This window comes from Metapseudomonas phytobenefica (assembly GCF_043392685.1).
Lineage (GTDB): Bacteria > Pseudomonadota > Gammaproteobacteria > Pseudomonadales > Pseudomonadaceae > Metapseudomonas.
Map to the genome: position 1 here is coordinate 56,664 of NZ_JBHZGM010000020.1, position 45,617 is coordinate 102,280.

49 protein-coding genes (1 of these 49 only partly in view) are annotated in these 45,617 nt (G+C 65.3%); 26 read left to right on the forward strand and 23 right to left on the reverse strand.

From position 1 onward, the window contains the following. A protein-coding gene (locus tag ACFW0B_RS16670; protein WP_449150031.1) for a DUF2269 family protein crosses the window boundary here: on the reverse strand, positions 1–211 show its beginning. It extends 248 nt beyond the left edge of the window; the window shows 211 of its 459 coding nt (coding positions 1–211); the start codon lies at positions 209–211; the stop codon falls past the left edge of the window. Between the two features lie 74 nt (positions 212–285). Continuing rightward, positions 286–1,800, reverse strand: coding sequence for a threonine ammonia-lyase, biosynthetic (gene ilvA / locus ACFW0B_RS16675; protein WP_449150033.1), 1,515 nt, complete (start codon positions 1,798–1,800; stop codon positions 286–288). Between the two features lie 130 nt (positions 1,801–1,930). Here ilvA and rpiA point away from each other — a divergent pair, with 130 nt between their 5' ends. Together rpiA and ACFW0B_RS16685 are read left to right on the forward strand one after the other, a co-directional pair. Beyond that, positions 1,931–2,602 (forward strand): ribose-5-phosphate isomerase RpiA, encoded by a 672-nt coding sequence (gene rpiA / locus ACFW0B_RS16680; RefSeq protein ID WP_449150035.1) that lies wholly within the window; start codon positions 1,931–1,933, stop codon positions 2,600–2,602. 84 nt (positions 2,603–2,686) lie between these two features. Further along, positions 2,687–3,019 (forward strand): YegP family protein, encoded by a 333-nt coding sequence (locus ACFW0B_RS16685; RefSeq protein ID WP_449150037.1) that lies wholly within the window; start codon positions 2,687–2,689, stop codon positions 3,017–3,019. Here ACFW0B_RS16685 and ACFW0B_RS16690 read toward each other — a convergent pair whose 3' ends face one another. Further along, on the reverse strand, positions 3,020–3,943 hold the full coding sequence (locus tag ACFW0B_RS16690; RefSeq protein WP_449150039.1) for an SdiA-regulated domain-containing protein: 924 nt from the start codon (positions 3,941–3,943) through the stop codon (positions 3,020–3,022). A 118-nt stretch (positions 3,944–4,061) separates the two neighbouring features. Between ACFW0B_RS16690 and ACFW0B_RS16695 the strand changes: the two genes are divergently transcribed. From ACFW0B_RS16695 to ACFW0B_RS16720, 6 genes are all read left to right on the forward strand, one after another. Next, positions 4,062–5,078, forward strand: coding sequence for an AraC family transcriptional regulator (locus ACFW0B_RS16695; RefSeq protein WP_449150041.1), 1,017 nt, complete (start codon positions 4,062–4,064; stop codon positions 5,076–5,078). A gap of 309 nt (positions 5,079–5,387) precedes the next feature. Next, on the forward strand, positions 5,388–6,437 hold the full coding sequence (locus ACFW0B_RS16700; RefSeq protein WP_449150043.1) for an ABC transporter ATP-binding protein: 1,050 nt from the start codon (positions 5,388–5,390) through the stop codon (positions 6,435–6,437). After that, the gene (locus ACFW0B_RS16705) at positions 6,434–7,348 is read left to right on the forward strand and encodes an ABC transporter permease (protein WP_449150044.1); all 915 of its coding nucleotides are present in this window, start codon (positions 6,434–6,436) and stop codon (positions 7,346–7,348) included. Before ACFW0B_RS16700 ends, ACFW0B_RS16705 begins: the two co-directional genes overlap by 4 nt. After that, positions 7,345–8,133 carry an ABC transporter permease gene (locus tag ACFW0B_RS16710; RefSeq protein ID WP_449150045.1) on the forward strand — a complete coding sequence of 263 codons (789 nt, stop codon included), beginning with the start codon at positions 7,345–7,347 and terminating at the stop codon, positions 8,131–8,133. Before ACFW0B_RS16705 ends, ACFW0B_RS16710 begins: the two co-directional genes overlap by 4 nt. 29 nt (positions 8,134–8,162) lie before the next feature. Continuing rightward, complete coding sequence (locus tag ACFW0B_RS16715) at positions 8,163–9,206, forward strand: ABC transporter substrate-binding protein (RefSeq protein ID WP_449150047.1); 1,044 nt, start codon at positions 8,163–8,165, stop codon at positions 9,204–9,206. Between the two features lie 161 nt (positions 9,207–9,367). Next, complete coding sequence (locus ACFW0B_RS16720; RefSeq protein ID WP_449150049.1) at positions 9,368–10,399, forward strand: histone deacetylase family protein; 1,032 nt, start codon at positions 9,368–9,370, stop codon at positions 10,397–10,399. Positions 10,400–10,549: 150 nt separating this feature from the next. On the opposite strand, the gene ACFW0B_RS16725 is transcribed toward ACFW0B_RS16720, so the two are convergent. The 4 genes from ACFW0B_RS16725 to ACFW0B_RS16740 form a co-directional block, all read right to left on the reverse strand. After that, positions 10,550–10,897 carry a NirD/YgiW/YdeI family stress tolerance protein gene (locus tag ACFW0B_RS16725; protein ID WP_449150051.1) on the reverse strand — a complete coding sequence of 116 codons (348 nt, stop codon included), beginning with the start codon at positions 10,895–10,897 and terminating at the stop codon, positions 10,550–10,552. A 101-nt stretch (positions 10,898–10,998) separates the two neighbouring features. Beyond that, the gene (locus ACFW0B_RS16730) at positions 10,999–11,928 is read right to left on the reverse strand and encodes an SdiA-regulated domain-containing protein (RefSeq protein ID WP_449150053.1); all 930 of its coding nucleotides are present in this window, start codon (positions 11,926–11,928) and stop codon (positions 10,999–11,001) included. A gap of 87 nt (positions 11,929–12,015) precedes the next feature. Next, a complete protein-coding gene (locus ACFW0B_RS16735; protein WP_449150055.1) occupies positions 12,016–12,681 on the reverse strand; it encodes a fumarylacetoacetate hydrolase family protein in 666 nt (221 codons plus the stop codon). A gap of 62 nt (positions 12,682–12,743) precedes the next feature. Next, positions 12,744–14,135 (reverse strand): FAD-binding oxidoreductase, encoded by a 1,392-nt coding sequence (locus tag ACFW0B_RS16740; RefSeq protein ID WP_449150057.1) that lies wholly within the window; start codon positions 14,133–14,135, stop codon positions 12,744–12,746. 188 nt (positions 14,136–14,323) lie between these two features. Here ACFW0B_RS16740 and serA point away from each other — a divergent pair, with 188 nt between their 5' ends. Then, positions 14,324–15,553, forward strand: a complete 1,230-nt coding sequence (gene serA, locus ACFW0B_RS16745) for a phosphoglycerate dehydrogenase (protein WP_449150059.1) — start codon at positions 14,324–14,326, stop codon at positions 15,551–15,553. Positions 15,554–15,828: 275 nt separating this feature from the next. Then, the gene (locus tag ACFW0B_RS16750) at positions 15,829–16,359 is read left to right on the forward strand and encodes a transporter substrate-binding domain-containing protein (RefSeq protein WP_449150061.1); all 531 of its coding nucleotides are present in this window, start codon (positions 15,829–15,831) and stop codon (positions 16,357–16,359) included. Positions 16,360–16,362: 3 nt separating this feature from the next. Here the strand turns inward: ACFW0B_RS16750 and ACFW0B_RS16755 are convergent, their stop codons facing one another. Both ACFW0B_RS16755 and ACFW0B_RS16760 read right to left on the reverse strand, forming a co-directional pair. Next, positions 16,363–16,854: a 2-thiouracil desulfurase family protein gene (locus ACFW0B_RS16755; protein WP_449150063.1), complete on the reverse strand. Its 492-nt coding sequence runs from the start codon at positions 16,852–16,854 to the stop codon at positions 16,363–16,365. A 158-nt stretch (positions 16,855–17,012) separates the two neighbouring features. Further along, on the reverse strand, positions 17,013–17,630 hold the full coding sequence (locus ACFW0B_RS16760) for a 2OG-Fe(II) oxygenase (RefSeq protein ID WP_449150065.1): 618 nt from the start codon (positions 17,628–17,630) through the stop codon (positions 17,013–17,015). Between the two features lie 206 nt (positions 17,631–17,836). Here ACFW0B_RS16760 and ACFW0B_RS16765 point away from each other — a divergent pair, with 206 nt between their 5' ends. Beyond that, the gene (locus tag ACFW0B_RS16765) at positions 17,837–18,592 is read left to right on the forward strand and encodes a hypothetical protein (protein ID WP_449150067.1); all 756 of its coding nucleotides are present in this window, start codon (positions 17,837–17,839) and stop codon (positions 18,590–18,592) included. Between the two features lie 67 nt (positions 18,593–18,659). On the opposite strand, the gene bipL is transcribed toward ACFW0B_RS16765, so the two are convergent. Then, a complete protein-coding gene (bipL, locus tag ACFW0B_RS16770) occupies positions 18,660–19,601 on the reverse strand; it encodes a phospholipase BipL (RefSeq protein ID WP_449150069.1) in 942 nt (313 codons plus the stop codon). Positions 19,602–19,723: 122 nt separating this feature from the next. Between bipL and ACFW0B_RS16775 the strand changes: the two genes are divergently transcribed. Further along, the gene (locus ACFW0B_RS16775) at positions 19,724–20,299 is read left to right on the forward strand and encodes a DUF6436 domain-containing protein (protein ID WP_449150071.1); all 576 of its coding nucleotides are present in this window, start codon (positions 19,724–19,726) and stop codon (positions 20,297–20,299) included. On the opposite strand, the gene ACFW0B_RS16780 is transcribed toward ACFW0B_RS16775, so the two are convergent. Further along, positions 20,296–21,336 (reverse strand): AraC family transcriptional regulator, encoded by a 1,041-nt coding sequence (locus tag ACFW0B_RS16780; protein ID WP_449150073.1) that lies wholly within the window; start codon positions 21,334–21,336, stop codon positions 20,296–20,298. The two genes, ACFW0B_RS16775 and ACFW0B_RS16780, sit on opposite strands and share 4 nt — an antisense overlap. A 108-nt stretch (positions 21,337–21,444) precedes the next feature. On the opposite strand from ACFW0B_RS16780, the gene ACFW0B_RS16785 reads away from it, so the two are divergent. Continuing rightward, positions 21,445–23,826 (forward strand): penicillin acylase family protein, encoded by a 2,382-nt coding sequence (locus ACFW0B_RS16785; protein ID WP_449150075.1) that lies wholly within the window; start codon positions 21,445–21,447, stop codon positions 23,824–23,826. Positions 23,827–23,930: 104 nt separating this feature from the next. Here the strand turns inward: ACFW0B_RS16785 and ACFW0B_RS16790 are convergent, their stop codons facing one another. The 5 genes from ACFW0B_RS16790 to pilT form a co-directional block, all read right to left on the reverse strand. Further along, positions 23,931–25,115, reverse strand: a complete 1,185-nt coding sequence (locus tag ACFW0B_RS16790) for a trans-sulfuration enzyme family protein (protein ID WP_449150077.1) — start codon at positions 25,113–25,115, stop codon at positions 23,931–23,933. Further along, a complete protein-coding gene (locus ACFW0B_RS16795; RefSeq protein ID WP_449150079.1) occupies positions 25,112–26,491 on the reverse strand; it encodes a pyridoxal-phosphate dependent enzyme in 1,380 nt (459 codons plus the stop codon). The genes ACFW0B_RS16790 and ACFW0B_RS16795 overlap by 4 nt, the downstream gene beginning before the upstream one ends. 229 nt (positions 26,492–26,720) lie before the next feature. Further along, entirely contained in the window at positions 26,721–27,116 is a 396-nt protein-coding gene (locus tag ACFW0B_RS16800) for an NINE protein (RefSeq protein ID WP_449150081.1), read from the reverse strand. Positions 27,117–27,192: 76 nt separating this feature from the next. Then, positions 27,193–28,338, reverse strand: coding sequence for a PilT/PilU family type 4a pilus ATPase (locus tag ACFW0B_RS16805; RefSeq protein ID WP_449150083.1), 1,146 nt, complete (start codon positions 28,336–28,338; stop codon positions 27,193–27,195). A gap of 39 nt (positions 28,339–28,377) precedes the next feature. Next, on the reverse strand, positions 28,378–29,412 hold the full coding sequence (gene pilT, locus ACFW0B_RS16810) for a type IV pilus twitching motility protein PilT (protein ID WP_449150085.1): 1,035 nt from the start codon (positions 29,410–29,412) through the stop codon (positions 28,378–28,380). Between the two features lie 164 nt (positions 29,413–29,576). On the opposite strand from pilT, the gene ACFW0B_RS16815 reads away from it, so the two are divergent. The 12 genes from ACFW0B_RS16815 to ACFW0B_RS16870 all read left to right on the forward strand — a co-directional run bounded on the left by ACFW0B_RS16815 (position 29,577) and on the right by ACFW0B_RS16870 (position 38,956). Further along, positions 29,577–30,272 (forward strand): YggS family pyridoxal phosphate-dependent enzyme, encoded by a 696-nt coding sequence (locus tag ACFW0B_RS16815; protein ID WP_449150087.1) that lies wholly within the window; start codon positions 29,577–29,579, stop codon positions 30,270–30,272. Positions 30,273–30,282: 10 nt separating this feature from the next. Beyond that, positions 30,283–31,101, forward strand: a complete 819-nt coding sequence (proC, locus tag ACFW0B_RS16820) for a pyrroline-5-carboxylate reductase (RefSeq protein ID WP_449150089.1) — start codon at positions 30,283–30,285, stop codon at positions 31,099–31,101. 10 nt (positions 31,102–31,111) lie between these two features. After that, positions 31,112–31,705 carry a YggT family protein gene (locus tag ACFW0B_RS16825; protein WP_120653589.1) on the forward strand — a complete coding sequence of 198 codons (594 nt, stop codon included), beginning with the start codon at positions 31,112–31,114 and terminating at the stop codon, positions 31,703–31,705. After that, complete coding sequence (locus ACFW0B_RS16830) at positions 31,702–32,001, forward strand: DUF167 domain-containing protein (RefSeq protein ID WP_449150092.1); 300 nt, start codon at positions 31,702–31,704, stop codon at positions 31,999–32,001. The genes ACFW0B_RS16825 and ACFW0B_RS16830 overlap by 4 nt, the downstream gene beginning before the upstream one ends. A gap of 209 nt (positions 32,002–32,210) precedes the next feature. Continuing rightward, the gene (locus ACFW0B_RS16835; protein WP_449150094.1) at positions 32,211–34,199 is read left to right on the forward strand and encodes a dynamin family protein; all 1,989 of its coding nucleotides are present in this window, start codon (positions 32,211–32,213) and stop codon (positions 34,197–34,199) included. 111 nt (positions 34,200–34,310) lie between these two features. After that, positions 34,311–35,450, forward strand: a complete 1,140-nt coding sequence (gene metX, locus ACFW0B_RS16840) for a homoserine O-succinyltransferase MetX (protein WP_449150096.1) — start codon at positions 34,311–34,313, stop codon at positions 35,448–35,450. Between the two features lie 3 nt (positions 35,451–35,453). Beyond that, the gene (gene metW, locus ACFW0B_RS16845) at positions 35,454–36,074 is read left to right on the forward strand and encodes a methionine biosynthesis protein MetW (RefSeq protein WP_449150098.1); all 621 of its coding nucleotides are present in this window, start codon (positions 35,454–35,456) and stop codon (positions 36,072–36,074) included. Positions 36,075–36,090: 16 nt separating this feature from the next. Further along, positions 36,091–36,510, forward strand: a complete 420-nt coding sequence (locus ACFW0B_RS16850; protein ID WP_449150100.1) for a DUF4426 domain-containing protein — start codon at positions 36,091–36,093, stop codon at positions 36,508–36,510. Next, positions 36,507–37,100 carry an RdgB/HAM1 family non-canonical purine NTP pyrophosphatase gene (gene rdgB / locus ACFW0B_RS16855; RefSeq protein WP_449150102.1) on the forward strand — a complete coding sequence of 198 codons (594 nt, stop codon included), beginning with the start codon at positions 36,507–36,509 and terminating at the stop codon, positions 37,098–37,100. Before ACFW0B_RS16850 ends, rdgB begins: the two co-directional genes overlap by 4 nt. Further along, a complete protein-coding gene (gene hemW / locus ACFW0B_RS16860) occupies positions 37,097–38,275 on the forward strand; it encodes a radical SAM family heme chaperone HemW (protein WP_449150104.1) in 1,179 nt (392 codons plus the stop codon). Before rdgB ends, hemW begins: the two co-directional genes overlap by 4 nt. 60 nt (positions 38,276–38,335) lie before the next feature. After that, a complete protein-coding gene (locus ACFW0B_RS16865) occupies positions 38,336–38,659 on the forward strand; it encodes a DUF3392 domain-containing protein (RefSeq protein ID WP_449150106.1) in 324 nt (107 codons plus the stop codon). Between the two features lie 42 nt (positions 38,660–38,701). Next, positions 38,702–38,956, forward strand: coding sequence for a hypothetical protein (locus tag ACFW0B_RS16870; protein WP_190833215.1), 255 nt, complete (start codon positions 38,702–38,704; stop codon positions 38,954–38,956). Between the two features lie 163 nt (positions 38,957–39,119). Here ACFW0B_RS16870 and ACFW0B_RS16875 read toward each other — a convergent pair whose 3' ends face one another. The 5 genes from ACFW0B_RS16875 to ACFW0B_RS16895 all read right to left on the reverse strand — a co-directional run bounded on the left by ACFW0B_RS16875 (position 39,120) and on the right by ACFW0B_RS16895 (position 43,079). Further along, positions 39,120–40,463: a DUF1329 domain-containing protein gene (locus ACFW0B_RS16875; RefSeq protein WP_449150108.1), complete on the reverse strand. Its 1,344-nt coding sequence runs from the start codon at positions 40,461–40,463 to the stop codon at positions 39,120–39,122. A gap of 153 nt (positions 40,464–40,616) precedes the next feature. Continuing rightward, positions 40,617–41,336, reverse strand: a complete 720-nt coding sequence (gene trmB / locus ACFW0B_RS16880) for a tRNA (guanosine(46)-N7)-methyltransferase TrmB (protein WP_449150110.1) — start codon at positions 41,334–41,336, stop codon at positions 40,617–40,619. 174 nt (positions 41,337–41,510) lie between these two features. After that, positions 41,511–42,305, reverse strand: coding sequence for a thiazole synthase (locus tag ACFW0B_RS16885; RefSeq protein ID WP_449150112.1), 795 nt, complete (start codon positions 42,303–42,305; stop codon positions 41,511–41,513). A gap of 89 nt (positions 42,306–42,394) precedes the next feature. Further along, on the reverse strand, positions 42,395–42,595 hold the full coding sequence (gene thiS / locus ACFW0B_RS16890; RefSeq protein WP_449150114.1) for a sulfur carrier protein ThiS: 201 nt from the start codon (positions 42,593–42,595) through the stop codon (positions 42,395–42,397). Positions 42,596–42,701: 106 nt separating this feature from the next. Continuing rightward, a complete protein-coding gene (locus ACFW0B_RS16895) occupies positions 42,702–43,079 on the reverse strand; it encodes a DUF423 domain-containing protein (protein WP_449150116.1) in 378 nt (125 codons plus the stop codon). A gap of 66 nt (positions 43,080–43,145) precedes the next feature. On the opposite strand from ACFW0B_RS16895, the gene mtgA reads away from it, so the two are divergent. Continuing rightward, on the forward strand, positions 43,146–43,838 hold the full coding sequence (gene mtgA / locus ACFW0B_RS16900) for a monofunctional biosynthetic peptidoglycan transglycosylase (RefSeq protein WP_449150118.1): 693 nt from the start codon (positions 43,146–43,148) through the stop codon (positions 43,836–43,838). Positions 43,839–43,868: 30 nt separating this feature from the next. Here mtgA and ACFW0B_RS16905 read toward each other — a convergent pair whose 3' ends face one another. Both ACFW0B_RS16905 and rpoH read right to left on the reverse strand, forming a co-directional pair. Continuing rightward, entirely contained in the window at positions 43,869–44,471 is a 603-nt protein-coding gene (locus ACFW0B_RS16905; RefSeq protein ID WP_449150120.1) for a hypothetical protein, read from the reverse strand. A gap of 60 nt (positions 44,472–44,531) precedes the next feature. Next, a complete protein-coding gene (gene rpoH / locus ACFW0B_RS16910) occupies positions 44,532–45,386 on the reverse strand; it encodes an RNA polymerase sigma factor RpoH (RefSeq protein WP_449150122.1) in 855 nt (284 codons plus the stop codon). Positions 45,387–45,617: the final 231 nt, after the last annotated feature.

Sequence of the window (45,617 nt, forward strand, 5' to 3'; positions counted from 1 at the left end):
CCATCCACCAGCCGCTGACCGGCAGGGAGACGGCCACGAGAATCAGCAGCGGCACACCGATCAGCAGGATACGCCGCAGGCTCGAAGCGATCCGGGCAGCGTCGCCGGAGCGGAAGTTGCGCCAGCCGTACCAGGACAACCCCGCCAGTCCGCCGAAGAACAGCAGGGTGGCCAGGCCGTGGAGGATGCGGAACAGCAGGTAGTTTTCCATGGAACATTTCCTTGTCAGCGAAAGCGGCTGCGAGAAAGCCTAGCAGCCGCCCGGTCCGGCGCGCCCAGGCGTCCTCAGCCGAGGAAGAGCCTGTAGGCGGGGTTCTCGCTTTCATCCCAGTACGGATAGCCGATCGCGTCGAGGGCGGCGTGCACCAGGGCACGCTCCCCGGCCGGCACCTGCAGGCCGGCGACCACGCGGCCATCGGCGGCGCCGTGGTTGCGGTAATGGAACATGGTGATGTTCCAGCGCCCACCGAGCTTGTTGAGGAAGTTGAACAGCGCACCGGGACGCTCGGGGAATTCGAAGCGGAACACCAGCTCGTCGCTGATGCGCACGGCATGGCCGCCGACCATGTGGCGGATGTGCAGCTTGGCCAGCTCGTTGTCGGTCAGGTCCAGCACCGGGAAGCCCTTGCCGCGCAGGTTCTCCACCAGGGCCGCGCGCGGGTCGGTTTCCGGGTGGGTCTGCACGCCGACGAAGATGTGCGCTTCGGCGTCGGTGTTGTAGCGGTAGTTGAACTCGGTGATCTGGCGCTTGCCGATGGCCTCGCAGAAGGCCTTGAAGCTACCGGGACGCTCGGGAATGGTCACGGCGATGATGGCTTCGCGTTTTTCGCCCAGCTCGGCGCGCTCGGCCACGTGGCGCAGGCGGTCGAAGTTGATGTTGGCGCCGGAGTCGATCGCCACCAGGGTCCGCTCGCGCACGCCGTCGCGCTCGACGTACTTCTTGATCCCGGCTACGGCCAGCGCGCCGGCGGGTTCGGTGATGGAGCGGGTGTCGTCGTAGATGTCCTTGATCGCCGCGCAGATTTCATCGGTGCTGACGGTGATCACCTCATCCACATACTGCTTGCAGATGTCGAAGGTGTGCTGGCCGATCTGCGCCACGGCGACGCCGTCGGCGAACAGCCCGACCTGCCCCAGCACCACGCGCTCGCCGGCGGCCATGGCGGCCTGCAGGCAATTGGAATCGTCCGGCTCGACGCCGATCACCTTTACTTCCGGGCGCAGGTATTTGACGAAGGCGGCGATGCCCGCCACCAGGCCGCCACCGCCCACTGGGACGAAGATGGCATCAAGGCGGCCCGGATGCTGGCGGAGGATTTCCATCGCCACGGTGCCCTGTCCGGCAATCACTTCCGGGTCGTCATAGGGGTGGATGTAGACGTAGCCCTTTTCTTCCACCAGCTTCAGCGAGTGGGCCAGGGCATCGGGGAAGGCATCGCCATGCAGCACCACCTTGCCGCCACGGGCGCGCACGCCCTGCACCTTCAGCTCCGGAGTGGTGCGCGGCATCACGATGGTCGCCTTCACGCCGAGCTCGCGGGCCGCCAGGGCCACGCCCTGGGCATGGTTGCCGGCCGAAGCGGTGACAACGCCGCGCGCCAGCTCTTCACGGGAAAGCTGGGCGATCTTGTTGTAAGCGCCACGGATCTTGAACGAGTAGACCGGCTGCAGGTCCTCGCGCTTGAGGAGGATCTGGTTGCCCAGCCGCTCGGTGAGCTGGCGGGCAGGTTGCAGCGGGGTTTCCACGGCAACGTCGTAGACGCGCGAGGTCAGGGTCTTCTTCACGTATTCTTCGAGCATCGTGGCTTCACTGGCGGGTATTTCAGGGGAGGACGGAGTCTACCGCAGGGATTCGTCGGGCGACCACATGGTTTGCGGGGTTTAGCGGCTATAATCCGCGCCCTCGACACTCCTCCAATCGGACCCCAGCATGACCCAGGACCAGCTCAAGCAGGCCGTCGCCCAGGCCGCCATCGACTTCATCCTCCCCAAACTCGATGACAAGAGCATCATCGGCGTCGGCACCGGCTCCACCGCCAACTTCTTCATCGACCTGCTGGCCCAGCACAAGATGGCATTCGACGGTGCCGTGGCCAGCTCCGAGGCCACCGCCCAGCGCCTGAAGGGCCACGGCATCCCGGTGTACGACCTGAACAGCGTCAGCGACCTCGAGTTCTATGTCGATGGCGCCGACGAGAGCAACGAGCGCCTCGAACTGATCAAGGGCGGCGGCGCGGCCCTGACCCGCGAGAAGATCGTCGCGGCGGTGGCCAGGACCTTCATCTGCATCGCCGACGAGAGCAAGCTGGTGCCCATCCTCGGCACCTTCCCGTTGCCGGTGGAAGTCATTCCCATGGCCCGCAGCCACGTGGCCCGCCAACTGGTGAAGCTGGGCGGCGACCCGGTCTACCGCGAAGGTGTGCTGACCGACAACGGCAACATCATCCTCGATGTTTACAACCTGCAGATCGACAGCCCGGCGAAGCTGGAAGAGCAAATCAACAACATCGTCGGCGTGGTCACCAACGGCCTGTTCGCCCAGCGTCCGGCCGACCTGCTGCTGCTCGGCACCAAGGACGGCGTGAAAAGCATCGCGCCCTGACGCGACTTCCCGGCCAAACCGTCTAGATTTGATGGCTACGGCGCCTTGGTGCGCCGTCCACTGCCACAGACCAGGAGGTACCCCATGGCCGGGAAATTCCATCTGAAGAAGGCCAACGATGGCCAGTTCCACTTCAATTTGAACGCCGGCAACGGCGAGACCATCCTCACCAGCGAGCTGTACAAGGCCAAGGATTCCGCCTTGAACGGCATCGAATCGGTACGCAAGAACGCCGTTCGTGAAGGCGCCTTCGAAAGCAAGACCGCCAGCAACGGCAAGTTCTATTTCGTGCTCAAGGCCACCAACGGCCAGGTCATCGGCCAGAGCCAGATGTATGCCAGCGCCGCCAGCGCCAGCGCGGGCATCGAATCGGTGAAGAAAAACGCCCCCGACGCCACCCTCGACGATGACAGCTGATCAGTCGCCTGCCTGTTTGCGGAACACGTAGAACAGGTTCGGCTCACTGACCAGATAGAGGTTGCCCTCGTTGTCCATGGCCACCCCTTCGGCCTGCGGCACCGCCCGCTGCAGGCCATGCATCCCGCGCAGCAGCGACAGGGTGCTGATCGGGCGGCCGTCGGCGTTCAGCTCCAGCACCAGCCGCGACTCATCCGACAGCGCCAGCAGGTGGCCGCTGCGGTCGTCGTATTGCAGGCTGGAAAGATCGCGGACAAAGAGCCGGGCGTCACGCTTGGGATTGTCCACCACGTGCACGGCGAACGGCTTGTCCGGGTTGCTGTGGGGGAATCCGTGGATCTCGTAGATCCGCACCGGGTCGCGCTCCTTGGCCACGAACAGGCGCTGGCCGGCCGGGTCGTAGGCCAGCCCCTCGAAGCCCTTGTTGCCGGACAGGCCGATGCCGAGGGAAAGCTGCTGGGAGTCGGCGGCATCGATGAAGGTGGTGTCTTCTTGCACGCGCACCTTGATGAGGCGTTGCAGGCGCTCGTCGGTGATCACGTAGACGCCCTTGCTGATGTACTCGATGGCTTCCGGATCGCCGAATCCCACCAGCGGGATGCGGCGGATCAGGTGGCCATCCAGGGACAGCTCGATGATTTCCGGACGCTGGTTGGTCACGGTGAAGAGGCTGTGGCGATCGGGGTCGTAGGTCAGCGCGGAAACATCGTCGACCAGGCCTTCGATGGGCCTGGCCTCGATGTCCACCCGATAGTCCGGCAGCCAGATCGAGCGCTCCCGCCACTCCGAGGCGTGGCGCCATTCTTGCAGGATGAACAGGCCCCGCTCGAAGAGCCGGAACTGCTGGGCAGCGACGCCGAGCAGCACCAGCAGCAGGAGCAGAAAAGCGGCAAGCAGCCGCCACGGGGTCAGGAGTGGACGCATCAATCAGGACTCTGGAATTCAGGACGCGGCGAAGGATACAGAGCGCACCGAATTGCTACCTGAATTGAAGCTTAAAGCCCGAACAAAGGCATGGCGGGCGTTACAAAAGGGGACGGATATGGCCACCTCGCTGCTACCGGAAGAACGCGCACTCACCACCTTGCACACCATCGCCCTGGCGGTGGCGACCCTGGCCAGCGGCGACGCCGACCGAAGGCTGCTCCTGGAGGGCAGCGGCGTGTCCTGCAGCGACCTCGACACCCCCGACAAACTGATCACCCACGCCCAGGAACTGCGCGTCTTCGCCAATGCGCTGGCCAACACCCGCGACCCCGCCCTGGGCCTGTCCCTCGGCTTGCGCATGCACGTGTCCGCCTACGGCATGCTCGGCTACACCATGCTCGCCAGCCGCACCCTGCGCGATGCCCTGACCATCGCGCTCGACCGCCCGGCGCTTCTGGGCACTTATTTCAAGCTGAGTCTGGAAGAGGATGGCGACGAGGCTCGCCTGATCGCCGTCGGTTATCGCTACGCGCCGGAGCTGACGGTGTTCAACAGCGAGCTGTGCCTGACCTCGCTGCTCACCGTGCTGCAGGACCTGCTCGGCGCCCGTATCCGCCCGCTGCGGGTGTGCCTGTCCTACCGGCCACCGCTGCACGCCGCCACCTATGAACGGATACTCGGCTGCCCGGTGGAATTCGGCGCCTCGCGCAACGCCCTGTGCTTCGACGCCGCGCTGCTCGACCGGACCTTGCCGCTGGCCGACCCGGTCACCTGCCACTACGGGCTGCAGCAATGCCTCAAGCTCGACGCCCAGCTCGACAGCCGCCATGACGTGCTCGAACAGATTCGCCACCATCTGGCCGGCAACCTGCGCGAAGCCTGCGACCTGGACAGCGTGGCGCGCCAGCTGCACCGTTCCGAGCGCACCCTGCGCCGCCACCTCCGGCAGTTGAACACCAGCTTCCAGCGCCTGCTGGACGAAGTGCGCTACGACAAGGCGCGCCAGTTGCTGGTGCAGACCGACCTGCCCATCTACCTGATCGCCGAACAGCTCGGCTACAGCGAAACCGCCAGCTTCCGCCATGCCTTCCAGCGCTGGAGCGGCCAGTCGCCGAGCCTGTATCGGCGCTAGCGATCGCTGCGACCTGATCTTTTGTGGGGGCGAATTCATTCGCCAAGGACAGCGCAGCTGTCCCGCCCGACTCCGTAGGGCAGACCTGCGGCCTGCTTGGCGATTGAAATCGCCCCTACAGGAGGGCACCCAGTCCCGCCTCTGCGACCTCCATCACACCCCACAACTTGGCCGAAAATATCCCCTTTTGACCTGATCTATCGTTCTTCTGAAAGCAGGGCCGCTGACAGAATCGGGACAAACAAGGGCCGCTTCACCAGCAGAAAAAAGAAGCCCAATAAGAACAGACCCTTAGAGCTTGTGATCAGCATGACTAGCGCGATCAGCGTCGAACGTGTGTGCATGGAGTTCGGTGATCCGGGGCAGGGCGTGAAGGCCCTCGACGATGTTTCCCTGGAAATCCGCGCCAACGAGTTCTTCACCCTCCTCGGCCCATCGGGCTGCGGCAAGACCACCCTCTTGCGACTCATCGCCGGCTTCGAGCAACCCAGCTCCGGCGCCATCCGCCTCTACGGCGAGCCCATGCAGGGCCTCCCGCCCTTCCGCCGGCCGGTCAATACCGTGTTCCAGAGCTACGCCCTGTTCCCCCACATGACGGTGGCGCAGAACATCGCCTTCGGCCTGGAGATGCGGGGGCTTGGCCGCAACGAAATCGAGCAGACCGTGCAGCGCATGCTGGAGCTGGTGAAGCTGCCGGACGTGGGCGGGCGCCGCGCCGACCAGCTCTCCGGCGGCCAGCAGCAGCGCATCGCCCTGGCCCGCGCCCTGGCCAACAAGCCCAAGGTGCTGCTGCTCGACGAGTCCCTTTCGGCGCTGGACCAGAAGCTGCGCAAGGACATGCAGATCGAGCTCAAGCGCCTGCAGCACGAGACCGGCATCACCTTCATCTTCGTCACCCACGACCAGGAAGAAGCCCTGACCATGTCCGACCGCATTGCGGTCATGAGTCGTGGCCGCATCCTCCAGGTCGGCACGCCGACGGAAATCTACGAAGCGCCGCTGAACCGCACGGTGGCGGACTTCATCGGCGAAACCAACTTCCTCGAAGGCGAAGCCCTGGAGCGCGGCGTGCTGCTGCCCGACGGCCAGTTGCTCAGCGCCTTCAGCCCCCGCCGCGGGCCCATCACCCTGGCGATCCGCCCGGAGCGCACCAGCCTCGACGAACAAGGCAACCTGGCCGGCGAGATCGACAACGTGGTCTATGTCGGTACCGACACCGTTTACCACCTCAACATCGCCGGGCAGAGCGGTTTCCGCGTGCGCCAGCAGAACCGCAACGGCGCGCTGAATGCCTATTCGGCAGGTGAGAAGGTACGGGTCCAGGTGCCCAGCGAAGCCATCCGGGTACTGACCGAATGAGCACCCTGCGCGCCCTGGCCGAACGCCGCCTGCTGCGCCGGCGCCTGTTGCTGACCAGCCCGGCCATGCTCACCCTGCTGGTGTTCCTGCTGCTGCCGCTGGGGATCATGTTCCTGGTGTCGGTCCTGGTGCCCGGCGACTACGGCGGCGTGAAGTGGGACCAGTATTCGCTGGAGGCCTACGTCAACTTCCTCTACGAGCGCGACCTGGACGACAGCCTGGTGTTCAACACCGACTACCTGCAGATCTTCCAGCGCTCGTTCTGGCTCTCGGTACTGACTACCGTCGGCTGCCTGCTGATCGGCTTCCCCACTGCCCTCTACCTGGCGCTGCAGAGCGAGCGCAAACGCAACCTGCTGCTGTTCCTGGTCACGGTGCCCTTCTGGACCAACCTGCTGGTGCGCGTCTATGCGTGGATCCTGCTGCTGCGCAATGGCGGCCTGGTGGACAGCGGCCTCGGCGTCTTCGGCCTGTCCGACGGCGCGCTGGGCCTGCTCTACACCGACGTCGCCGTGGTGATCGGCCTGCTCTACACCTTCCTGCCGTTCATGGTCCTGCCCATCTACACCAGCCTGGAGAAACTCGACTGGCGCCTGGTGGAGGCCGCCTTCGACCTGGGTGCCAACCGCTTCCAGGCCCTGCGCCGGGTCATCGTGCCGCTGGCCATGCCGGGGATTGCCGCCGGCGCCATCCTGGTGTTCATCCCGTCACTGGGCAACTACATCATTCCCGAGCTGCTGGGGGGCGGTAAGTCGCTGATGATCGGCAACCTGATCCAGCTGCAGTTCGGCGCGTCCCACAACTGGCCGCTGGGCGCCGCACTGTCCTTCGCCCTGCTCGGTTTCGTGCTGTTGGCGATGCTGCTCTACAGCCTGCGCTTCAAGCAGGCCGCCGGGGGAGGCCATTCATGAACATGCAGAACCCGCTCTGGCGCTTCACCGGGGTACGGCCCACCGCCTGGCTGTTCTTCGCCTTCCTCTACGTGCCGATCCTGGTGCTGGTGGTGCTGAGCTTCAACGGTGGCCAGTCGGCGACCATCTGGGAAAGCTTCAGCCTGAAGTGGTACAGGGTGGTGGCCAACGACCCGGAGATCGTCCGCGCGGCGAAGAATTCGCTGATCGTCGCCACCTTCGCCACGCTGATTTCCACCGCCCTGGCCACCCTCGCCGCCCTCGGCATGCGCGGCCGTGCCTTCCATGGGCAGACACTGATGAGCGGCGTACTCGGCCTGCCACTGCTGGTGCCGGAAATCGTCACCGCCGTGGCCACCCTGATGTTCTTCGCCTTCATCGGGCTCAAGCTCTCGCTGTTCACCATCCTCATCGCCCACGTGGTGTTCTGCATCCCCTTCGCCTACCTGCCGATCCGCGCTCGCCTGGAAGGCATGGACCCGCGCCTGGCCGAAGCCGCCGCAGACCTCTACGCCTCTCCCTGGAAGGCGTTCTGGAAGGTGACCTTCCCGCTGCTGATGCCCGGCATCCTCTCCGGAGCGATGCTGGCGTTCATCATTTCCATGGACGACTTCGTCATCACCTACTTCGTCGCCGGAGCAGGCTCCACCACTCTGCCGGTGTACATCTTCAGTTCGATCAGAATGGGGATTTCCCCGAAGATCAACGCCATCTCCTCGATCATTCTCGTGATTTCCATAGCTTTCGTTGCATTGTCCTACTACGTCGGGCAGCGCAAGCGCTGACCCGTCCTCGACCAGCAAGGAGCTTGACCATGACCCGTCGTACCCCGCTCGCGCTTGCCGTACTGCTCGCCACCGGCCTCGCCGGTTCCGCCCAGGCCGCAGGGACCCTGCACTTCGCCAACTGGTCGGACTACTACCCACCGGAACTGCTGAAGAAGTTCGAGAAGGACACCGGCATCAAGGCCACCCTGGACGCCTACGACAGCAACGAAACCCTCCTGGCCAAGCTCAAGGCCGGCGGCGGCGCGTACGACGTGGTGGTGCCGTCCGACAGCTTCATCCAGATCATGGTGCAGGACGGTCTGCTGCAGAAATTCGACAAGAGCAAGCTGAGCAACCTGAAGAATCTCAAGGCCAACTTCCAGACCCTCGGCTTTGACCCGGGCCACGACTACAGCGTGCCCTACCTCTGGGGCACCACCGGCTACAGCTACGACAGCAAGCAGGTTCCCGGCGGCAAGCTGGATGAGAGCTGGAAACCCTTCTTCGAGCCGCCGGCCGAGCTGAAGGGCAAGGTAGTGGCGCTGAACTCCATCGAAGACCTGTACATCGCCGCCTCCCACTACCTGTCCGTCGACCAGTGCACCGAAGACCCGAAGGACGCGAAGAAGATCCAGGACCTGCTGCTGGCGCAGAAACCGCTGCTGGCCATGTACAACAGCGATGGCACCATCGAGCGCATGGCCGCCGGCGAAGTGGCCATGCACATGCAGTGGAACGGCGCCTTCCACCGCGCTCATGCCCAGCGCGACAGCCTGGTGTACGTCTATCCGAAGGAAGGCATCCACGTCTTCATCGACAACCTGGTGATTCCCAAGGACGCGGTGAACGTCGAGCAAGCCCACGCCTTCATCAACTGGATGATGCTGCCGGAGAACATCGCCGCCGCCTCCAACTTCGCCAAGTACAACAACGCCATCGAAGGCTCGGACAAGTTCATGGAGAAGGAGCTGTTCGACGACCCGGCCATCAACACCCCGCAGGACAAGCTCGACCGCCTGCGCACCTTCAAGCTCTGCTCGCCCAAGGCCCTGAGCCTGCGCAGCAAGGTGTGGACCAAGCTGAAGAAGTAAGTTCGTCCCGACGTGTTTGCCTCCCCTTTCCCTCCGGGAGAGGGGCCAGGGGATGAGGGAAGCCTGGCGATTCAGACCGGCGGCTTCCGCCGCACGACGCCGCAAGTGCAAGTCCCCGAGTTCGATGATCCCCAAGACCCGCTAGCCGAAAGGAAACGCTGATGCTGACGATCTATTCCGACGACCACCACCTGCACCACGGCAAGCACGAGCTGATCGGTGGCCAGTTCACCCCCTGCTTCGAGAAACCGAGCCGGGCCGACATGGTGCTGGACCGCGCCAGGGCGGTGAACCTCGGCGCCATCCAGGCACCGAGCGACTTCGGCCTGGCGCCGATCCTGCGGGTGCACAGCGAAGGCTTCGTGAATTTCCTGAAAAACGCCTGGAGCGACTGGCAGGCCAAGGGCCGCAGCCACGACATGCTGCCCATCGCCTGGCCGACCCGGCGCCTGCGCCAGGTGGAGCCCACCGACATCGACGGACGCCTGGGCTATTACTCCTTCGACGCCGGCGCGCCCATCACCGCCGGCACCTGGCAGGCCATCACCAGCTCGGCCAACGTCGCCCTGAGCGGCCAGGCCGAACTGCGCAAGGGCGCCCGCGGCATCTTCTCCCTGTGCCGCCCGCCGGGCCACCACGCCGCCGCCGACTACATGGGCGGCTACTGCTACCTGAACAACGCGGCCATCGCCGTGCAGGCCATGCTGGATGCCGGCGCGAAGCGGGTCGCGGTGCTGGACGTGGACTACCACCACGGCAACGGCACCCAGGACATCTTCTACGACCGTGCCGACGTACTCTTCACCTCGATTCACGGCGACCCGCGCTTCGAATATCCCTACTACCTGGGCTTCGCCGACGAGAAGGGCGTGGGCGCCGGTGCCGGCTTCAACTTCAACTACCCGCTGGCCTCAGGCAGCGACTGGTCGGTCTGGAGCCTGGCGCTGGCCGACGCGTGCCGGCAGATCGCCGAATACGCGCCAGACGCCCTGGTGGTGTCGCTGGGGGTGGATACCTTCAAGGAAGACCCCATCTCGCAGTTCAAGCTGGACAGCCCGGACTACCTGCGCATGGGCGAGATCATCGGCAAGCTCGGCCTGCAGACGCTCTTCGTGATGGAAGGGGGTTACGCGGTGGAAGAGATCGGCATCAACGCGATCAATGTGCTGCAAGGGTTCGAAAGCGTGGCGTGAGGCCAGCTGAGGGCCCGAATGAATGTGGGGGCGAATTCATTCGCTGAGCAGGCCGAAGGCTTGCCCTTCGGCCTCTCAGGGGGCAGCTGCGCTGCCCATTGCGAATGAATTCGCCCCCACAAGGTGTCCCACAGGTTTTGCTGCGGTGGCTCAGTTCACCCGCTCGACGAACTCCACATCCACTTCGCGGCCCATCAGGTCGCGATCCACTTCGCCGGTCAGCTTGACGGTGTCTTTCTCGCCGATGGACATCGGCGGCCAGTCTTCGTCGTCGATTTCCACCTTCATGGTGCCGGTGGCGTCCTTGAATTCGTAGATATCGCCCTTGATGCGGCGGACGATCTGGCCCTTCAGCACCACCGGGGCATCGTCGGCGGCCTCCAGGGCGGCGGCGACGGTGGTGATCTGGACGGTGGCGCCCGGGCCGGTGTAGCTGCTGGCCATGACGGCAGTGGAGAACAGCGGAGCGACCAGCAGGGCGAGGTATTTGGCTTTCATGGAAGTGATCCCGTGTGTGTGGTTGACGGGATCAGGCTAGGGCGACTGGCTGAAACGAGGCTTAAAAGCGCCTTAAGCGAAACTTAACGGAAGCGGACCACTCAACCCTTGCGAGCGCTGGCGACATCTCCCTTGCGGAACACGTAGAACAGGTTCGGCTCGCTGACGACGTAGATGTCGCCGCTCTCGTCCATGGCCACGCCTTCGGCGCGGGGAATGCGGCGATCCAGGCCATTCATGCCACCCAGCAGGCTGATGAAACTGACCGGCTCGCCCTGGTCGTCCAGCTCCAGCAGCAGATTGGACTGGGCGGAGAGCACCAGCAGATGGCCGGTCCGCGGATCTACACTGAGGGCAGACAGGTTGCGCACGCCCAGGCCATAGCTCGGCAGCGGGCGCAAAGCCTCATCCAGGGCGTCGGTGCCATCGCTGCCCAGGCTGAACAAGGCGACGGGGCCGCGCTCCTTGCCGAGGATCAGGCGGCCCTTGTCCGGGTCCCAGGCGATGCCCTCGAAGCCCTTGTTGCCGGAGTCAGGGAAGCCCAGGTCGAACTCCGGAGTGCTGCCGGCACTCAGCTCGCGGGTCTGCGGGTCCAGCTCGAAGATCGACAGGGTACGCCGGCGCTCGTCGGTCACCGCCACGTGGCCGCCTTCCAGCACGGCCACGCCTTCGGGGTTGGAGAAACCCTTGAGCGGAATCTTGCGCAGCACCTCGCCGTCACGGCTCAACTCCACCAGGGTCGGCGACTTGCCGGTCACGGTGAACAGGGTTCCGGTAACGGGGTTGTAGGCCAGGTCGGAGGTTTCGTCGTTTTCCAGACCCGCCAGGGGCTTGCCCTGCAGCACGGCCTTGTAGCCCGGCAGCCAGATGCTGTCGGCCCGCTGCTCGTCGGTCAGTTGCTGCTCGGCCAGCCAGACCAGGGCGCGGTCGTCCCAGTGCATGTAGCGCGTCAGGGCAGTGGCGCCGGCGAGGACGGCGACCAGCCCCAGCATCAGCCGGCGGCGGAGGAACTGCGGGAAGCGGAACGACATCGGGGACTACTCAGCGAGGGGGTCGCAAAGAGATAGCCATATGCCAGTGAAAGTTCCGTGAAAACGGGCCGCCGCCGGTCGGCCCGATCAGAGGACCCGGCTTTCGAAACGGCTGTGACCCACCAGTTCCAGCACCAGCTCATCGCCCTGTTTCAGCGGACCGACACCCACCGGCGTGCCGGTGAGGATGACGTCGCCCGGCTGCAGGCTGAAATGGCTGGCCATGTGCTGGATCAGCGGCAGGATGGGATTGAGCATGTCGCGGCTGTTACCGTCCTGGCGGACTTCGCCGTTGATGGTCAGGCGGATGCCGATGTCATCCAGTCGCTCGGGAGCGTCGCCCGGCACGAAGGGCGCCAGCACGCAGGCGCCGTCGAAGCTCTTGGCGATTTCCCAGGGCAGGCCCTTCTCCTTGAGCTTGGCCTGCACGTCGCGCAGGGTCAGGTCCAGGGCTGGCGCGAAGCCGGAAATAGCGTCACGTACTTCTTCGGCATCCGGACGGCGGGACAGCGACTTGCCGATCAGCACGGCGATTTCCGCCTCGTAATGCACGGCGCCACGGTCCTGGGGAATGCTGAAGCCGCCGACCAGCGGCACCGCACAGGAACCCGGCTTGATGAACAGCAACGGTTCCGTGGGCACGGGGTTGTTCAGCTCCTTGGCGTGCTCGGCGTAGTTGCGGCCGACGCAGACCACCTTGCCCAGGGAAAAGTGGATCGGGGTGCCATCGACATATTGATGCTGGTAGCGCATTGACCAACTCCTGAACGGTATCCATACGAAACAGGCGGTGGATCGCTCCACCGCCTGCCTGCTCAATTGAAGATTTTTCCGGGATTCATGATCCCGTTGGGATCGAACACTGCCTTGATCGCCTTCATCACTGCAATCTCCGGCTCCGAACGGCTGTAGCCGAGGTAATCGCGCTTGGTCATGCCCACGCCGTGCTCGGCGGAGATCGAGCCGTTGTACTTCTGCACGGTCTCGAACACCCACTTGTTCACGCTGGCGCACTTGGCGAAGAACTCGTCCTTGGACAGGTTGTCCGGCTTGAGGATGTTCAAGTGCAGGTTGCCGTCGCCGATATGGCCGAACCAGACCACTTCGAAGTCCGGGTAGTTGGCTTCGACGATGGCGTCGATGTCGTGCAGGAAGGCCGGCACCTTGGAAACGGTGACCGAGATGTCGTTCTTGTACGGAGTCCAGTGGGAGATGGTCTCGGAGATGTACTCACGCAGCTTCCACAGGTTCTGCAGCTGTTGCTCGCTCTGGCTCATCACGCCATCGAGCACCCAGCCCTGCTCCACGCAGTGTTCGAAAGTGGCCAGGGCGTCATTGGCGATTTCTTCGCTGGCTGCCTCGAACTCCAGCAGCGCATAGAAGGGGCACTCGGTCTCGAAGGGGGCCGGCACGTCGCCACGGGCCAGGACCTTGGCCATGGCCTTGTCGGAGAAGAACTCGAAGGCGGTGAGGTCCAGCTTGCTCTGGAAGGCGTGCAGCACCGGCATGATGGAATCCAGGTCCGGCGCACCCAGCACCATGGCGGTGAGGTTCTTCGGCGCACGATCCAGGCGCATGGTGGCTTCTACCACGAAGCCCAGGGTGCCTTCGGCGCCGATGAACAGCTGGCGCATGTCGTAGCCGGTGGCGTTCTTGATCAGGTCACGGTTCAGCTCCAGCAGGTCGCCCGCGCCAGTGACCACCTTCAGGCCGGCCACCCAGTTACGGGTCATGCCGTAGCGAATCACCTTGATCCCGCCGGCATTGGTGCCGATGTTACCGCCAATCTGGCTGGAACCAGCGGAAGCGAAGTCCACCGGGTAATACAGGCCCTTTTCCTCGGCGAAGTTCTGCAGCTGCTCGGTGATCACGCCCGGCTGGCAGACCACGGTGCGGTCGAATTCGTTGAATTCGAGAATCTGGTTCATGTAGTCGAAAGCGACCACCACCTCACCATTGGCCGCCACGGCCGCGGCGGACAGGCCGGTACGGCCGCCGGAGGGTACCAGCGCGACCTTGTGCTGGTTGGCCCAGCGCACGATGGCCTGCACCTGCTCGATGGTCTTGGGGAAGACGATGGCGCTGGGGGCGGGGGCGAAATGCTTGGTCCAGTCCTTGCCATAGGTGTCCAGGGATGCGGCATCGGTCAGCACCTTGCCGGGTTCAACCAGGGTCTTCAGCTCTTCGATCAGGGCGGCGTTGGTCATCAGCGGAACTCTCAAATCATTCATGGTCGCCCTGAGAACGATTCAGGTCGCAACCGAGCAAGGGAAAAGGAGATCATGCTAGCATACGCACCCCGCGAATCGTGCTCTCCAGCCGATTTTCCGGGAAGCAGCCCGCCCCGCCCCACGGCCCGCTTCTGTCATTTTTACCGGGATACATAGGTACGCAGATGAGCAAGACCTCTCTCGAAAAGAGCAAGATCAAGTTCCTTCTCCTCGAAGGCGTTCACCAGAATGCCGTGGACACCCTGAAGGCCGCCGGTTACACCAACATCGAGTACCTCAAGGGCGCCCTCTCGGGTGACGAACTGAAAGAGAAGATCGCCGACGTCCACTTCATCGGCATCCGCTCCCGCACCCAGCTCACCGAAGAGGTGTTCGACTGCGCGAAGAAGCTCATCGCCGTCGGCTGCTTCTGCATCGGTACCAACCAGGTCAACCTCAATGCCGCCCGCGAGCGCGGTATCGCGGTGTTCAACGCCCCCTATTCCAACACCCGTTCGGTAGCCGAACTGGTGCTGGCCGAGGCCATCCTGCTGCTGCGCGGCATTCCGGAGAAGAACGCCTCCTGCCACCGCGGCGGCTGGATCAAGTCCGCGGCCAACTCCTTCGAAATCCGCGGCAAGAAGCTGGGTATCGTCGGCTACGGCTCCATCGGCACCCAGCTGTCGGTACTGGCCGAAGCCCTCGGCATGCAGGTGTTCTTCTATGACACCGTGACCAAGCTGCCGCTGGGCAACGCCACCCAGGTGGGCAGCCTGCACGAGCTGCTGGGCATGTCCGACATCGTCTCCCTGCACGTACCCGAGCTGCCGTCCACCCAGTGGATGATCGGTGAAAAGGAAATCCGCGCCATGAAGAAGGGCGGCATCCTGATCAACGCCGCCCGCGGCACCGTGGTGAAGCTGGACGCCCTGGCCGAGGCCATCAAGGACGAGCACCTGATCGGCGCCGCCATCGACGTGTTCCCGGTCGAACCCAAGTCCAACGACGAGGAGTTCGAGAGCCCGCTGCGCGGCCTGGATCGCGTGATCCTGACCCCGCACATCGGTGGTTCTACCGCCGAAGCCCAGGCCAACATCGGCCTGGAAGTGGCCGAGAAGCTGGTCAAGTACAGCGACAACGGTACTTCGGTGTCCTCCGTGAACTTCCCGGAAGTGGCGCTGCCGTCCCACCCGGGCAAGCACCGTCTGCTGCACATCCACCGCAACGTGCCGGGCGTGATGAGCAACATCAACAAGGTGTTCGCCGACAATGGCATCAACATCTCCGGCCAGTATCTGCAGACCGACGACAAGGTCGGCTATGTCGTGATCGACGTCGATGCCGAGTACTCGGACCTCGCTCTGGAAAAACTCCAGCAGGTGAATGGCACGATCCGCAGCCGCGTCCTCTTCTAAGACGGGGAGCTGCTGGCGGATTTTGCAGGACATGAAAAAAGGAGGCCCCGGCCTCCTTTTTTCTGCCTGCGAGAAAGGTAGGGTGATTCGCGGGCTACACAACCCAGCCTGCTTCTTCCTGAACATCAAGGCCGCCTTCCCCGGGAAAGCGCGATGAGCCTTTTTTGTGAGCGAGACGCCAGACTCCATGCAACCGAACAGGTTCACTCGCTGTCCGAGCAACGCGCTGCGCCCGCGTCAGCCGAAAAAACCATAACGAAACGAGGAAGTTCCCGATGCGCCTGCTGTACTGCCTGCCCGCCCTGTTTGCCCTGCTGAGCCCCCTGGCCCAGGCCGAACTGCTCGACGATGTCTGGGAACGCGGCAGCCTGCGCATCGCCCTCGAAGACAACAACCCGCCCTACAGCTACCGCGAAGACGGCAGGCTGACCGGCTTCGGCGTGGAGCTGGGCCGCGCCCTGGCGGCGGAGTTGAACGTGGACGCGGACTTCGTGGCGGACGACGACGGCAAGATGCTCGAAGGCCTGCAGAGCGGCCGCTACGACATCGCCCTGGAGCCGCTCGCAGAACCGGGCGAGGCCACCCTGGAATTCAGCGAGCCCTACGTCTTTCCCCAGGCCGGGGCCGAAGGCGACAGTGGCGCGGGGCAACCCATGGCGATTCCCTTCCAGAAGGGCAACCCGGCATTTCGCGACAGCCTCAACCGTGCGCTGGCCAAGTTGCGCAGCGAAGGCAGGCTGGGCGAACTCTCGGCGCAGTGGCTGGGCAAGGATCTCAGTCGCCCGGCTGCGGCCGGTTCACGCTGAACCTCAGGCCTCGTCCAGTTCGGCCAAGCGCGCGGCGGCCTCGGCCAACTCTTCTTCGCTGAACACCTCGACCCCGGCGCGACGCAGGGCCGCGGCGGTCACCCCCTCACCCGCGACGCGCACGCCGCTGAACGTGCCGTCGTAGTTCTCCTTGTTGCCGCAGGATGGGCTGCGCGATTTGAGCAGCGCGATGCGAATACCGTGAGCCGCAACCAGTTCCAGGGCGATGCGCGCCCCGGCGACGAATTCGGCGGTCACGTCCTGGCCAGCGTCGGTAAGCACCGGCAATTCACCGTCCAGCACCGCGGCGCCGCGTCCACCGGCGATCTCCGCTGGTGCGCGCGGGGTTGGCAGGCCGCCCGCCACTTCCGGGCAGAGCGGCACGATGCGCCCCTCCGCCTGCCAGCGCTCCAGCAGGCCGAAGGGCCCATGGGCGCCGCCGTCGTAGCGCACGCGCTGCCCGAGCAGGCAGCGGCTGACCAGAATCTTCTGCATCGTCTTCTCCAGAAGAGCATCTTGGCGGTAACGCCAGTGGCACCGGTACGGACCGGGCTCTGATCGAAGGGATTGCCTGGGCCGGGCAACTGCCAAGCCGGTCAAAGAGGCAGGCGACGAACTTCCCCATCCTTGGGCGGGAAGCGCCCGGAGCAGGGCTAGAGCGGACCACCCCGCCGGCGGAACCAGCCGGCGATGGACATGCGCTCGCGGCTCGCCGGCAAAACCTCATGGGGCAGTTCGGCGGACAGGAACACCACCAGGCTGCCGCCCTCGGGGAGCACGTCCCGCTCGCCCTCGGCCAGGTAGAGGCGCAGGGCGCCACCCTGCTCCGCCTGCCAGTCGGCGTTCAGATAGGCCACCACCGACACCGTGCGGCGGTCGTCGTCACGGAAGCGGTCCAGGTGCTTCTGGTAGAAGGCGCCGGGCGGGTAGAGGGCGAAGTGGCACTCGAAGTCTTCCAGCCCGAGGTAAAGTTCCAGGTTGAGACGCTGGCGCAGTTCATCCATCAGCGCCAGGTAGGCATCGCTGGCGGCCGACTGGCCGGGCTCCAGCCAGTGGATACGGTCGCCGCGCACCCCCTCGCGAACCTGCTGTCCCTCGCCGCGTCCCACAGATGCCGGCGCAAGGCTCCCGGCGGCGGAGCGCACGCGGCACTCTTCGGCGAGATTGGCGGTGAGTTCGGCAGGGAGCGCCAGGCGCTGATGGGACCAGCCCTGGTTGGCCAGGTCGTCGACGATCAGGGTGGTCAGCGGGGATTCGGGAAATGAAGTCATGATGGCGGAATTCTACCAGCGACCAGGAATTCGCCCACATGACTTGCAGCAGTTTCCGACACCTCGACAATAAAGCCCGAGTCCGCTGAGAATAGCCGCACGTTCAATCCCGCACTGCCCGCCCGCCGCCACCGCCTTCCCCACCGAACCGATGCCATCCGCGTGGGTCCGATACGAATTGCGGACTGCGTCATCCAGGAGATTTCATGCGCCTGCTCTTCGCCATCACCCTCCTCCTCTTCGGTTTGCCCGCCCTGGCCGACGAGCACACCGACCTCTATCAGGCAGCCGGCTGGCCGGAGCAGCGCGCGCACTTCAACGACGCCCTCACAGCGGCCCAGCAGCGCTACCAGAAAACCTTGCCGCCAGCGGTCTACCAGGCCCTGGTGGACAACAGCAATCGCCGCTTCCAGCCCCAGGCCATCGACCAGCGGGCCCAGGTCGCGCTGCGCAATCAGCTTCAGGACCCGCGCCCGGCGCTGGCCTTCTTCCAGTCGCCGCTGGGCAAGAAGATCATCGCTGCAGAAACCCTGGCCACCCGCCGCGACCAGTTGGCCCAGCACGTCAACGGGCTGCCGCGCATCGAGGCCGAGGCCACCCGCCGCCTGCTGATTCGCCACCTGTCCCAGGCCCTGCCGGCCCGCGAAGCCGGCGCCGAAGTCAGCCTGGCGCTGGCCGGAGTCGCAGCCGACAGCCTGAGCCAGATGCTTCCCGGCCTGCTCGGCAACGGTCAGGCACAAGGCATGATCGATGGCCAGCGCCAGCGGCTGATGGAGCAGATCGGCAACGACCTGGATAACACCCTGCTCTACGTCTACCGCGACCTTTCCGACCCGGAACTGGAAGAGTTCGTCACCTTCGCCGAATCCGCTGAAGGCAAGGCCTATTACCAGGCTGCCCTGGCCGCCGTGCGCGCCGGCCTTGCCGTGGGCCAGGACGCCTCGGCCCAACAGGGCCTCTGAAGCCCTCAGTAGGATGGGTAGAGGAACGAAACCCATCGAGATCGATCCATCCTGCGGCGCCTTGACCTCAGTCCAGGCGTTCGCGCAGAAAACCGAAGTACCGCTCCCGATAGGCCGGCGCCTCGTTCACCAGATGGTGGCCGGCCCCCTCCAGCATCAGCACCTCCGGCTGGTCGAACTTCTCCGCCAGCACCCTGAGGTTGTGCTGCCAGTCCACCGTCATGTCGCCATCACCCTGGATCACCAGCGGCCGCCGCGAACTGCGCGGCGCCCGCTCGATGCGCGGCACCCAGCGCGCCAGCGCGCCGACCCAGGCGGTGGGCAGGGTCTGCGGCTGCAGCGGGTCCTTGTGATGGACGAACTCGATGAACTCGGCGTCGCTGGAGTTGACGCTGAAACGCCGTGGAATGCTTTCGACGAAGTGCCGCATCAACTGGTAGCTGAACTTCGACCAGCCCCAGGAACGCGGACGCACCAATGGCGCGAACAGCAGGGTCTCGCCCAGTTCCGGACGCGGCGTGCCGGTCAGCAGGTAATCCAGCAGGATGGCGCCACCGGTGCTCTGCCCGGCCAGGTGCCAGGGTTGCGGAAGGTCCAGGGCCGCCGCCTCGCCCAGCAGGGCCTGGAGCGCGGCCTGGTATTCGGCGAAGTCGCCAATACTGGCGCGCGCACCGCTGGACAGCCCATGACCGGGCAGGTCGCAGGCAATCACCGCGAACCCCATGCCCAGTGCCCACTCCACCAGATGGCCATAGAGCCCCATGTGGTCGTAGTAGCCGTGCAGCATTACCAGGCTGGCGCGTGCATCGGGCGGCAACCAGAGCTGGGTGACCAGCGTATAGCCGGCCGCCTCGACGCAGCCCAGGCGCGCCTGCACGCCGGGAATGCGAGAGGCGAAGTCCAGCCGGTAGAACGCACGATAGCTCTGGGCCTGGCGCAGGTCGGCGGCGCCTGCGGCCAAGGGTCGCAACAGCGAACGCAGGAGATCGGGCTGGAACGGGTCTGACATCGGGCTTTCCCTGAAATGGAGCAAGGCTATCCGCAGGACCGCCTGGGGTCCTGGCCGGCTGCCGATATTCTGCTGCCCGGCGCAACGTGGCAAGCTACGCGCCCCTGCACAGGCCCATATCCATGCGTGCATTCAAGCCCAAGACCCTGATCACCAGCTTCGCCCTCCTCGCCTGCGTCGGCGCCATCATGCTGGCTCTGCGCTGGTACGAGTCGCGCTACGTCCGCCCCTTCAACGCCCAAGCCACGGTGTTCTCCGGCGAACAACTGCGCCTGCCGGCCGAACTCGCCGGGCCGGGGCCGATCCGTCTGGTGCACTTCTGGGACCCGGCCTGCCCCTGCAACGCCGGCAATCAGCAGCACCTGGCCGAACTGATCGAGCGTTTCGCGCACCAGGGCGTGACCTTCCACGCCTTGCAGAAGCCGGGCAGCAAGGGCCAGCTGCCGCCGGGTCTGGAAGCCCTGCAGCCACTGGCCGAAGTACCGGGTGCCGAAGGCTTGCCGGCGGTGCCCGCCGTGGGCATCTGGGACCGCGAAGGCCGCCTCGCCTACTTCGGCCCGTACAGCGAAGGCGCGGTGTGCAATTCGGCCAACAGCTTCATCGAACCCATCCTCGAAGCCCTGATCGACAACCGCCCGGTGAGCGCCAGCAGCACCCTGGCGGCGGGCTGCTTCTGCGCCTGGAACGAGCCGTCCTAGACCGCGTTCAGGCGCGCCCTATAAACCTCCGGCGGCATGCCGTACCAGCGGCGAAAGGCCCGGTAGAACGGCGACAGCTCGGAGAATCCGCAGGCGCGCGCCACCTCGCGCATCGCCTTGCCCTCCCGCAGCAGCTCCACCGCACGTAGCTGCTGCACCGACTCGCGCACCCCGCGCAGCGTGCTGCCCTGCGCCGCCAGGGCGCGCTGCAGGCTACCCGCGCCAAGCCCCAGCTCCGCCGCGCAAGCCTCCAGCGAGCAGTCCGCCTGGCCCAGGCGCACCCCCAGCAGGTAGCGCAGGCGATTGAGCAGGTCATTGCCGGCCAGCGCCTCCAGTTGCGCCTCGGCATGTCGCCAGAGCAACTGGTGCAGCTCGGGATTGGCGGTACGCGACGGACGTTTCAGCAGGGACGCCGGGAACAGCAGTGCGTCGTGCTCGCAGCCGAATTCCGGCAACAGGCCGAACAGCCGCTGGTGCTCGCTCACCCGTGCCGGCCGGGAGTGGCGGAATTGCACGCCCTCCAGGCGGAACTCGCCATCGGTGATGAAGCCCAGCAGCTTGGCGAACAGCAGCGCCAGGCACTCCATCTGCTGGCGCAGGGAGGAGAACCCCAGGTAATTGAGGTCAAGCACCAGCCGGGCCTGCGCGCCTTCGCTCCGCAGCTGGGCAACGAAGCCGCCGGAAAGGATGTGCTGGAAACGCAGGAAGCTCGCCAGCGCCTCGGCAAGATCACGGCTGGCCAGCAGCAGGTAGCCCACCACATCGAGCAGGCGCGGCTTCATGACCTCGCCCAGATGCAGCCCGATATCGGGGTCGCCGATCAATGCGTCGGCGGCCAGCCAGAACTGCGGCGCATCGTCGTGGCGCAGGCGGCCGTCCACCGGTGGCGGCCCCGGGCGACGGTGCTGGTTCACGCCCTGGTAGATGCGCCCCGGATCGAGGCCCAGCTCGGCCAGCGCCTCATAGAGCAGGCGTCGCAGCGTGGCCGAATGGGTCAGCGGGGCGAAGCTGGAGGCATCGGGTTCGACGGTGGGCATGGCGGCTCCTCGGAATTGACCGAAGACTTTCAGCTCGCACGTCTCCGGTCAATGCCCGCCAGGTTCCGCTTGGGGAGAATGCGGCGACCACAACAAGGAGAACCGTGCATGAAACGCACCCTGACCGCCCTGGCCGTCATCGTCGCCGCTGTCGCCGGCGGCGCTGTCTGGTACAGCGAAAGCAAGAAGCCGCTGCGCGACGGCGAACTTTCCCTGGCCCATCTCCAGACCCCGGTGACCATCCGCTACGACGAGCGAGGCGTGCCGCACATCCAGGCTGGCAACGAAGCCGATATGTACCGCGCCCTGGGTTTCGTCCACGCCCAGGACCGCCTGTTCCAGATGGAAATGCTGCGCCGCCTGGCGCGCGGCGAGCTGGCCGAAGTCCTCGGCGCCCGCCTGGTGGACACCGACCGCCTGTTCCGCACCCTGGGGATTCGCGCCCACGCCGACGAATACGCCCGCAAGATGGACCAGGACAGCCCTGCGACCAAGGCCCTGCAGGCCTATCTCGACGGCATCAACCAGTGCCAGGACAGCCGGCCGGCGCCGGTGGAGTTCGACCTGCTGGGCATCGAGAAGCGCCCCTTCACGGTCGCCGACACCCTTTCCGTCGCCGGCTACATGGCCTACAGCTTCGCCGCCGCGTTTCGCACCGAACCGGTGCTCACCTATGTGCGCGACGAACTGGGCGCCGACTACCTGAAAACCTTCGACCTCGACTGGCACCCCGAAGGCGTGCTCGGCCAGCCGCTGGCCACGGGGGACTGGCAGGACCTCAACCGCCTCGCGCATCTCAGTCAGCAGGCCCTGGTCGAAGCCGGCCTGCCGCAGTTCGAGGGCAGCAACGCCTGGGCCGTATCCGGCAGCCGCACCGCCAGCGGCAAGCCGCTCTTGGCCGGCGACCCGCATATCCGCTTCGCCGTGCCGGCGGTGTGGTACGAGGCGCAGCTGAGCTACCCGGGCTTCGAACTCTACGGCCACCACCAGGCCCTGAACCCGGTCGCCTCCCTCGGACACAACCGCGAGTTCGCCTGGAGCCTGACCATGTTCCAGAACGACGACCTCGACCTGATCGCCGAGAAGATCAATCCGGACAACCCGGACCAGGTCTGGTACCAGGGCCAGTGGGTGAACCTGGAAAGCCGCGAGGAGACCATCCAGGTCAAGGACGGCGAACCGGTGAAGCTGACCCTGCGCCGTTCGCCCCACGGCCCCATCATCAACGACGCACTGGGCGCGGCCGCCGGCAAGACACCGATCGCCATGTGGTGGGCCTTCCTGGAAACCGAGAACCCGATCCTCGATGCCTTCTACCAGCTCAACCGCGCCGACAGCCTGGACAAGGCCCGCTCCGCCGTGAAGAAGATCCACTCCCCCGGCCTGAACGTGATCTGGACCGGCGCCAGCGGCGACATTGGCTGGTGGGCGTCGGCCAAACTGCCACAGCGCCCGGAAGGTGTGAACCCTGCGTTCATCCTCGACGGCAGCACCGCCGAGGCGGACAAGCCCGGCTACCTGCCCTTCAGCGCCAACCCCCAGGAGGAAAACCCCGAGCGCGGCTACATCGTCTCTGCCAACCACCAGCCGCTGTCGCCCACCGGCGTCGCCATTCCCGGCTACTACAACGTGGCGGATCGCGGCCAGCGCCTGAATGAGCGCCTCGCCCAGACCGGAGTGAAGTGGGATGTGCAGAACAGCCAGGCGCTACAACTGGATACCGGCACCGGCTATGGCCCGCGCCTGCTGGCGCCGCTGCTTGACGAGTTGCGTGCAGCCGCCACCGACGAGCGTGAGAAGGCCCTGGTGGAACAACTGGCGGGGTGGGACGGCGACCACAAGCTGGATTCGATTCCCGCCACCCTGTTCAACCAGCTCACCTACGAACTGGCCAGGGCCGCCATGCACGACGAACTGGGTGATGCCTTCTTCGACAGCCTGCTGCAGACCCGCGTGCTCGATACCGCCCTGCCGCGCCTGACCGCCGACGCCAGCTCGCCCTGGTGGGACAAGCGCGATACGGCAGAGAAGGAAAGCCGCGCGGACGTGGTCAAGGCCGCCTGGCAGGCCAGCCTGGCGCACCTGAAGAAGACCCTGGGCGAGGACAGCGCGAAATGGCAATGGGGCAACTCCCATACCCTGACCAACAACCATCCACTGGGGCAGCAGAAGCCTCTGGATAGGCTGTTCAACGTCGGCCCCTTCGCCTCCCCGGGTGGCCACGAAATGCCCAACAACCTGTCCCACCGCATCAGCCCGGCCCCCTGGGGAGTGATCTACGGTCCCTCCACCCGCCGCCTGGTGGACATGGCCGACGCCGAGCATGCCCTGGGCATCAACCCGGTAGGCCAGAGCGGCGTGCCCTTCGACCGCCACTACGACGACCAGGCCGAGGCCTATATGCGCGGCGAATACCTGCCGATGCACTTTGCCGAGGATGAGGTGAAAGCCAATAGCCAGGAGGTGCTGACGCTGACGCCTGACAGTTGAGGCGCGGGGATACCCCCTCTCCCCCGGCCCCTCTCCCTTCAGGGAGAGGGTTGGGGAGAGGGGAAAAATTCAGACGGCGCAGCAACTGACCCGAAGTTCGCTGTTCAAATCCTCTCCAACGCCTGCGCCAGATCCGCGCGCAGGTCGTCCACGTCCTCCACCCCCACCGACAGCCGCACCAGCGAATCGCCGATGCCCAGTTCCGCGCGGATCTCCGCCGGGATGCTGGCGTGGGTCATGATCGCCGGGTGTTCGATCAGGCTTTCCACACCGCCCAGGCTCTCGGCCAGGGTGAAGATGCGCACCGCCTCGAGGAATCGCCGGGTACCCGCCAGGTCGCTCCGCAGGTCGAGGGAGATCATGCCGCCGTAGCCGTGCATCTGCCGCCGCGCCAGGGCGTGCTGCGGGTGGGACTGCAGGCCGGGGTAGTAGACCCGCGCCACCTGCGGCTGCTGCTCCAGCCAGTAGGCCAGCTCGAGGGCGTTGTGGCAGTGGCGCTCCATGCGCAACGCCAGGGTCTTCACCCCGCGCAGGGTGAGAAAGGCATCGAAGGGCCCGGCGATGGCGCCCACCGCGTTCTGCAGGAAGCCCAGGCGCTCGCGCAGCAGGTCGCAGCGGCTGTCGGCGGAAACGACGGCGATGCCGCCGATCACATCGGAGTGGCCATTGAGGTACTTGGTGGTCGAGTGCACCACCAGGTCGAAGCCCAGTTCCAGAGGCCGCTGCACCCAGGGGCTGGCGAAGGTGTTGTCCGCCACCAGGATGATGCCCCGCCCCTGGCACAGCTCGACGATGGCTTCCAGGTCGGCCAGGCGCAGCAGCGGGTTGCTCGGGGTTTCCACCCAGAGCATGCGGGTATCGTCCCGGATCGCTGCACGAATGGCGTCGATATCGCTGAAGTCGACGAAGCTGAACCTGTGCCCGGCGCTAATCCGCCGCACCCGCTCGAACAGGCGGAAGGTACCGCCGTAGAGATCATTGCTGGCAACTATGTGGGAGCCGCTGTCGAGCAGCTCCAGCACCGTGGAAATGGCCGCCAGCCCGGAGGCGAAGGCGAAGGCCTGAGCGCCGCCTTCCAGATCCGCGACGCAGCGCTCCAGGGCCCAGCGCGTGGGGTTGTGGGAACGGCCGTAATCCAGCCCCTTGTGTACGCCCGGGCTTTGCTGGGCATAGGTGGAGTTGGCGTAGATCGGCGGCATGATGGCCCCGGTGGACGGGTCCGGGGTCTGGCCGGCGTGGATGACGCGGGTGGCGAAGGCACGTGATTCGGTATCGTCCTGCTGGCTCATGCAAGGGTCCTCCGCAGGTGATTGAGCAGGTCTGAGCGGGTGATCAGGCCGTGGAATCCGGCAGAGTCGGCGATGATGGCGACCAGGCCGCGGTCCAGCTCTTCCTGCAGTTCAGCCAGGCTGGCGTCCGGTGCCAGGGTCTCCAGGCGCGTGGTCATGACGCTCGCCACCGGCTGGCGGAAGTGCGTGGCGTCGGCATGCACGCCGAGCAGGATGTCCGATTCGTCCACCACCCCCACCAGTTTCCCGTCGCTCAGCACCGGCAGTTGCGAGACATCCGCCAGGCGCATGCGCTGGAAGGCGGTGAGCAAGGTGTCGTCCGGCCCCACGCTGATCACCCGGCCGTCCTCGTAGCGCCGCGCGATGATGTCGCGCAGGTCGCCGTAGCGCTTGCGTGCCAGCAGGCCCTGGTCGGTCATCCACTGGTCGTTGTAGACCTTCGACAGGTAGCGGGTGCCGGTATCGCAGACGAAGCTGACCACTCGCTTCGGCGTCTTCTGCTCGCGGCAGTAACGCAGCGCCGCCGCCAGCAGGGTGCCGGTGGAGGAGCCGCCGGGAATGCCCTCGGCGCGCAACAGCTCGCGGGCGTGGGCGAAGCTCTCCTCGTCGCTGATGGAATAGGCGTGGCGCACGCTGGAAAGGTCGGCGATGCCGGGGATGAAGTCTTCGCCAATGCCCTCCACCGCCCAGGAGCCGACGGGCCCCAGCGTGCCGCAGCGCACGTACTCGGCCATCACCGACCCCACCGGGTCGGCCAGGATCATTTCCAGATCGGGCTGCACCCGGCGGAAATAACGGGTCAGGCCGGTGAGGGTGCCCGCCGAGCCGACGCCGACGACGATGGCGTCCACGTCCTGCCCGGTCTGCTGCCAGATCTCCGGGCCGGTGGTGCTCTCGTGGGCCAGGGGATTGGCCGGGTTGTTGAATTGGTCGGCGAAGAAGGCATCGGGAATCTGCGCCGCCAGGCGGCCGGCCAGGTCCTGGTAGTACTCCGGGTGCCCCTTGCCGACATCGGAGCGGGTGATGTGCACTTCGGCGCCCATGGCCTTGAGGTGCAGCACCTTCTCGGTGGACATCTTGTCCGGCACCACCAGCACCACCCGATAGCCCTTGGCGCGCCCCACCAGGGCCAGCCCCAGGCCAGTGTTGCCGGCGGTGGCCTCGACTATGGTGCCGCCGGGCTTGAGCCGGCCATCACGCTCGGCGCTGTTGATCATGGCGACGCCGATGCGGTCCTTGATCGAACCGCCGGGGTTCTGGGATTCGAGCTTCAGGAACAGGGTGCAGAGGCCGGTATCGAAGCGGGTGACCCGCACCAGCGGGGTATTGCCGATCAGGTCGAGGACTGCGGGACGAACATCTTTGACACTGTTCATGGCGTCACCTCCTTGCGCGACCAGGCAGGGGGGGCGAAGCAGGCGCCCCACGCTGGAACATAGGCCGCGGGGCGCAGTGCCGCCACGGGTTCCGACGAAGGGGGCAGGCCGAGGGGAATTGATCCTGTGGGGGCGAATTCATTCGCGCAGCGTCCCCGGCAAGGCTTGCAGGCCGGACCTGGCGGTCCGGTTAGCGCATGAATTCGCCCCCACAAGGAAAAGCGCAGGCTCAACGGGCGTTGAGCACCGACACCTGGGTATTCAGAGTCCAGAAGTCATAGAGCACGCCGATCAGGAAGAAGCCGCCGGTGAGCAGGTAGAGGATGCCGCTGATCCACTTGCCCTGGTACATGCGGTGTACGCCGAAGACGCCGAGGAAGGTCAGCAGGATCCAGGCGACATTGTAGTCGTACTGGCCAGAGTTGAAACGCAGGGACGCTTCGCGGTCCATGGCCGGGATCAGGAACAGGTCGATGATCCAGCCGATGAAGAACAAGCCCAGGGTGAAGAACCAGATGGTGCCGGTCACCGGCTTGCCGTAGTAGAAGCGGTGGGAACCGAGGAATCCGAAAATCCAGAGCAGGTAGCCGATGACCTTGCTGTGGGTGTCCTGACGGGTGTTCATGCTGCCTCCTGCAGGTGTGTGTGAATCGCGGACAAGAAGAAGCCCGCGTGAGCGGGCTTGTTCATGGAGCGCAAGCTTAGCGGAAGCGGCGCCCCGGGTCTTCTTCGGACACTTGCAGCGACAGGCCGTCGCTCATGTGCTGCAGGTGTTCGCCATCGGTTTCCGAGCCGAGCTTGATCATCAGGCGCAGGTCGTTGGCCGAGTCGGCGTAGAGCAGCGCGTCTTCGTAGGTGATCTCGCCCTGGGAATAGAGGTTGTACAGCGCCTGGTCGAAGGTCTGCATGCCGTGCTCGGTGGAGCGCTTCATCAGGGGCTTGAGTTCGTTCACCTCGCCCTTGCGGATCAGGTCGGCGACCAGCGGGGTATTGATCAGCACTTCGATCACCGCGCGGCGGCCCTTGCCGTCGGGGGTCGGCACCAGTTGCTGGGCGACGATGGCCTTGAGGTTCAGCGACAGGTCCATCCACACCTGCTGCTGCCGGTCAGCGGGGAAGAAGTTGATGATGCGGTCCAGCGCCTGGTTGGCGTTGTTGGCGTGCAGGGTAGCCAGGCACAGGTGGCCGGTTTCGGCGAAGGCGATGGCGTGGTCCATGGTCTCGCGGGTCCGCACCTCGCCGATCAGGATCACGTCCGGCGCCTGGCGCAGGGTGTTCTTCAGGGCCACTTCGAAGGATTCGGTGTCGATGCCCACTTCACGCTGGGTGACGATGCAGTTCTGGTGCTGGTGGATGAACTCGATCGGGTCCTCGATGGAGATGATGTGGCCGCTGCTGTTCTTGTTGCGGTGGCCGATCATCGCCGCCAGGGAAGTGGACTTGCCGGTACCGGTGGCGCCGACGAAAAGCACCAGGCCGCGCTTGGTCATCGCCAACTTCTTGAGGATTTCCGGCAGCCTGAGCTCGTCGATGGTGGGAATGTTGGTCTCGATCCGACGCAGCACCATGCCCACCAGGTTGCGCTGGTAGAAAGCACTGACGCGGAAGCGGCCAATGCCCCGCGCGCTGATGGCGAAGTTGCACTCGTGGCGCTCGGCGAATTCCCGGCGCTGCTGTTCGTTCATCACACCCAGCACGGTTTCCCGCGTCATTTCCGGCGACATGGGGTTCTTGGTCACCGGCATGATCTTGCCGTTTACCTTCATCGACGCCGGCACACCTGCCGTGATGAAGAGATCGGAAGCACTTTTTTCCACCATCAGGCGCAACAGTTTCTCGAATTCCATGGTGTTCTCGCTGCTCGGTGTCGACGCCGTTCAGGCGGATCAGAAGTTTTCCGGGTTCTTGGCCTTTTCCCGCGCACTCTCGCGGCTGACCAGCCCCTTGGCGACCAGGCCCTTGAGGCACATGTCGAGGGTCTGCATGCCGAGCGAGCCGCCGGTCTGGATGGCGGAGTACATCTGCGCCACCTTGTCTTCGCGGATCAGGTTACGGATGGCCGGGGTGCCGATCATGATCTCGTGGGCCGCCACCCGACCGCCGCCGATCTTCTTCAGCAGGGTCTGGGAGATCACCGACTGGAGGGATTCGGAGAGCATGGAGCGGACCATGGACTTTTCCTCGGCAGGGAACACGTCGACCACGCGATCGATGGTCTTGGCCGCGGAAGTGGTGTGCAGCGTGCCGAATACCAGGTGGCCGGTTTCCGCGGCGGTCAGCGCCAGGCGGATGGTTTCCAGGTCGCGCATCTCGCCCACCAGGATGATATCCGGGTCTTCACGCAGGGCCGAACGCAGGGCTTCGTTGAAGCCGAGGGTGTCGCGGTGCACTTCCCGCTGGTTGATCAGGCACTTCTTCGACTCGTGGACGAATTCGATCGGGTCTTCCACGGTGAGGATGTGGTGGTACTTGGTGCTGTTCAGGTAGTCGAGCATGGCCGCCAGGGTGGTGGACTTGCCCGAACCGGTGGGGCCGGTGACCAGCACCAGGCCGCGCGGAACGTCGGAAATCTTCTTGAAAATCTCGCCCATCCCCAGGTCTTCCATGGTCAGGACCTTCGAGGGAATGGTCCGGAACACGGCGCCGGCACCGCGGTTCTGGTTGAAGGCGTTGACCCGGAAACGCGCGACGCCAGGGACTTCGAAGGAGAAGTCGGTCTCGAGGAATTCCTCGAAATCCTTGCGCTGCTTGTCGTTCATGATGTCGTAGATCAGCGCGTGTACCTGCTTGTGGTCCAGGGCCGGCAGGTTGATTCGGCGCACGTCGCCATCGACGCGAATCATGGGTGGCAGGCCGGCCGAGAGATGCAGGTCCGAAGCGCCCTGCTTGGCGCTGAAGGCAAGCAGCTCAGTAATATCCATGGGGCTCCCCAATACGAAGCAAACGGTTTGCAGACAGCTGAATGATCACCGCGCCGGGCCTGAAGCTGTCGATGCCGACCTTGCCCGGCAGTCGCTCGCTACATTTTCCGGCGGCAGTTAGAATGCCGCAGACCCCACTCAGGCCGGGCTGTAGAGCGCAGGTAATGTCCACGATAGCAGACAATATTGCAAAGGTTCGCGAGCGTATCCGTGAGGCGGCGCAAGCCTCAGGGCGAGAATTTTCCAGCATCGGCCTGTTGGCCGTGAGCAAGACCAAACCCGCCGCCGCCGTCCGCGAAGCCTTCGCCGCCGGAGTGGCCGATTTCGGCGAGAACTACCTGCAGGAAGCACTGACCAAGCAGGCCGAACTCACCGACCTGCCGCTGACCTGGCATTTCATCGGCCCGATCCAGTCGAACAAGACCAAATCCATTGCCGAGCATTTCCACTGGGTGCACTCGGTGGACCGCCTGAAAATCGCCGAGCGCCTCTCCGCCCAGCGCCCCGCGCCCCTGCCGCCCCTGAACATCTGCCTGCAGGTGAACGTCAGCGGCGAGGCCAGCAAGTCCGGTTGCACCCCCGAGGAACTGCCGGCCCTGGCCGCTGCCGTGGCCGGGCTGCCGAACCTGCGCCTGCGTGGCCTGATGGCGATTCCCGAACCCACCGAAGACCCGGCGGAGCAGCATGCCGCCTTCGCCCGCCTGCGCCAGTTGCAGGAGGCGCTGAACCACTCGCTGGACACCCTGTCCATGGGCATGAGCCATGACCTGGAAGCGGCCATCGCCGAAGGCGCTACCTGGGTGCGTATCGGCACCGCGCTGTTCGGCGCCCGCGACTACGGCCAGCCCTCGCATCAATAAGGAAGCAATCATGAGCACTCCCCGCATTGCATTCATCGGCGCCGGCAACATGGCCGCCAGCCTGATCGGCGGCCTGCGCGCCCAGGGCGTCGCCGCCAACCACATCCGCGCCAGCGACCCCGGCGCCGAGCAGCGCACGAAGATCGCCGCCGAGCACGGTATCGAAGTGCTGGAAAGCAACGCCGACGCCGTGCAAGGCGCCGACGTGGTGGTCCTGGCGACCAAGCCGCAGGTCATGAAGGCGGTCTGCCTGGCCCTGGCGCCCAGCCTGAAGGATGGCCAGCTGGTGGTTTCCATCGCCGCCGGCATCACCTGCGCCAGCCTGGCCGCCTGGCTCGGCCCACGCCCCATCGTGCGCTGCATGCCCAATACCCCGGCTCTGGTAGGCCTGGGCGCGAGCGGCCTGTATGCCAACGCCGAGGTCAGCGCCCCCCAGCGCGAGCAGGCCGGGCAACTGCTGTCCGCGGTGGGCATCGCTCTTTGGCTGGACGACGAGAAGCTGATCGACGCCGTGACCGCCGTCTCCGGCAGTGGCCCGGCCTACTTCTTCCTGCTGATGGAAGCCATGACCGCCGCCGGCGAGAAGCTGGGCCTGCCCCGTGCCACCGCCGAGCGGCTGACCCTGCAGACTGCCCTGGGCGCCGCGCGCATGGCGGTTTCCAGTGACGTGGACGCCGCCGAACTGCGCCGCCGCGTCACCTCGCCCAACGGCACCACCGAAGCGGCAATCAAGACCTTCCAGGCCGGCGGCTTCGAAGCCCTGGTGCAACAGGCACTGAACGCCGCCGACCGGCGCTCGGCCGAGCTGGCCGAGCAACTGGGCCAATAAGGAGCTTTCGATGACCGGACTCAACACCGCAGCCATCTACGTGATCCAGACCCTCGGCAGCCTCTACCTGCTGATCGTCCTGCTGCGTTTCATCCTGCAACTGGTGCGCGCCGACTTCTACAACCCGCTGAGCCAGTTCGTGGTACGCGCCACCAAGCCGCTGCTCAACCCGCTGCGCAAGATCATCCCCGGCTTCGGCGGCCTGGACCTCGCCTCCCTGGTCCTGGCCATCCTCGTCCAGCTGCTGCTGATGGTCGTCACCCTGACCCTGATGGGCTACGGCGTCGGCGGCTACCTGCTGCAACTGCTGATCTGGTCGATCATCGGCGTCACCTCGCTGTTCCTGAAGGTGTTCTTCTTCGCCCTGATCATCAGCGTGATCCTCTCCTGGGTCGCCCCGGGCAGCTACAACCCCGGCGCCCAACTGGTGAACCAGATCTGCGAGCCGCTGCTGATGCCGTTCCGCAAGTTGCTGCCGAACCTCGGCGGCCTGGATATTTCGCCGATCTTCGCCTTCATTGCACTGAAACTGCTGGATATGCTGGTGATCGGCAACCTGGCTGCCATGACCGGCATGCCGCAGATCCTCAGCCCCTTCCTATGACGAGCTGGTACCGCTGGTCGGGCGATGACCTGATCCTCGACTGCCACCTGCAGCCCAAGGCGAGCCGTGACGAGTTCGCCGGGCTGCATGGCGACCGGCTGAAGATCCGCCTCACCGCGCCCCCCGTGGAAGGCAAGGCGAATGCCCACCTGATGGCCTTCCTGGCGGCAGCCTTTGGGGTCGCCAAGAGCCAGGTGAGCCTGGAAAGCGGCGAGCTGAACCGCCAGAAGCGAGTGCGCATCCGGAGCCCACGCACCCTCCCCGACCTGCCGGGACTGACCGCTCGGCAGCCCTGACCGACCTTAAGGCGGGCGTGGCGAGCCGACCAATTGACGCCCCTTTCCCAAGGCGCATAATGCCCAGCAATGACTGGCTGGCAATCTGCCCCTACCGCTTGAACCGGAACGCGCTCCCGGACGTCGCGGTTTGCCCTCCAGCGTCGGCATTTCGGTACGAAATTCGTCTAGCCCCGTACGCAGGACGCGTGATCCCGAGGAGAGCCTGAATGAGCATGGAGCGTCTCAGTCAGCAAGTCGACGCTTACGTAGCCTGGAAGCGCGAGCTGCTGCGGGAGATCACCCGCTATAGAAGCTGGCTCGAACACAACCGGCTCAACTCCGATGCGCTCTCGGCCAAGCTGGAGCGCGCCCAGCGCCTGCTCCGCACCGATCACATCACCCTGGCCTTCGTCGGCGAGTTCTCCCGCGGCAAGACCGAGCTGATCAACAGCCTGTTCTTCTCCGAGTTCGGCCAGCGCATGCTGCCGTCCCAGGCCGGGCGCACCACCATGTGCCCCACCGAACTGTTCTACGACCCGCGCTCCGAGCGTTCCTACATCCGCCTGTTGCCCATCGAGTCGCGCACTGCCTCGGCCAGCGTGTCCCAGTTCAAGCGAGCGCCGCGGCACTGGGTGAACATCCCGCTGGACCCGAGCGACCCGGACAACATGATCCAGGCCTTCGCCCAGGTGACGCGGACCAAGCCGATGCCGGTGGAACAGGCCATCCAGCTCGGCTTCCACCCCGACATGCTCGATCCCACCGGCCGCCCCGGCGAAGTCCTGGTGCCGGCCTGGCGCCACGCCATGGTCAACTTCGACCACCCGCTGCTGCGCAAGGGCCTGCGCATCCTCGACACCCCCGGCCTGAACGCCCTCGGCAGCGAGCCCGAGCTCACCCTGTCGATGCTGCCGGCCGCCCAGGCTATCGTCTTCCTGCTCTCGGCCGATACCGGCGTCACCGCCAGCGACATGAGCATCTGGCAGCGGCACATCCGCCAGCTCGACGAAGACACCCAGACCCACCTGTTCGCCGTGCTGAACAAGATCGACGTGCTCTGGGATGACCTGGCCGGCGACGCTTCCGTGAAGAATGCGATTCGCCGCATGCAGGAAACCACCGCCCGCCAGCTCGGCATCCGCAGTGACGAAGTGCTGCCGCTGTCGGCCAAGCAGGCACTGCTGGCCAAGGTGCGCAAGGATGGCGATCTGCTCGTCCGCAGCCAGATCTGCGCACTGGAAGAATTGCTCTGCGAGCGCATCGTCACGCAGAAGGAACGCCTGATCGAAGACCACGTGGCGCATCAGATGATGACGCAGCTGCAGAACAGCCTGCACGTACTCAACCTGCGCCTGGAGAAGGTCCGCGAGCAGCAGCAGATGCTCGACAACCATCAGCAGGACAACGGCCAGATGCTCTTCGAGCTGACCGCGCGGACCAGGGAAGACCATGCCCAGCACCATCGCCGCCTGCTCGGCCTGAAAACCAACCAGCGCCTGCTCAAGCGCCAGGGCGAAGTCCTGCGCAATGCCGTGCGCACCGAGCGCCTGGACGAGCACCTGGCACGCCTGCGCCGCGAGCTCACCGGCAGCTGGACCACGCTGGGCATCAACCAGAGCATTCTGCATTTCTTCCATGCGGTGCAGGACGACCTGCACAGCCTCGAACACGAGGCGGAAATGGCCAACAAGATGGTCGCGGCCATCTATCGTCGGCACAACGAAGAGAACCCGCTGAACGGGATAGAAGCGCAGCAGTTCAACGTGAAGCGCTATCTCCGCGAGCTGCGCCAACTGCGCGACAAGGCCGATCAGTTCCGCCTGCATCCCAGGACCCTGCTAACCGAGCAGCGCCAGCTCGGCAAGCGCTTCTTCGACACTCTGGTACAGGAAGTCATCGCCATGCACCAGCACCTGCGCCTGGAAGTCGTGCAATGGGCCAGCGATGCCCTGACGCCGCTGATGCAGCACACCCTGGAGCACAAGCAGCTGCTGGAAACCCACATGCTGCGGCTCAAGGCCCTGGCCCAGGAAACCCAGCTCACCCGTCAGCGCGGCCAGCAGCTGCAGCGCTACACCGAGGAACTGGAGCAGCAGATCGCCGAAGCCAACGAGATGCTGCGGACCTTCCGCCGCCCCTCGCCAATGCAGCGCATGAACAAGGTCGTCAACCTGCCGCTGGCATCGCGCAAGCAGCGCGGTAGCGGGTCCGCCTGAACGCCCCGCAGCACCTGATTATTCAACGTCTTAGCCGCCATCCCCCGCGCTTGCCGCTGGGGGCGGCGCTCTTTAGACTGGCGCCCTTCCCAGATTGAGAGCAGGGTCGCGATGCCCACCGCCATTCCCGCAGATTCCGTCGGCCTGGTCAGCCCCAGCGTGCAGCGCTTCAGCGAACCGCTGGCACTGGCCTGTGGCCGCAGCCTGAGCGACTACGAACTGGTCTATGAAACCTACGGCGAACTGAATGCAGAGCGCAGCAACGCGGTGCTGATCTGCCATGCGCTGTCCGGCCATCACCACGCCGCCGGCTACCACAGCATGGACGACCGCAAGCCGGGCTGGTGGGACAGCTGCATCGGCCCGGGCAAGCCCATCGATACCCTGAAGTTCTTCGTCGTCAGCCTCAACAACCTCGGCGGCTGCAACGGCTCGACCGGCCCTTCCAGCATCAACCCGGCCACCGGCGCGCCGTTCGGCGCCGACTTCCCGGTGATGACGGTGGAAGACTGGGTCAACAGCCAGGCGCGCCTGGCCGACGTCCTCGGCATCCAGCAGTGGGCCGCCGTGATCGGTGGCAGCCTCGGCGGCATGCAGGCCCTGCAGTGGACCATCAGCTACCCCGAGCGCGTGCGCCACTGCCTGGCCATCGCCTCGGCGCCCAAGCTCTCGGCACAGAACATCGCCTTCAACGAGGTGGCCCGCCAGGCCATCCTCACCGACCCGGATTTCCACGGCGGCCATTTCCAGGAACAGGGCGTGATCCCCAAGCGCGGCCTGATGCTGGCACGCATGGTGGGGCACATCACCTACCTGTCGGACGATGCCATGGGCGAGAAATTCGGCCGCGGGCTGAAGAGCGAGAAGCTCAACTACGACTTCCACAGCGTGGAATTCCAGGTGGAAAGCTACCTGCGCTACCAGGGCGAGGAGTTCTCCGGGCGCTTCGACGCCAATACCTACCTGCTGATGACCAAGGCGCTGGACTACTTCGACCCGGCCGCCGCCCATGACGGCGACCTGGCCAAGACCCTGGCGGTGGCCAAGGCGGACTTCTGCGTGATGTCCTTCACCACCGACTGGCGCTTCTCCCCGGCCCGCTCGCGGGAAATCGTCGACGCCCTGACCGCCGCGCGCAAGAACGTCAGCTATCTGGAGATCGATGCGCCCCAGGGCCACGATGCCTTCCTCATGCCGATCCCGCGCTACCTCCAGGCCTTCAGCAGCTACATGAACAGGATTGCGGTGTAACCCATGCGTGCCGACCTAGAAATCATCCAGGACTGGATTCCCGCCGGCAGCCGGGTGCTCGACCTTGGCTGCGGCCGTGGCGAACTGCTGGCCTGGCTGCGCGACAACAAGCAGGTCACCGGCTATGGCCTGGAAATCGACCCCGAGAACATCGCCCACTGCCTCGACCGTGGCGTGAACGTGATCGAGCAAGACCTGGACAAGGGCCTGGGCAACTTCGCCAGCAACAGCTTCGACGTGGTGGTGATGACCCAGGCGCTGCAGGCGGTGCACTACCCCGATCGCATCCTCCAGGAAATGCTGCGGGTCGGCCGCGAATGCATCATCACCTTCCCCAACTTCGGCCACTGGCGCTGCCGCTGGTACCTGGCGCGCTACGGGCGCATGCCGGTGTCGGAGTTCCTGCCCTACACCTGGTACAACACGCCGAACATCCACTTCTGCACCTTCAAGGATTTCGAAGCCCTGTGTCATGAAATGCAGGTGAAAGTACTCGATCGCCTGGCGGTGGACCACGAGCATCGGCACAACCTGCCGAGCCGGGTTTGGCCTAATCTGTTGGGTGAGATCGGCATCTATCGCGTCAGCGGTCCGAGTCTTGCGGACCACCGCATCGCGATCTGAATAGAAGGAGGCAATCATGCGTCGTCTAGCCCTGTTCCTTTTCGCCCTTTGCCTGGCCCTGCCGGCAGCCGCCGAGCGCAAGCAGACCTTTGGCGACCTGGATGTGCACTACAACGCGTTCAACTCCAGCTTCCTGCAGCCGGACATCGCCGCCGCCGTCGGCCTGACCCGCAGCAAGACGCAAGGCGTGGTCAACGTCGCCGTGCTCAAGGCCGGCAAGGCCAGCACCGCCCGGGTCAGCGGCCAGGTGAAAAACCTGCTCGGCCAGGTCACGCCGCTGCAGTTCAAGCAGGTCAATGAGGGCGAGGCCATCTACTACCTGGCGCAGTTCCCCTTCAACGAGCGTGAAATGCTCAACTTCACCCTCAACGTGCAACGCGGAGATGAAGCGCCCCACAGCTTCAGCTTCGACCAGGAATTTTTCCCCGACGAATGATGCCCTTCAAAGAACTGGTGCTGGCCAGCCACAACGCCGGCAAACTCAAGGAACTCCAGACCATGCTCGGTGACAGCGTGAAAGTGCGCTCCATCGCCGAGTTCAGCGATATCGAGCCTGAAGAGACCGGCCTGACCTTCGTCGAGAACGCCATCCTCAAGGCGCGCAACGCGGCTCGCCTGTCCGGCCTGCCGGCACTGGCCGACGACTCCGGCCTGGCGGTGGATTACCTTGGCGGCGCCCCTGGCATCTATTCGGCACGCTACGCCGACGGCAAGGGCGATGCAGCCAACAACGCCAAGCTGCTGGAGGTCCTGCGCGACGTTCCCGAGGCCGAGCGTGGCGCGCAATTCATCTGCAGCCTGGCGCTGATGCGGCATGCCGACGATCCGCTGCCGATCCTCTGCGAAGGCAGCTGGCGCGGCCGCATCCTGTTCAAAGCCCGTGGCGAGCACGGCTTCGGCTACGACCCGCTGTTCTGGGTCGAGGAATGCAACAGCTCCGCAGCCGAGCTCTCCCCCGCCGACAAGAACCGGCTCAGCCACCGCGCCCGCGCCATGGCCCTGCTCAAGCAGCGGCTGGGGATATGAAAGGCCCAGGCACGCAACCGGAAGTCGGGGCCGCAGGCTTCCAGCTCCCGCCCCTGGCGCTCTACGTCCATATTCCCTGGTGCGTGCGCAAATGCCCCTACTGCGACTTCAACTCCCACGCCGCCGGCTCGGAACTGCCTGAAGAAGCCTATATCGACGCGCTGCTGGCCGACCTTGAACAGGACCTCGGCCATGTCCACGGCCGCGAGCTGACGTCGATCTTCTTCGGCGGCGGCACCCCCAGCCTGTTCAGCGCCAACGCCATCGGCCGGCTGCTTGACGGCGTGGAACAGCGGGTGCCTTTCGCACGCGCCATCGAGATCACCCTCGAAGCCAACCCCGGCACCTTCGAGCAGGCCAAATTCGCCGCCTACCGCCAGCTCGGCATCAATCGCCTGTCCATCGGCGTGCAGAGCTTCCAGGAGGCCAAGCTCAAGGCCCTGGGGCGCATCCACGGCGGCGACGAAGCGGTGCGTGCCGCCGACATGGCGCGCAAGGCAGGCTTCGACAATTTCAACCTGGACCTGATGCACGGCCTGCCGGACCAGTCCCTCGAAGACGCCCTGCAAGACCTGCACACCGCCATCGCCCAAGGGCCGACGCACCTCTCCTGGTACCAGCTGACCATGGAGCCGAACACGGTGTTCTGGAACCAGCCGCCGGAACTGCCCGAAGACGACATCCTCTGGGACATCCAGGAAGCCGGCCAGGCCCTGCTGGCCGAACAGGGCTACGCCCAGTACGAAGTGTCCGCCTACGCCCGGGACGGCCTGCGAGCACGACACAACCTCAACTACTGGACCTTCGGCGACTTCCTCGGTATAGGCGCCGGCGCCCACGCCAAGCTGAGCAGCCCGCAAGGCCGTATCATCCGTACCTGGAAAACCCGCCTGCCGAAGGATTACCTGGACCCAGCCAAGCGCTTCCAGGCCGGCGAGCGTCACCTCGACCAGGACGAGCTGCCCTTCGAATTCCTCATGAACGTGCTGCGCCTCACGGACGGCGTGCCCTCGGCGTTGTTCACCCAGCGCACCGGCATGCCGCTGGCCGCGCTGGCCGCCGCGCGTACCGAAGCCGAGGCCCGTGGCCTGCTGCTGAAGGACCCCGAGCGACTGGTGGCCACCCCCGAGGGCCAGCTGTTCCTCAATGACCTGCTGCAGCACTTCCTGCCTTGACGGGCGCACCACGGATTTGGAATCGTCTGCCCCCGAACCACTTCGCCAAGGACCCCCTGGATGGACGTCGTACTGGACCTGATCGCCACCCTGTCGCGCTGGAGCCGCGGCCACCTGCATGACATCGCCCTGGCCATCATGGCCACGCTTCTGGTGCTGTTCGGCCCTGCTCTGAACGCCTGGGTCCAGCAGCGCATCGGCAGCCTCAACTTCCTCTTCCGCACCCTGCTCTTCGTGCTGCTCTGCGCGGTGGGCTACGGCCTGGCGATGATCTACCTGACGCCCTGGCTGGCCAAAGGGCTGAACTACTTCAACAACTACACCCTGGCGCCCGTCCTGCTACTAGTCTTCTTCGTGATCGGCGTGATCGCCGATCGCAACTGAGGCCGGCGGCTTCCCCGGCGGCCCACGAAAGAGAGCACGCCGATGAAGCCGATCAAGCACCTCTACCTGCACTTCCAGGACGGCCAACGCCTGGCCCTGCGCTTCCCCCAGCAAACCGCCGACCCGGTGGAGATCGCCAGGGGGTTGCGCCGCCAACTGGAATCGCCGTTCCTCAGCATCGAAGTGGATGGCGACCTGCTGCTCATCCCGCGGGAAAGCATCAAGTACATGCAGATCAGCCCAGCGCCGCCGACCTTGCCGGAGGCAACCCTGACCGGGGCGGAGCTGATCAATTGACGGCATGACCGCAAAGGGCTCGGCGGGTGCGCCCCGCGCACCGTTTGACCCGCGCAGATTTTCCGGTGTGCGCGGCACAGCCTACAGTTTTCCGCCCGCCATAGAACGCGGCCCATTAAAAAGCCGCCCCGAGGGGCGGCTGGGATGGCCAGGCAGGCCGGAATCAGTTGCCTTCGCGTCGCAGCGCCTGGGGCGTGAAGTCCCTCGGGCTGAGCACGGCATTGAAATCGTACATGGGTTCGTTGTTATCGAGCCCGTCGACAAAGTAACGGCCATCCACGAAATCGTAGATGGTTTCCAGCGTACTGCCGAACATGGGGACATCGTAGTAGCTGATCGGATGACTTTCCTGCATCCCGATCAGGCTGCCCTCCCTGTCATAAAGGTCAACAGCGAGGATCTGCCAGCTGTCCTCATCCAGATAGAAGCGGCGCTTGGCATAGGGATGGCTGAACCCCTTGCGCAAGGTCGCCTCCACCACCCAGACGCGATGCTGCTCGTAGCGCAGCAGGTCGGGATTGACGTAGCTGGTCTTGAGGATCTGCTGGTAGGGAATGCCCTTCTGGTGCACCGCATAGCTGTTGTAGGGCACCAGCATTTCCTGCTTGCCCAGCAGCTGCCACTCGTAGCGGTCCGGCGCGCCGTTGTAGGAGTCCACCACGTCGGCGGTGGCCAGGCCGTTGGTATCGGGCTGCAGGGTGTCGTAGGCCAGCATCGGCAGGCGGCGGACGCGACGCTCGCCGCGATTGAAACGCCAGGCCTTGCGGATCGACAACACCTGGTCGAGGGTTTCCTGCACCACCAGGGCCGATCCGGACAGCCTGGCCGGCGCCACCACGCGGTACTTGTAGAAGAACAGGGTGTTCTCCAGGTTGCCCGGCGTCATGCCCTCGCGGCCGTAGACGAAGTAGATGTCCCGCTCCAGTTTCAGCAGGTTGTAGCTGCCGTTGGCGAGGACCGCCGCCTGGTTGGTGGTGAAGTGCACCTGCTCGCCGCGATAGCGCAGGATGTGGTTCCAGATGGCTTCCAGGCCATTGCCCGGGATGGGGAAAGGCACGCCCGCAGCCACGCCTTCCACGCCGTTGCCGCCGGCGATCAGCGCGCCGTTCTCGGCGTTGAAGCGGCTGGCGTCGTAGATGCGCTGGGGCGCGGCCGCACTGCGATGGGTCGGGAAGACCCGCAGCTGGTACTCCGGGTGCTTCTGCAGCAGGGCCTTGTGGCCCGGCGTCAGCAACTGCTCGTACTGGCCGAGGTTCTTGCCATCGATGACCAGGCGTGGGGTTTCGCCGGCGTAGGGATCGGGGTGATGCATGCCCGGCTGGTAGCCGACAGGCGGGGTGGCGAGGCCGCCATCCCAGCCCGGGATGGTGCCGGCTGCGTTGCCGGCGCGTTCACCGCCCAGGGGGGTGAGATCCTGCCCGAGCCGGGCGGCCTGGGTAGCGTCGACCTTGGCCTGGGCTTGCAGGGCGCAGCCGGCCAGGAGCAGATATCCGAATGTTCTCAACAACACAGCCTTCTCCTCTCGACGCAGTGGCAGCCGCGTCGCTCTTATTCTTATGCCGCCCGCTCAGTGGACGGGCGGTGCCATCGCAGGATCAGGTGAGGTGCCGGGTGGTCCCGGTCTAGTCAGGTGTGCCGGTGCGCCGCGGGCGGCGCCCCGTCAATCGACGCGCTGGAACTTGAGGTCCCAGACGCCGTGGCCGAGGCGTTCGCCGCGGCGCTCGAACTTGGTCACCGGGCGCTCTTCCGGGCGCGGCACGTATCGACCATCTTCGGCCAGGTTGCGATAACCCGGTGCGGCATTCATCACTTCCAGCATGTGCTCGGCGTAGTTTTCCCAGTCCGTGGCCATGTGCAGCACGCCGCCAACCCGGAGCTTCTGCCGCACCAGCTCGGCGAAGGCCGGCTGGACGATGCGCCGCTTGTGGTGGCGGGACTTGTGCCAGGGATCGGGGAAGAACAGCAGGACGCGGTCCAGGCTGCCATCGGCGATGCAGTCGCGCAGCACTTCCAGGGCATCGCAGCTGTACACGCGAATGTTGGTCAGGCCCTGGGCCATGGCACCATTGAGCAGGGCGCCGACGCCGGGACGGTGCACTTCGACACCGATGAAGTCCTGCTCCGGCGCGGCCGCGGCCATCTCCAGGGTGGCGTGGCCCATGCCGAAACCGATCTCGAAGGTACGCGGTGCACGGCGGCCGAACAGGGCGTCGAAGTCCTGCGGACCGTCGGCCAGCTCCAGGCCGAATTTCGGCCAGCCCTGGTCGAGGCCGCGCTGCTGGCCTTCGGTCATGCGCCCGGCACGCATCACGAAACTCTTGATGGTGCGGTGGTGGCGCGTTTCGCCGGCTTCAGCCGGCGAGCCCTGTTCTTCAATCATTGCGAAAACCTGTTAGCAAACTTACAGAACCTGATCGATCTTGCGAGCTAAAGCCATGCAAGACAAAACAGGCGAGGAAGCGGAGTTTACAGCTGTAAATCAGTATTCCGACCGGGCTGGCGCTCCAGCCTGTTTTTAACGCCCCCGGACCGACGCGCAGCCGATCGCGGATTCTCAGCGGATCAGACCATCCAGCGGTGAAGATGCGCTGGCGTAGAGCTTGCGCGGCATACGCCCGGCCAGGTAGGCGAGGCGGCCGGCGACGATAGCGTGCTTCATGGCCTCGGCCATCATCACCGGGTTCTGCGCGTGGGCGATGGCGGTGTTCATCAACACGGCCTCGCAGCCCAGCTCCATGGCGATGGTGGCGTCGGAAGCGGTGCCCACACCGGCATCCACCAGCACCGGAACCTTGGCCTCTTCGAGGATGATGCGCAGGTTCCAAGGGTTGCAGATGCCCATGCCCGAACCGATCAGGCCGGCCAGCGGCATCACGGCGATGCAGCCGATTTCCGCCAGCTGGCGGGCGATGATGGGGTCGTCGCTGGTGTACACCATCACGTCGAAACCGTCTTTGACCAATTGCTCGGCGGCCTTGATGGTTTCGACGACGTTGGGGAAGAGGGTCTTCTGGTCCGCCAGCACTTCCAGCTTGACCAGCTTGTGGCCATCCAGCAGCTCGCGGGCCAGGCGGCAGGTGCGCACGGCCTCTTCGGCGTTATAGCAGCCGGCGGTGTTCGGCAGGATGGTGTACTTGTCCGGGGAGATCACGTCCAGCAGGTTCGGCTCGTCCGGGTTCTGGCCGATGTTGGTGCGGCGCACGGCAACGGTGACGATCTCGGCACCGGAAGCCTCGATGGCGTCACGGGTCTCATCGAGGTCCTTGTACTTGCCAGTGCCCACCAGCAGACGCGACTGATAGGTGCGGCCCGCGAGGGTGAAGGGCTTGTCGATCGGCGTATGGCTCATGCTGGACTCCTGGCGGGCAGAGGAAATGGCTTGATGCGCGGGAACGGGCGCTGCGGGTAAAGCGACGGGGCGGGCCACGGCCCGCTCGGCTAGCCGCCGCCTATGGCGTGGACCACCTCGACGCGGTCACCTTCGGAAAGGACCGTGGCGGCATGCTGGCTGCGCGGCACGATGTCGAGATTGAGCTCGACCGCAACACGGCGGCCGGCAAGGTCCAGGCGGGAAATGAGGTCCGCGACGGTCTGGCCATCGGGCAACTCGAAGGATTCGCCGTTCAACTGAATGCGCATGACGGATCAGTCACAACTGGAAAAGGGACGGCATTCTAGCCCGATCGCCTCGCGGGACCAAGGCAAAACGGCGCCATTCGTCCCGCAATCTGACGCCACGGTCAACTCAGCGCGGAACGACATTCCAGGCGGCCAGCCCCAGGCACAGCCAGCCGGCGAGGAACGCCAGGCCACCGAAGGGGGTGATGATGCCGAGCTTGCCGATACCACTGAGGGTCAGCAGGTAGAGACTGCCGGAGAACAGCAGGATGCCGAGGGCGAAGAAGCCACCCGCCAGGTTCACCAGGCGCCCGGGAGCCTGGTGCGCCAGCAGGGCCACACCGAACAGCGCCAGGGCGTGGATGAGCTGGTAGTGGGTACCGGTCTGGAATACCGCCAGGTACTCGGGCGTCAGCTTGCTCTTCAGGCCGTGGGCGGCGAAGGCGCCGAGGGCCACCCCGGTGAAACCGGCGAATGCGGACAACAGCAGGAAAAGGCGCGCCATGGGGGCTCCAGACAGAAGACGGACGGCCGCTATAATGGCGCGCAAATTTCCCCGGGCCAACCCAGCATGTTCCGCACCATTCGCCGCCGCCTGTTCAAACTGCTGCTCTGGTTCGCGGCGGCGTCCGTATTGCTGGTGATCCTGTTCCGCTGGGTGCCGACACCCGGCTCGATGATCATGGTGGAACGCAAGATCGAATCCTGGATCGACGGCAAGCCCATGGACTTCAAGCGCAACTGGGTGTCCTGGGATGAACTGCCGGACGACCTGAAGATCGCGGTGATCGCAGCCGAGGACCAGAAGTTCGCCGAACACTGGGGCTTCGACATCCCCGCGATCCGCAAGGCCATGGCCCACAACGAGCGCGGCGGTTCGATCCGCGGCGCCAGCACCCTGAGCCAGCAGGTGGCGAAGAACCTGTTCCTCTGGTCCGGCCGCAACTGGGTGCGCAAGGGGCTGGAAGTCTGGTTCACCGGCCTGATCGAGCTGTTCTGGCCGAAGCAGCGCATCCTTGAGGTCTACCTGAACAGCGTCGAATGGGGCAATGGCATATTCGGCGCCGACGCCGCGGCACGCCATCACTTCGGCGTGCCGGCCACACGACTGTCACGCCAGCAGGCGACGCTGCTGGCGGCGGTGCTGCCCAACCCGCGCAAATGGAGTCCGTCCCGCCCCAGTGGCTACGTCGCCACCCGCGCCAGCTGGATCCGCCGGCAGATGAACCAGCTGGGCGGCAGCAGTTACCTGCGGCAACTTTGAAGCCCTCCCTGCAGGAGCGAAGCGCCTCCGTCAGCGTTTCATCGCCGCGCGCGGCACAAGATGCAGCAGCTGCACCTTGCCTTCCAGCAGGTGCGCGCTGAGGCCTTGCTGGGGATAGATCCACGCCTCGCCCTCCCCCGTGCGCAACCGCAACCGGGGCGGGCCGATGCTGGCGGCGAGCCGCGCGGCGGACACCTCGTCCATGGGCACCATGTTCAGCACTCCCACCCGATGGCCGCTCAGCTGCTCCAGCATGTCGTCGCTCAGGGGCTGCTCGTCGGCGCCCTTGCCGAGCACCTTGGTCAGGCTGGTGCGCTCGCTGTCGCTGAGTTCCAGTTCGGCCTCAAGGCGCCAGATGCCTTCCTCCCGCTGCTGCTCGGAGCGGAAGACCAGGCGCGGACCTTCCTGGCGCGGTTGCAGCCAGAGCTCGCCGGGCGCCAGCTCCGCCAGTTTCTCCACTGGCAGGTCGCCATCAGCCAGCGGCACGATCACTGACGCCTGCCAATCCACCAGCCAGGGCAGCGGCTCAGCCTTGTCGGATTGTCGGCTCATCCACAGCGCCAGGGAAAAGAACAGCACGGCGACCGCGGCGAACAGCAACCAGTGACTGGAACGCAGTTGCGGCAAGGGCATGGCGGTTTTCTCCAGACAGAAAAAAGCCGCACCGAGGTGCGGCTTTTCCGGGTTTCAGCATCACGCCTGAATAAAGCCCTTGAGCTTGTTCATGGCGTTCTTCTCCAGCTGGCGAATACGCTCGGCGGAGACGTTGTACTTGGCCGCCAGGTCGTGCAGCGTCGCCTTTTCCTCGGCCAGCCAGCGCTGATAGAGGATGTCGCGGCTGCGCTCGTCCAGGCCGTCCAGCGCTTCGTGCAGGCTGGCGGTGGAGCTGTCGCTCCAGTCCGCTTCCTCCAGCTGGCGAGCCGGGTCGTAGCGGTGGTCTTCCAGGTAATGGGCCGGCGCCTGGAAGGCGGTGTCGTCGTCGGCATCCGCCGCCGGGTCGAACGCCATGTCCTGGCCGGTCAGCCGGCTTTCCATTTCGCGCACTTCGTGGGGCTCGACGCCGAGGGTGTCGGCCACTGCGTGAACTTCGTCGTTGTTCAGCCAGGTCAGGCGCTTCTTCTGGCTGCGCAGGTTGAAGAACAGCTTGCGCTGCGCCTTGGTGGTGGCGACTTTGACAATGCGCCAGTTGCGCAGGATGAACTCGTGGATCTCGGCCTTGATCCAGTGCACCGCGAAGGACACCAGGCGCACGCCCATCTCGGGGTTGAAGCGCTTGACGGCCTTCATCAGGCCGACGTTGCCTTCCTGGATCAGGTCGGCCTGGGCCAGGCCGTAGCCGGAATAACTCTTGGCGATGTGCACGACGAAGCGCAGGTGCGCCAGTACCATTTGCCGTGCCGCTTCCAGATCTTGTTCGTAGAAGAGGCGTTCGGCCAGATCGCGCTCCTGCTCGACAGACAACAGCGGGATGCCGTTGACCGCATGCACGTATGCCTCCAGGTTCGCACCGGGGGCCAGGGCATAGACAGGTTGCAGGGAAGTGGTCATGCGAATCCTCCGATTCACTAAAGCTCGCGCAGTGTAGCACTGGCCCATCTGACTGCAAGAGGGTGTAAAAGTTTCCTTACACCCTCTCGCAACCCCCTAAAAAATGGTTCTTCGCGGAGTCTGGGGGAAGAGCGAGTTGACAGTCAGGGAAGTGGGTAAATTGGCAGTCGCCAAACGAACCAACCCCCACTCCCTGCTGCCGCCGTGCATCCTATTGATCTTGCTCAATTC

Excerpts from the sequence above, each read along its gene's own strand:
- ACFW0B_RS16755 (WP_449150063.1), bottom strand. The coding sequence starts at position 16,854 with ATGCAGAAGATTCTGGTCAGCCGCTGCCTGCTCGGGCAGCGCGTGCGC.
- ACFW0B_RS16850 (WP_449150100.1), top strand. The coding sequence starts at position 36,091 with ATGCGTCGTCTAGCCCTGTTCCTTTTCGCCCTTTGCCTGGCCCTGCCG.
- ACFW0B_RS16795 (WP_449150079.1), bottom strand. The coding sequence starts at position 26,491 with ATGAACAGTGTCAAAGATGTTCGTCCCGCAGTCCTCGACCTGATCGGC.
- ACFW0B_RS16885 (WP_449150112.1), bottom strand. The coding sequence starts at position 42,305 with ATGAGCCATACGCCGATCGACAAGCCCTTCACCCTCGCGGGCCGCACC.
- ACFW0B_RS16765 (WP_449150067.1), top strand. The coding sequence starts at position 17,837 with ATGCGCCTGCTCTTCGCCATCACCCTCCTCCTCTTCGGTTTGCCCGCC.
- proC (WP_449150089.1), top strand. The coding sequence starts at position 30,283 with ATGAGCACTCCCCGCATTGCATTCATCGGCGCCGGCAACATGGCCGCC.
- ACFW0B_RS16870 (WP_190833215.1), top strand. The coding sequence starts at position 38,702 with ATGAAGCCGATCAAGCACCTCTACCTGCACTTCCAGGACGGCCAACGC.
- trmB (WP_449150110.1), bottom strand. The coding sequence starts at position 41,336 with ATGATTGAAGAACAGGGCTCGCCGGCTGAAGCCGGCGAAACGCGCCAC.
- ACFW0B_RS16905 (WP_449150120.1), bottom strand. The coding sequence starts at position 44,471 with ATGCCCTTGCCGCAACTGCGTTCCAGTCACTGGTTGCTGTTCGCCGCG.
- bipL (WP_449150069.1), bottom strand. The coding sequence starts at position 19,601 with ATGTCAGACCCGTTCCAGCCCGATCTCCTGCGTTCGCTGTTGCGACCC.
- mtgA (WP_449150118.1), top strand. The coding sequence starts at position 43,146 with ATGTTCCGCACCATTCGCCGCCGCCTGTTCAAACTGCTGCTCTGGTTC.
- ACFW0B_RS16800 (WP_449150081.1), bottom strand. The coding sequence starts at position 27,116 with ATGAACACCCGTCAGGACACCCACAGCAAGGTCATCGGCTACCTGCTC.
- ACFW0B_RS16780 (WP_449150073.1), bottom strand. The coding sequence starts at position 21,336 with ATGCCCACCGTCGAACCCGATGCCTCCAGCTTCGCCCCGCTGACCCAT.
- rdgB (WP_449150102.1), top strand. The coding sequence starts at position 36,507 with ATGATGCCCTTCAAAGAACTGGTGCTGGCCAGCCACAACGCCGGCAAA.
- serA (WP_449150059.1), top strand. The coding sequence starts at position 14,324 with ATGAGCAAGACCTCTCTCGAAAAGAGCAAGATCAAGTTCCTTCTCCTC.
- ACFW0B_RS16735 (WP_449150055.1), bottom strand. The coding sequence starts at position 12,681 with ATGCGCTACCAGCATCAATATGTCGATGGCACCCCGATCCACTTTTCC.
- ACFW0B_RS16790 (WP_449150077.1), bottom strand. The coding sequence starts at position 25,115 with ATGAGCCAGCAGGACGATACCGAATCACGTGCCTTCGCCACCCGCGTC.
- ACFW0B_RS16740 (WP_449150057.1), bottom strand. The coding sequence starts at position 14,135 with ATGACCAACGCCGCCCTGATCGAAGAGCTGAAGACCCTGGTTGAACCC.
- ilvA (WP_449150033.1), bottom strand. The coding sequence starts at position 1,800 with ATGCTCGAAGAATACGTGAAGAAGACCCTGACCTCGCGCGTCTACGAC.
- metX (WP_449150096.1), top strand. The coding sequence starts at position 34,311 with ATGCCCACCGCCATTCCCGCAGATTCCGTCGGCCTGGTCAGCCCCAGC.
- ACFW0B_RS16730 (WP_449150053.1), bottom strand. The coding sequence starts at position 11,928 with ATGTCGTTCCGCTTCCCGCAGTTCCTCCGCCGCCGGCTGATGCTGGGG.
- ACFW0B_RS16775 (WP_449150071.1), top strand. The coding sequence starts at position 19,724 with ATGCGTGCATTCAAGCCCAAGACCCTGATCACCAGCTTCGCCCTCCTC.
- rpiA (WP_449150035.1), top strand. The coding sequence starts at position 1,931 with ATGACCCAGGACCAGCTCAAGCAGGCCGTCGCCCAGGCCGCCATCGAC.
- metW (WP_449150098.1), top strand. The coding sequence starts at position 35,454 with ATGCGTGCCGACCTAGAAATCATCCAGGACTGGATTCCCGCCGGCAGC.
- ACFW0B_RS16715 (WP_449150047.1), top strand. The coding sequence starts at position 8,163 with ATGACCCGTCGTACCCCGCTCGCGCTTGCCGTACTGCTCGCCACCGGC.
- ACFW0B_RS16685 (WP_449150037.1), top strand. The coding sequence starts at position 2,687 with ATGGCCGGGAAATTCCATCTGAAGAAGGCCAACGATGGCCAGTTCCAC.
- ACFW0B_RS16700 (WP_449150043.1), top strand. The coding sequence starts at position 5,388 with ATGACTAGCGCGATCAGCGTCGAACGTGTGTGCATGGAGTTCGGTGAT.
- rpoH (WP_449150122.1), bottom strand. The coding sequence starts at position 45,386 with ATGACCACTTCCCTGCAACCTGTCTATGCCCTGGCCCCCGGTGCGAAC.
- ACFW0B_RS16695 (WP_449150041.1), top strand. The coding sequence starts at position 4,062 with ATGGCCACCTCGCTGCTACCGGAAGAACGCGCACTCACCACCTTGCAC.
- ACFW0B_RS16895 (WP_449150116.1), bottom strand. The coding sequence starts at position 43,079 with ATGGCGCGCCTTTTCCTGCTGTTGTCCGCATTCGCCGGTTTCACCGGG.
- ACFW0B_RS16865 (WP_449150106.1), top strand. The coding sequence starts at position 38,336 with ATGGACGTCGTACTGGACCTGATCGCCACCCTGTCGCGCTGGAGCCGC.
- ACFW0B_RS16725 (WP_449150051.1), bottom strand. The coding sequence starts at position 10,897 with ATGAAAGCCAAATACCTCGCCCTGCTGGTCGCTCCGCTGTTCTCCACT.
- ACFW0B_RS16750 (WP_449150061.1), top strand. The coding sequence starts at position 15,829 with ATGCGCCTGCTGTACTGCCTGCCCGCCCTGTTTGCCCTGCTGAGCCCC.
- ACFW0B_RS16710 (WP_449150045.1), top strand. The coding sequence starts at position 7,345 with ATGAACATGCAGAACCCGCTCTGGCGCTTCACCGGGGTACGGCCCACC.
- ACFW0B_RS16785 (WP_449150075.1), top strand. The coding sequence starts at position 21,445 with ATGAAACGCACCCTGACCGCCCTGGCCGTCATCGTCGCCGCTGTCGCC.
- ACFW0B_RS16720 (WP_449150049.1), top strand. The coding sequence starts at position 9,368 with ATGCTGACGATCTATTCCGACGACCACCACCTGCACCACGGCAAGCAC.
- ACFW0B_RS16825 (WP_120653589.1), top strand. The coding sequence starts at position 31,112 with ATGACCGGACTCAACACCGCAGCCATCTACGTGATCCAGACCCTCGGC.
- thiS (WP_449150114.1), bottom strand. The coding sequence starts at position 42,595 with ATGCGCATTCAGTTGAACGGCGAATCCTTCGAGTTGCCCGATGGCCAG.
- hemW (WP_449150104.1), top strand. The coding sequence starts at position 37,097 with ATGAAAGGCCCAGGCACGCAACCGGAAGTCGGGGCCGCAGGCTTCCAG.
- ACFW0B_RS16830 (WP_449150092.1), top strand. The coding sequence starts at position 31,702 with ATGACGAGCTGGTACCGCTGGTCGGGCGATGACCTGATCCTCGACTGC.
- ACFW0B_RS16835 (WP_449150094.1), top strand. The coding sequence starts at position 32,211 with ATGAGCATGGAGCGTCTCAGTCAGCAAGTCGACGCTTACGTAGCCTGG.
- ACFW0B_RS16690 (WP_449150039.1), bottom strand. The coding sequence starts at position 3,943 with ATGCGTCCACTCCTGACCCCGTGGCGGCTGCTTGCCGCTTTTCTGCTC.
- ACFW0B_RS16805 (WP_449150083.1), bottom strand. The coding sequence starts at position 28,338 with ATGGAATTCGAGAAACTGTTGCGCCTGATGGTGGAAAAAAGTGCTTCC.
- ACFW0B_RS16705 (WP_449150044.1), top strand. The coding sequence starts at position 6,434 with ATGAGCACCCTGCGCGCCCTGGCCGAACGCCGCCTGCTGCGCCGGCGC.
- ACFW0B_RS16815 (WP_449150087.1), top strand. The coding sequence starts at position 29,577 with ATGTCCACGATAGCAGACAATATTGCAAAGGTTCGCGAGCGTATCCGT.
- ACFW0B_RS16760 (WP_449150065.1), bottom strand. The coding sequence starts at position 17,630 with ATGACTTCATTTCCCGAATCCCCGCTGACCACCCTGATCGTCGACGAC.
- pilT (WP_449150085.1), bottom strand. The coding sequence starts at position 29,412 with ATGGATATTACTGAGCTGCTTGCCTTCAGCGCCAAGCAGGGCGCTTCG.